The organism is Nocardia sp. NPDC005366, from assembly GCF_040606855.1.
In the GTDB taxonomy this organism is placed as follows: Bacteria; Actinomycetota; Actinomycetes; order Mycobacteriales; family Mycobacteriaceae; genus Nocardia.
Genome location: NZ_JBEXFQ010000024.1, coordinates 57,359 through 115,029 on the forward strand (window position 1 = coordinate 57,359; position 57,671 = coordinate 115,029).

The following is a 57,671-nucleotide window of genomic DNA, read 5'->3' on the forward strand; positions in this document are numbered from 1 at the left end:
TTCGGTCGCGTAGCCGGAGCGCCCGTACCACCACATCTGGTTGTCACGGGCCTGTTTGCGGTCGGACTCGGACAGTCCGTCCAGTTCGCCGGGGTGGGTCGGGGTCGCGGCCGAGGCCAGCGCGTTCACGTGGATGCCGAGAACGCGGTCCGGTGCGATACGTCCGAGTTCGGGCGAGATGATGCTGCCGAAATCTCCGCCTTGTGCGCCGTAGTGGTGGTAGCCGAGGCGGCCCATGAGGTCGTCCCAGGCCGACGCGATGCGGCGGATACCCCAACCGCCGGTGCGGGTGGGTCCGGAGAAGGCGAATCCCGGCAGTGACGGCGCGACGACATCGAAGGCGTCGGCAGGGTCGCCGCCATGGGCGCGGGGATCTGTGAGCGGCCCGATGATGTCGAGGAAGTCGTGGACGGTGCTCGGCCAGCCGTGGGTGATGATCAGTGGCGTCGCATCCGGTTCGGGCGAGCGGACATGCAGGAAATGGATGTTCTGGCCGTCGATCTCGGTGGTGAATTGCGGGATCTTGTTCAGGCGCGCTTCGTGTTCGCGCCAGTCGTAGCCGGTGCGCCAGTAGTCGACCAGCGACACGAGGTAGTCCTTGTTCACGCCGTAGGACCATCCGGCATCGGGCAGTTCGTCGGGCCAGCGGGTGCGCGCCAGGCGGTCGTGCAGATCGTCGAGGTCGGCCTGCGGAATGTCGATGCGGAACGGCTCGAGTGAGGTCATGGCCCGTACTGTGCACCCGGTGCAGGACAGGTTCGGTCCGCTACCGCGGGGATAGTGGTGTGCATGTTGGAGACATCGGCTCGGCTGCTGCGGTTGCTGTCGCTGTTGCAGATGCGGCGGAACTGGTCCGGCGAGGCGTTGGCCGAACGGCTCGAGGTGACGACCAGGACGGTGCGCCGTGATATCGGCAAGTTACGTGAGTTGGGGTATCCCGTGCAGGCCGGAATGGGGCGGCGGGCGGCTACCGGCTCGCTGCCGGTGCGACGGTGCCGCCGCTGCTGCTCGACGACGAGGAAGCGGTGGCGGTCACAGTCGGATTGCACACCGCCGCCACGGCCGGGATCACCGGCATCGAGGAAGCCTCGTTACGGGCGGTGACCAAGCTGGAGCATGTGCTGCCGGCGCGGCTGCGTGGCCGGGTGCGGGCCTTGGAACAGGCGATGACCACGATCCCGCCGAGACGGGACTCCACGGTGGATACGGCTGTGCTCACCGCGATTTCGACGGCGATCCACGCAGCCGAGACGCTGCGTTTCGATTACATCGATCATCACGGTGAGCCGTCGCGGCGGGCGGTGGAACCGCACCGGGTGGTGTGCTGGGGCCCGAACTGGTACCTCGTCGGCTGGGATGTCGAACGCGCGGATTGGCGCACCTTTCGGGTCGACCGAATATCGCCGCGCACCCCGAACGGGCCGCGATTCGCTCACCGTCGGCCACCCGACGGCGATGTCACCGCCTATCTGCGTCGCAGGATCGGATTCGAGTTGTGGCCCTACCACTGTCTGTTCCGGATTCAGGCTCCGGCGTCGGCTCTGCGGGGGCGTGCGCAAGGGATCGTGACACCGATTGACGAGCACACCTGCCTGCTCGAAATCGGTTGCGACTCACTAGATCTGGCTCTGCTCGTGGTGGGGATGCTCGATGTCGACTTCACGGTCGAGTCACCGCCGGAGTTCGCGGCGCGTCTGCGACTGCTGTCCACCCGTTTCGCCGCCGCCGCACGGGAGCCGGACGATCACCCCGGGGTCGACCACTGACCGGTGACACCCCGCGCCGACACGAAAGCCTTAGTGGTAGAGGCGGATTCGATACCCGTCCCGGGTAGCGCACGTGCGGTCGGGCGACCCTGCCGCGGATGGCTTGCGGCCACACTATTCAGTGTTACTATCTACTAGTAGTCAGTGCTACTAAGTAGTCCGAGGAGGTAGTCCATGGGCAAGCAATTGACCGAACTGCTCAAGGGCACGCTGGAAGGCATCGTCCTCGCGATCTTGTCCGTGCGGGCCGCGTACGGCTACGAGATCACGGCGTGGCTGCGGGAGCAGGGCTTCTCCGACATCGCCGAGGGCACCGTCTACGCCTTGCTCATCAGGATCGAGAAAAGGGGCCTCGTGGACGTGGAGAAGATCCCGTCGGAGAAGGGGCCTCCGCGCAAGGTGTATTCCCTCAACGCTCAGGGGCGGGAATATCTCGACGAGTTCTGGAGGACCTGGAGCTTCCTCTCCGAACGGCTCGAACAGCTCCATGAAGGAGACAAATAACCATGTCCATCTCGAATCTCACCTCGAAGGTGATCGGCGACATCGGCGATAAGCGGCGCTGGTGGCAGTACAAGGCACGCGCGAAACAGCTTCCCGCGAACTACCGCACGGCAATCGAAGCGTGCGAGCGGTACCTGATGTATTTCGGATCGGGGGGCGGCGTTTCGCTGTTCGAGGATCTCGTCGATCTGTTCGAGCAGAGCGCGGCGGACCGAACCCCGATCCGCGAGATCGTCGGGGAGGACCCGGTGGAGTTCATCGAGGCGTTCGCGCGGAACTACCAAGAGGAGTCGTGGATCAACCGCGAACGGGAACGGCTGATCAGCGCCATCGAGAACGCCGCCGGAGAAGGCGGGAAAGGCAGGGCCGTTCGTTGACGACACAGCAAACTCCGGCGATCCGTGTGCAGGGTCTGGAGAAGTCCTACAAGAAGCTGCGTGTGCTGCGCGGCGTGGATTTCGACGTGGCGCGCGGCAGCATTTTCGCCCTGCTCGGCTCGAACGGGTCGGGCAAGACCACGGTCGTGAAGATCCTGTCCACGCTGCTCAGGGCCGACGCGGGAACGGCAGAGGTCAACGGCTTCGATGTCGCCACGCAGGCGACACGAGTGCGGGAGTCCATCAGCCTCACCGGACAATTCGCGGCCGTCGACGAGATCCTCAGCGGGCGTGAGAATCTCGTGTTGATCGCCCGGCTGCGCCACCTCGACGACCCGGGCACGATCGCCGATGACCTGCTCGAGCGTTTCTCGCTGACCGACGCGGCCGCGCGGAAGGTGTCGACGTATTCGGGTGGCATGCGTCGCCGCCTCGACATCGCGATGAGTCTCATCGGGAATCCGCTGGTCGTGTTCCTCGACGAGCCGACGACCGGGCTCGACCCCCAGGCGCGCCTCGAGGTGTGGCGGGCCGTGAAGGGACTCGCTGAGCACGGCACCACGGTGCTGCTCACGACGCAGTATCTCGAAGAGGCCGAACACCTCGCCGACCGGATCGCGATCCTGCACGAGGGGCGGATCATCGTGAACGGCACCCTCGCCGAACTCGAGCAGCTACATCCGCCGGCCAAGGTCGAATACGTCGAGAAGCGGCCGACCCTCGAGGACATCTTCTTCGCCGTCGTCGATGACGCCGGTGAACGCACCGTCGGCGCGGACAATTAGGGGACACAGATGACCAAGCACTTCTTCGGCGACACCACCGTTCTGCTGGGACGATCCCTGCGCCACATCACGCGCAGCATGGACACCATCATCACGACCACGATCATGCCGATCGCCTTCCTGCTGCTGTTCGTGTATGTGTTCGGCGGCGCGATCGACTCGGGGTCGGATTCGTATGTGAAATACCTGCTGCCCGGCATTCTGCTCATCACGGTCGCTACGGGCATCTCCTACACCGCGTTCCGGCTTTTCCTTGATATGAAGAGCGGTATCTTCGAGCGATTCCAGTCCATGCCGATCGCACGGTCCTCGGTGCTGTGGGCGCACGTGCTGACCTCGCTGGTCGCCAACCTGATCTCGCTCGTGGTCGTCGTGCTCGTCGCCTTGGCCATGGGCTTTCGCTCCGGCGCGGGGGTATTTGCCTGGTTCGCGGTCGCCGGCATCCTGTTCCTGTTCACCCTGGCGCTGACGTGGCTCGCCGTCATCCCCGGCCTCACCGCGAACTCGGCGGACGGCGCGAGCGCGTTCTCCTACCCGCTGATCTTCCTGCCGTTCATCAGCTCGGCATTCGTACCCACCGACACCATGCCAGGCCCGGTGCGGGCCTTCGCCGAGCACCAGCCGGTGACCTCGATCGTCAACGCGATCCGCGACCTGTTCGCAGAGCAGCCGGTCGGCACCGGCATCTGGATCGCCCTCGCCTGGTGTGTCGGTCTCCTCGTCGTCGCCTACATCTTCGCGATGATCACCTACCGCCGCAGGATCTCCTAGCGCACGGCAAATCGGGATCCGCTCGGGGAGGCTCAGCCAGAACCTACCGATTGACCGGATTTCGTGGCGCGTTCCTCGGCGGCGGACCTGCGCCACATCTCGGCCTCGGCATGATCACCTCGCCGAGCGACAAGTTCGGCGAGGCCGGCCATCGCCTGCGGTTCCCGCAGTTGCGCGGCCGAACGCCACCAGTGCTCGGCCCCGGCGAGATCCCCGCGCCGGAACCGCACCACACCCAGGTCGTAGGCGGCGGTCGGGTGTCCGGCCGCGGCGGCCTGTTCCCACAACTCGCATGCCGGGTCTTCCTCCCCGCGACCGTACATCGCCACCGCGAGGTCGTAGAGGGCGTTGCGGTAGCCCCGATCGGGGTCGTTCGCCGGCTGCATTGCCTCCACGGCTGGGCCCGCGGTCTCGTATCGCGGCGCGTCACGGGGCGAGTTGGCCTCTGAGGCACCATATTCGGGCTCGGCGACGACCGGCCGCGGCGGTGGCGCGGGCAACTCGTCGGGCTCGGGTGGCCGTGCCACCTGCTCCACGACCGGGGGCGCGTGCGGTGCCGCGGCGGCGGTGCTGAGCCCGACGACCAGATTGGCGAAATTCGGCGGACCCTCACCGATACTGCACCACAGGGCGATTCGTCCGTCCGGGACATCCTCGACGAGGATGCCGTAATTACCCGACCACGATTTCTTGATTCCGAGTGCGTCGACCCACACCGGGGTCAGTGTGAACAGCGCGTCCGGCCCGGTCGGCGTGAGTTCGAAAGTGGCGCCGCCGTGCAGGACGGCGCTCCATACGTCCACGCTGTCGGCCTGCCTGCCCTCGAATGCGATGAATCCGTTCATCACCGCCAGTCCGATGCCGTGACCGCGCAGTCCGGCGGGCGGGGCCGCGGACAGTAATGTCACCGTGAGGGCTATCGGCGCGGGACCGAATTGCTCGGTGTACATCGGGTAGATCATGCTGCCGCTCCACCGGATCGGATCCGACGTGCGATAGAGGTCGGCGAGCGGTGGGTTGTGTGTCGAATTCTGGGCATGCCATTGCGAATACGACTTGTCCATCGGTCGCTTCCCACCTCTCCACGATCTCTCCGCGCTGCTCATCGCCGACTGATCACGCTGTGCGGCGGGTACAACCTACTCGTCGGGACGCGACTCGGCGCACCAATCCGACGCCTATTCCAGGGCGCGCGGAGGACTGTTATGAAAGTGAGTTGTTTCGCTTGTTCCTGACGCAATTTCGCGTTCGCACCGAGGTGAGGAAGAGGAGCCGAATTTATATGTAACCGACAGTTACATTAACTGCGATTCTGTGCGAAATGCGGAATGGGGGGCACCCGCGACGGGGCTGCCGACCTGTCCGACTGTACCCGATGCGTCCCGCATGCGACGCGCCCACCCGAAGGGAGCGGCCGCCGAACTAGGCAACTCCGGCGCGATATGGCACGATTTTCCAGGTGACCAGCACTCCCGCCACGGCACACCACCTGCGTGAACTCGCCCGGCTGCGCCGCGTCCGCGACAGGATGGACCGGGAGTACGCCAAACCCCTCGACGTCGAGGCGCTCGCGCGCGGAGTGAACATGTCGGCGGGACATCTCAGCCGCGAGTTCCGCCGCGCCTACGGCGAGTCGCCGTACTCCTATCTGATGACCCGCCGCATCGAGCGCGCCATGGCACTGCTGCGCCGCGGCGACCTCAGCGTCACCGAAGTCTGCTTCACGGTCGGCTGCTCGTCTCTGGGCACTTTCAGCACCCGCTTCACCGAATTGGTCGGCGTCCCGCCCAGCACCTACCGACGCGAGGCGGCGGCCGAGACAGCGGGAATGCCGTCGTGCGTATCGAAACAGGTGACCAGACCGGTCAGGAATCGAGAAGCACCGGTAACCGAGCAGCAATTAGCCTGACTGTCATGGACATCACCATTCACTCGAGCTTCCTGCCGCAGGACGACCCGGACGCAGCCCTGGCCTTCTACCGCGACACCCTCGGCTTCGAGGTCCGCAACGATGTCGGCTACAACGGACTGCGCTGGATCACCGTCGGTCCTGTCGGGCAGCCCGCGACGTCCATCGTCCTGCACCCGCCCGCCGCCGACCCCGGCGTCACCGAGGACGAGCGCCGCGTCATCACCGAGATGATGGCCAAGGGCAACTACGGCCACATCATCCTTGCCACCACCGACCTCGACGGCGTCTTCGACAAACTGCAGGCCAGCGGTGCCGAAGTCGTCCAGGAGCCGACCAACCAGCCCTACGGCGTGCGCGACTGCGCCTTCCGCGATCCCGCGGGCAACCTGATCCGCATCAACGAGTTGAGCTGAACCACAGACACGGCCCCCGGTGAACTGTGCACCGGTTCGCCGGGACCGACGGCCGAGCGCATCGATGCGCCAGCACCGAACGAGGACGCACAGACATATCTGCTCGAACCGGATCGAGCAGCGCGACGCTGTGCCCCGCCCAACAGATGGAGACACGATGAGCCCGGCCACGAGGACCGTCACGCGGTCACCCGAACCGCACCTCGCCGACAGCCACGATCTGATCCGCGTCCACGGCGCGCGCGTGAACAACCTGAAGGACATCAGCGTCGAACTCCCGAAACGTCGGCTGACGGTGTTCACCGGTGTGTCCGGTTCGGGCAAGAGTTCGCTGGTCTTCGCCACGATCGCCGCCGAATCGCAGCGGATGATCAACGAGACCTACAGCGCGTTCGTCCAGGGATTCATGCCGACGCTGGCGCGCCCCGACGTCGACGTGCTCGAAGGCCTGACAACAGCGATCATCGTGGACCAGGAGCGGATGGGCTCCGATCCGCGCTCCACCGTCGGCACCGCCACCGACGCCAACGCGATGCTGCGCATCCTGTTCAGCCGACTCGGCAAACCCCATATCGGTTCACCCAACGCCTACTCCTTCAACACCCCCTCCGTGCGCGCCAGCGGCGCGATCACCGTCGAACGCGGTAACAGCAAGACCGTCACGGCGTCCTTCAGCCGACTCGGTGGCATGTGCCCGCGCTGCGAGGGCCGGGGATCGGTCACCGATTTCGACCTGACGCAGCTCTACGACGACACCAAATCCCTCAACGGGGGCGCGCTCACGATCCCGGGCTACAGCGTCGACGGCTGGTTCGGTCGAATCTTCAGCGGCTGCGGCTTCTTCGACCCGGACAAACCGATCCGCGCATTCACCAAGAAGCAATTGCACGACCTGCTCTACAAAGAGCCGACCAAGATCAAGGTCGACGGCATCAACCTCACCTACGAGGGACTGATCCCGAAAATCCAGAAGTCGATGCTTGCCAAGGACGTCGACTCGCTGCAACCGCATATCCGCGCCTTCGTCGAACGGGCGATCACCTTCACCACCTGCCCCGAATGTGACGGCACCCGGCTCAGCGCGGAGGCCCGCTCCTCGCGCATCGGCACGGTCAATATCGCCGACGCCTGTGCCATGCAGATCAGCGACCTGGCCGAATGGGTGCGCGACCTCGACGAGCCGTCGGTGGCGCCGCTGCTCACCACCTTGCGCCACACCCTCGACTCCTTCGTGGAGATCGGGCTCGGCTACCTCTCACTGGACCGGCCCTCCGGCACACTGTCCGGCGGTGAAGCCCAGCGCACCAAGATGATCCGTCACCTCGGCTCCTCGCTCACCGACATCACCTACGTCTTCGACGAACCCACCGCCGGCCTGCACCCCCACGACATCCAGCAGATGAACGAACTGCTGCTCCGGTTGCGCGACAAGGGCAACACGGTGCTCGTCGTCGAACACAAACCGGAAACCATCGTCATCGCCGATCACATCGTCGACCTCGGCCCCGGTGCCGGAACAGGCGGCGGCACCGTCTGTTTCGAAGGCACCGTCGAAGGACTGCGGGCCAGCGACACCATCACCGGCCGCCACTTCGACGACCGCGCCACAGTGAAGGAGACGGTGCGCGAACACACGGGCACCCTCGAAATCCGCGGCGCGTCGGCGAACAACCTGCGCGATGTCGACGTCGACATCCCCCTCGGAGTGCTCGTCGTCGTCACCGGCGTCGCGGGCTCGGGCAAGAGTTCGCTCGTCCACGGATCCATCCCCGCAGGCGATGACGTGGTGTCCATCGATCAGGGCGCGATCCGCGGTTCACGACGCAGCAACCCGGCTACCTACACCGGCATGCTCGACCCGATCCGCAAGGCCTTCGCGAAGGCGAACGGCGTCAAACCCGCACTGTTCAGCGCCAATTCCGAAGGCGCGTGCCCCACCTGCAACGGCGCGGGCGTCATCTACACCGACCTGGCGATGATGGCGGGCGTCGCCAGTGTCTGCGAGGAATGCGAGGGCAAACGATTCCTCGCCTCGGTACTGGACTACCACTTCGGCGACCGCGACATCAGCCAGGTCCTCGCGATGTCGGTGGCCGAGGCCGAAGAATTCTTCGGCTCCGGCGAGACCAGGATCCCGGCCGCCCACAAGATCCTGGAACGCCTCGCCGACGTCGGACTCGGCTACCTCACCCTCGGCCAGCCGCTCACCACACTGTCCGGCGGCGAACGCCAGCGCCTCAAACTCGCCACCCATCTGGGCGAGAAAGGCGGCATCTACGTCCTCGACGAACCGACCACCGGTCTGCACCTCGCCGACGTCGAGCAACTGCTCGGACTACTCGACCGCATCGTCGATTCCGGTAAGTCGGTCATCGTCGTCGAACACCACCAGGCGGTCATGGCGCATGCCGACTGGATCATCGACCTCGGTCCCGGCGCGGGCCACGACGGCGGCCGGATCATCTTCGAAGGCACGCCCGCCGATCTCGTCGCCGACCACACCACGCTCACCGGTAAGTACCTCGCGGCCTACATCGGCAAGTGACGACAACGGTCCGGCAGCCCCTCATGCCGGGCCGTACCCGTCACGCCGATCGTCGGGATCGAACTCCGTCCCGCCTTCGGGAAAGGCGCCGCAGACCGATCGGTCGGCAAAATGGTTGGTGCACAGGGCAAACAGTCAGTGAGTATGATTTGCCGACGTGGAACCTGTTGTGCCAGAACACCTCGGCGTGAGGTGTCGGTCCGAGTCGATGATCATGTTACCCCGGTGGCGCATCAGCGCGGGATTCCAGCTCGCGGCAAGGGCCCTACCAGCCGCTGTCGCACGATCGACAGCAGAGCTATGCCCAGGTACAGGCGCGTGACTTTGCGTCAACATCGCGCCGTTGTGTGGATTGCGTTCACATCATTCAGCGGCGGGGTCGACAACGCTGCACTCAGGGCCCGCGCATACGCACGCACGAGATCACCCAGCACATCGTCGAATTCCTTTCCCATACCTGGAGTCATGCATTGACAACACCACCTGAAGCCCACACATCCCCTGTCGATTGGTACGAGGCGCCACCGACCATCACCGGTGCCGACCATGCTCCGGTTCCGCTGTACACACCGGATTTCGCCGCCAATCCACATGGGTTCTACGCTGAGATGCGCAAGGTATTCGGTCCGCTTGTCCCGGTGGAGCTGTCACCGGGTATTCCAGCCACGCTGGTGATCGGCTACTCCACCGCGGTGCGAATCTCCAACGATCCCGTACATTTTCCGGCTGACCCGCGCGCGTGGGAGAAAGACGTACCCTCCGACTGCCCGGTGCTGCCGATGCTGCAGTACCGTCCGAACGCTCTGCGTAGTGCGGGACAGGCCCATGCGCGTTTTCGGAAGGCCAGCGTGGACAGCATCGACGCTATCTACCTGTTCAACCTTCTCGCGGACATCGAGCAGATCGCCATCCCGGTGATCAACGCATTCTGCCTCGAGGGAGAGGCTGATCTGATCAGCCAGTACGCGTTCCCGGTCACGTTCGCGTATCTGAACGCCATGGTCGGTTGCCCGGCGGATATCGGACAGAAGGTCGCACGAGGTATGGCCATGATGTTCGAGGGCAACGACGCCGGGGAGGGCAGCGCGCTCTTCGCCAGTGCGCTGGCGGAACTGGTGAACCTCAAGCGGCTCCATCCCGGTGACGACGTGACCACCCGATTGGTGAACCACCCGGCCGAGCTGACCGACGAGGAGCTCGTCCACCAACTGGTGACCATCTACGGTGCCGGGATCGAGCCGCTGACGAACCTGATCGCCAATACTCTGCTGCTTATGCTCACCGACGACCGGTTTTCCGGGGTCGCAGCGCTGACGACGCGTGATGCGTTGAACGAGATGTTGTTCAAAGACCCGCCGCTGGCGAACTTCGGTATCACCTACCCACCGCAGCCGATTCACATCGACGGCACCTGGTTGCCCGCCAACCAGCCGGTGGTCACCAGCATGGCGGCCTGCAACAACGATCCGGCGATCGTTGGTGAATTCACCGCCAACAACTCGCATCTGGCGTGGGGCACCGGGCCGCACACCTGCCCGGCTCAGAACGTCGCATACCCGGTCGCGCAGCACGCCATCGATCAGCTGTTCGACACGCTGCCCGAAATCCGGCTCACCTGCCGTGCCGACCAACTGACGTGGCGACCGGGGCCTTTCCATCGATCCCTGGCATCGCTGCCCGTCGCTTTTCCACCATCGCCGAACTTGTTCTGACGGCGCCTTTCGTTCATGGTCCGAGCGCCGCCAGCCCTGGTGGCGAGTTCGTCGTCGACGATCCCGCCGCCAGGGTCAACCTACGGTCGCCGTAACCAGGCGATGCTCTCGCTATCGAGCCACCGAGCTCAGAGCGTTCGCGCACTGCGTCGTGTAGGTTTCCGTGTCGAACGCCGTGCGCAGGGATCCTGCCTCGAGCTCGAACGCCGCAACGAGCTCGAGCAGATGCGGAGCCAATCGGTCATGCAGCTCGCCGCGCATGTCCCGCAACGATCGTGGCGTCGCGAGGATTGGGCCATCGGGGGACATATCCGCGCCGTGAGCCTGGTACTGGCGGACGGCGAAGAGGGTGAGCAAATCCTCGACCACTTTTCGGGGGCCTGCGGGAAGCCGACCTGCGCGCTGAGCCAGGGCCTGAGCCGCCCGATGGGTGGTATGCGCCTCGGCTGCGGCCAGGGCCAGATCATAGACACTGTCCCACCGTGCCTGCCGGTCACCGGTGGCGTTGGCGTAGGTCTCCAACGTTCGGTGCTGCAGGTAGGTCGCGCGCGCACCCAGCCAACCCAGCCAGCTGTCGGGGGTGTCGATATCGCCGGGCTCGAGGTTGTCCCACGATCCTGGCGTCCATTCGTCGGGGAGGGAAAGACGCCGGTACGCGGCGAGCAGGGCGATGACGTAGCTGTCGCCCTCAGCGGTGGCCGCGGCGTCACGCAGAGAGCGGAACACCACGATCTTGTTGTGGGCGAACACCCCCTGGGCGCCGAGCCTGTCGCGCACCTCGTCGCACACCCGCAATGCGGTGGAGGTGGCGACGTACTTCGTCAACGACACGAGGTCGGTGAGCTGTGGAGCCTGCTCGTCGGCCTGCTGGTCGGTCGCTTCGATGAAGGCGTCCAACGCGAGTTCGACCGCCGTGGTGGCGACGTAGGTATCGGCCACTGCCTCCAACAGTGGCGCGCAGTGGGCCGGAACCTGCGCGAGCGGGATCCGAGTGCCGACCATGCTTGCGATATCGCGCTGGGTGGCGTGGCGTGCGGCAATGGTCAAGGCGGCCCGGGAAACAGCCGCGGCCATGGCAGAAATACATAGTCGTCCCACGCGCACTCGACTGATGGCGCGCCATACCTGGTTGTCGGCGGGCATCGGCGAGATCAGTTGGTTGTTCTCGTCGATGCGGGTCCCGGTATGCGACAACAGGCACTCGCGCGACAGGCGCACATGATCGAAGCGGGTCAAAGAATTATCCATTCCCAGGCCCGGCTTCTCGGGCAGCGGCCGGATGGTGATACCCGGCCGAACCTGCCCATCGGCATCGGCCAGCCACACCAGGAACGGGTAGGTGCCGCGGTCGGTTCCCTCCAAGATCAGCCGGGCGAAGACGACGCCGAACCGCGCGACGCCATCCACGGGCGGCGGAGCAGTGGTCGGCATGAACTTGATCGCCGTGTCCGTCGGCGTGTCGAGAATGAACCCGCCGCCATCGGCAGGGTCGAAGACGGCGGTCGTCTCCAGATTGTTCAGATCACTGCCGTGGCCGACCTCGGTGAGCACGTACGCGCCCACGGCGCGCCCCTCCAACAGCGCGGCCAGAGCAGCGGCAACCTCGCCGGTATTCGAGTGCTGCTCGAGCAAGGTTCCCAGGACGAGGTTCACCTGCACCGTGAGCAGGGCCCCGAGGTGCGGGTCCACGACGGTGGCCTGCTCATGCAACGTCAACAGATCACGCAGATCGGACACGGTCTCGGTGGCCGACAACTGCGGGAGCAACTTCAAGTACCGTTCGTATGCTCGCTTTCCCGGGTCCTGCGTGGCAGCCCACCAATCTTGGTCGAAGTCCGCGGCGGCGAACATCTTGTTGTACTGCTGGGCCACGGCACGTCGATCGCCGAACAGCATATCCGCGAGATCACTTGCATTCTCGTGCGAAACCATAACTCCGCCTTCTACTCATTGCCGAATCCTCTACGGCAGCAAGATCGACCCCCAAAGAAGCTTTGCCGCTGATAAGCCAGGCAAAGAATCGACCCTTCAGATGGTAGCAAGCACGAATGAAAACGCAACTGTGAGAACAGCTTTCAGCGTTCGGTGCGAAATTTGCGGGAACGCCGAAATGCCCGCACCCGAGTCGCGCGCCGAATCGCCGTCACCGAACGTCGAGCGTCGATGAGAGCTGGTCGTCGAAAGCGCAGAATCTGGTGCGGGGGAGGATATTCAGTCATCCAGAAACGCCGCAGCGCAGGAAGTAGCCCGCCCGGTGCGGGCAGCGATGGTCCGGTGTCGTCGGGTCATCACCCACCTTTCCAGCAAATCCCGATGAGGGTGCCCCCTCGAACGCCGCCGTCGAAGCGACCGGCCCGAAGGGGCGCACCGCATTACGAGATGTTGCGGTTATCGGTCGAAAGGGCCCGGCGCGCAGAGGCAACGGGCGAACCGAGAGCGTCGAGTAGATCTGCCGCGCGCTGCCGCTGCGGTGCTCACCGGAATCGGGTAGTGTCGCTTGCTGAGAGGACGCGGGATGCGCTCATGGCAGTGCCCCCCGATTCGGCATCACACATTTAGAACTCCCCTGCTCATGCATCCGCGGCCGAATTCGACGCCACACCCGACGAATCCGACCGATCTTTCCGAGCACGACCGCAGTATGTTTCGGTCTGCCAGGTTCAGATCATACTCATCGACAGCGAGCCGTGCTGTCCGAACCACGCGGCGGCGACGCCCCGGCCGTCCTCCCGCAACACTCGCGCAGACCATCGAACGCGCACGCGGAGGCGTTCGGCTACCGCCCCTTCGGCACGGCAAAGTTCTTCCCCCGCATACCGGTCGGATCGCATCGGTGGTCGACACGGACACGCGCGGGGCTACCACGCACTGCGGAGAGCCGCTGGCTCGTGAACGCGCTCGACCACTGTGCCGCGCTTCAGACACCAGCTGTCGATCAGCTCGGTAGCGAACGCGCCGGAGCGGCGTATTCGCGGAGAAGGTTGCGGCGCACGGCGTCCTGGCCGACACGGCGCATCGGCCCTTTCGAAACGACGCTGTAGCCGGTTGAAGGCGGTAGATATCCGCGACCCCGAATTCCCGCGCAGGACAACCAGTCGCGGTGCGCAATCAGCGTCCATACCCGCCATCGAGCGCACCGCCGCGAACCGCGGTCGACAGTTCGACCGGTTCGCTGACCGGGGCCACCGTGATGCGACATAGGAGTCGAGACTCGAACGGACTGTGGCGAGCGGGCCCGGGCACGGTGCGAGCAAGCGGAGCCCTCGAAGTGAAACGGTCCATGGTTACTGATCCGTAACGGCGTTCGTCGTGGATGGAATTGCTGCTTGCGCTCGTTTGCGGGGCATCCGAACGGCCCGGGTTACCGTTCGACGGCACCGTCCGGATAACCATCCGGTATCCGCTCGTTACCGACGCGACGTTTTACGACCCCGACCTTGATGTTTTCTTGCCTGGTATCTGTTCTGTTCGCAGCGAACACTGAGGGGGCGAGACACGTCGGGGAAGAAGTGATTCACGAAAGGTTCAAGCAGAAGGAAGCACCATGTCAACCAAAGTCAGTAGGACGGTAGCCGCCACCGCCATAGCGTTGTCCCTGGGCGCCATCGCACCTCCCGTCGCGTCAGCCGCCACGAATCCCTCCCTCACCTCCACCACGACCGCCGCCAAACCGTTCGGCATCGGCTGGGGGAGCTACGGCTCGGGAAGCTTCGCTCCGGGCGGGTTCGGCTCGGTCCAAATCTGTTTCCCCTTGGGCAGCGTCATCGCCTGCATCTGAGAACATCCACTCGACTGCGGTCGCGACGTCGGCGAGTCAGGGCTGGTCATCACCGGGTGTCCACCACCGGGGCATATGGCCCTGACTCGCTGACGAATACTGCGGTTCGGGGGTGAATGCCTCCGCTCTGCGAACGGCTCCCGCTCAACGGCGGAGTTCTGCGTTGAGCCGTGCGGCCTGTCGTGTGAGATGGTCGCGTTCGGAGAGGTTGGGCGCTGATCGGGCGGCTTCGGTGTAGAGCCGGGTTGCGGTCACTGGATCACCGTCACGTTCGTGCAGGTAGGCCGCGACGGCGGCGTAGCGCGGTAGGACGGGGTCGAGTTCGGTCAGGGCGACGAGACCGGCCCGTGGTCCGTCGGCTTCGCCGACCGCGACGGCTCGGTTGAGGCGGGCCACCGGGCTGTCGGTGAGGCGCACCAGTTCGTCGTACCACTCGACGATCTGCACCCAGTCGGTCTCCTCGGCCCTGCGGGCGTCGGCGTGAAGCGCGGCGATGGCGGCTTGGGCCTGGAACTCGCCCAAGCGGTCGCGGGCGAGGGCTGTTTGGAGCACGTCGACACCCTCGGCGATCAGACCGGTGTTCCACAGGCTGCGGTCCTGCTCGGCGAGAGGTACGAGCCTGCCGTCTGGGCCGGTCCGTGCGGGGCGCCGCGCGTGGTGGAGCAGCATGAGCGCGAGCAGGCCCGCCACCTCCTCCTGGTTGGTTTCGGCCGCCAGCTGGCGAGTGAGCCGGATCGCCTCGCCCGCGAGGTCGACGTCGCCGGAGTAACCCTCGTTGAAGACCAGGTAGAGCACGCGCAGCACCGTGGCGACGTCACCGGGCTGGTTGAACCGGACGCCCGAGACGGTCCGCTTGGCCCTACTGATCCGCTGGGCCATGGTCGCCTCCGGCACGAGATAGGCCTGCGCGATCTGACGTGTGGTCAGGCCGCCGACCGCGCGCAGCGTGAGCGCGACGGCCGAAGCCGCTGTCAGGGACGGGTGCGCGCACAGGAAGTACAGCTGAAGCGTGTCGTCCACCATCTCGCCCGGGCCGGGCACGGGCTCGGCGTCTACGCGTACCTCGCGGTGCCGACGGGAGGTATCGGCACGGGCGGCGTCGAGGAACTTACGCCAGGCCACGGTGACCAGCCAGCCCTTGGGATCCCGCGGCGGGTCGTCCGGCCACCCGCGCACCGCTTCGACCAGGGCGTCCTGCACGGCGTCCTCGGCCGCCGCGAAGTCAGCTCCGCGGCGGACGAGGACGCCGGTCACGGTGGGGGTGAGGGTCCGCAGCAAGGCCTCGTCCACCGTGCGTCACTCCGTGATTGTCGGGGGCGCGGCCAGGAACGGGCGCACCTCGAGCCACTCGTGGATCGGCTTCCCACCCGCCCCCGGAGCCGCGGACAATTCACCGGCCAACTCGAGCGCCCGCTCGTAGGTCTCGACGTCGATCACCATCCAGCCCGCGATCAGGTCCTTGGTCTCCGCGAACGGGCCGTCGGTGACCGGGGGCCGCCCCTCGCCGTCGTAGCGGACGAACGTGCCCTCCGGCGAGAGTGCCTGACTGTCGATGAACTCGCCGGTGCCCTCGAGCCGAGCGGCGAAATCATGCATGTACTGCACGTGGGCCGAGATCTCCTCCGGCGTCCACTGGTCCATCGGGACGTCGCTGACCGATGCCGGCGCGCCCCGGTAGTGCTTGAGCAGCAGGTACTTGGCCACCGTGTTCTCCTTCGTGCGGTACGGCCCATTGTGGCCGTGTTCACTTCGGGGACGAAGCCGCGTACGGGTTCTCGACATCACGCGAGAAGATCGCGTGCGGAACGCGAGTCCGATCGCTTCGGTTGGTCGCAGGTCGGCACCATCGGATTCGATGTGTTCGACGCCCGAAGCCCCGAAAATCCATCTGTTCGTCACTGTGACGTAATTATGGAGAGATTGGCCACCGTACAGGCGGGGGGAGCGGCGGCGCCATGTCGGCGGGTCCGCAGTACGACTCTTGCCACGCGAGACTCCTCTCCGCAGGGCCCGCGGCGTGGACGAGGAAGTTCACTTGTCACCGGACACCTACGGTTGGGGACCTGGACCGGCAGGTGGTGCCTGCACGTCGTTGTCGGCAATGATGAGGGGTCGCAGGGTCTGTGCGGCGATGTGCATGCCTTGGAGGGTTTTGTCGAGGGTGCCGCCCCAGACGGGGTCTTCGTGTTCGACAGCGACGTCGCCGCCGTATCCGGCTGCGTAGAGGGTGTCGATGATCTGGTTCCAGTCGATCTGGCCGCGGCCGGGGACGCGGTAGCGCCACCATCCGACATCGGTGGGCGAGGTGCGTCCGACTGTTTTGCCGAACACACCGTAACGGGTGCGTGTGCGTTGGTCGATCTGGATGTCCTTGGCCTGGACGTGGCCGACGATGCCGGCTTCGAGGGCGTGTGCGAGGGCGTCGACGGGGTCGATCCCGAGCCAGGGTAGGTGGGAGGGATCGTAGGCGAGGCCGAAGCCGAGGTCGGCCATCCAGTCCCACAGCTCGGGCGAGTAGGCGAGGTTGGCCGGATACCCATCGGGGTGCCAGCCCTCCATCGGGCAGTTCTCGGCCAGCAGTTTCACATCACGCTCGGCCGCGTACCGGACCAGCGGTGGCAGGTGTCGTTCGGCCAGTGCGAGGTTGTCGGCCACCGGCAGGGTGACGTCGCGGCCGATGAACGTGGTGACATGGCGAACCTCGAGGGTCACGGCCGCGTCGATGCAGGCGCGCAGGTGCCGGTGGATCCGGTCACGTTCGGCATCGTCGTGGTGCAAGTTATTGTCGCAGTAGGTCACCGCGGAGATGCTCAGGCCATGGTGGCCCATCAGCTCGGTGACCCGGGCGGCGTCGGCGACGCCGAAACCAGCGACGTCCAGGTGGGCAGCTTGGTGGATGTGCTCGCTGCCGACCGGCCAGGCCGCTATCTCCAGCGCCTGATACCCCGCCTCGGGGGCCCAGGATGCGATCTGTTCCAGCGACATCTGGCCGAGAGCAGCCGTCAGCACTCCGAGTTTCATTCCTTACCTTCCTGTCGATGTTGCGGGTCGGTCGTCGCAGTCATGGCTACGGCCCGGCGGGCGAGACCGGGGCTTGACTCGGTTCTTTACGGGCAGGGCCGACCGCTGGTCATCGGGGTTTCCTGGATGTGGCGGAGCCGCGCGGCGGTATCGCGTGTCATGGGATGACCCAGGCCGTGGCTTTCAGCCTGGGCGCGCAGGATGTATTGAAGTTCCTCGATTGTCCAGGCGAGGGCGCGGTCGTTGCGCAGCTCTGCCTGAATGCCGGCCAGGCAGAGGTACTTCGAGGTCTCCAGCGTATCGGGATGACGTTCTCCCAGGACAGACTTACGGACTTTCAGCAGGCTCTCCAGGAGGGGAATGGCTTGCGCGCCTTCACTGTTGAGCACGAGCATCTTCCCCAACGAGTGCCGCGCATCGAGGGTTTCGGAATCGTCAGGGCCCAGAACAGTGGACCGGCCCTCGATCACTCTTCCGTAGCCCTTTGCCGACTCCTCGACCAGTCCCTGTTGCCCCAGTACCCAGTTCCCCCTGCACTCGAGATGTCCAAGCGTCGAAATATCGATTTCCTGTGCTCGGACAAGGCTGGTGTTCAGTGTTTGGAATCCCTCTGCGGCTTGCGGCAACTGGTCACGGCCGACGAGCGTCCACAACAGCAGCATTTCCGTCCGCGGGTCAGCAGAGTTCTTGATCCGCTGTTCGTCTCCTCTCAGCCGACGCAGCAGTCGTTCGGCCATTCGGTAGTAGCCCAGTTCCGACCATGCCTCGGCCCAAGCACGTCGCACCCGGAATCCGCGCTGATCGTGGCGGCCCAGCACCTGCAGATGCGGGGAGCCGGCCCGCATCAGACGCACGGCCGTACGCTCGTTTCGATCCGCGATCAACGCCTCCGATACCGCAGCCACCGCCTCCAAGACCATCGCCGAGCCCGGCGCACCGAACCGCCCTGCTGGATATGCGCTCAGTAGTTCCCGCATACCCGTGACCAGCGACCAAGTCCTCTGACGGTCGTCGTGGCTCAGGATCCGCAGGTCACGGCCCGGAACTGCCAGCAACTCCAGGATATCCACCGTGCTGCTGGCAGCGTGGCCGGTGTGGCGGCGGCGAGCATGCGTCGCCCCGGCGTGACGGGGGACGATGGTGCCGGTTGCCGGCATGCTGTCAGTTGAGGTGTGATCCGAGACCTCCGGCGAGGCTTGATTCGTACCCGTAGCGGCGTGGTTCGCGGCGCGCCGAGTCTGCCCGTGGTGGAGGTCCCGCCGTGGGGTCGCTTCGCAGCCCGGCAGGAAGACCTCAGCTTTATCACACTCCTGTTGGGTGATCTTCGTGGGTGGGATCGGCGTCGGGCCTTTCCGGGGTTCGGCCCACTCGGCGCGGTTGCTCGGATCAGTGTTGAGGCGGTCGAACAGGTTCTGCAGCGCGAATTCGGTCTTGCCTGGAGTGATGAATTCAGCGACAGTCTCGGCGATCTCGTTGAATAGTCCAGCGATCTCCTCGACTGAGGACTGCTGGTCATCGTCGGGAGGCAGGTTGGTCTGGTCGTCGTGATTCACTCGACCTCCCCTCGTGTCCGTGCGGGGCCGGTTCTGTCCTTGATCGTGCAGTCGGGACCAAGCAGTTGCTTGAGCTGGTTCCGTGCGCTGTGCAAGCGCTGACGAACCGCGTTCTCAGTGAGGCCCAGGTGGGCGGCGATCTCAGCCGTGCTGTAGTCCTCCAGGATCAGTGCGACGGTCGCCTTCGCGGCAGGCGACAGATGTTGCAGCAGCTGGGTGACCCATTCCTCATCTTCCCAAGCTGACAATGCGACCTCTGCCGAGGTATCGGGCACCTGGAGAGAGTCCTCTTCTGCCAGCCCGCGCTCTCGGCGCTGAGCCTTGCGAATTTTCTGGCAGATCTTGAGGAAGTGGGTCTTGGTGGCCTTGCTCACCCAGGGCGCGGGAGTTCTGACGGTGTCCCACTTGCGCCCTAGTTCCAAGAACGCCTCTTGAATTGCTTCATCAGCAACCTGTGGGGTTGCTCCCAGGTAGATCAGCATCGTGAACAGTCCGGGGTGACTCGCGCGGAAGAGTTCCTCGAGTTCGATGCGGACCTTCTCAGGTAATTCAAGGCCCGATGGGTCTGGAGGTTGAGGGGCAGCGATTCCCCCTGCGGGTTCTGGGGGATCCACGTGGGCCAATGCACAGTCTCCATCTCCTCAGATGGTTGGCGAAGTGTTGTGACCTTCGTTCGTTATCTAGGTCTCGGCCAGCGGTCTGGCGTTAGGACCAGGCCGAGATTCGTAAAGATCTCGGTCCGGCTTCGAGGGGGCTCGCTAGCGGCGGCCCGCGATCGCTGCGACGACCGCGATGACGGCGGCTGCTGCGGTCGCGAGGAGGGACTCGGTGGCTTCGTAGGTGGTGATAATCAACGCCAGGTACGGGGTCAGGCCTTCCGGCCTGCCAGACCCTTCATCTCCTGCGTTGGTGTCTTGTTCCTGCTCGGCCGGTACTGGGTCGGCGACACCCGACCCGGGCGCCGGTCCGCCGCGGTTCTCGCCGAACGTGTCGCTCACGCTGCACATGATCATCGCCTTTCCAGAGGACTGTGACGTCCTTTAGGTCGCGATGAGCGGCGTGGAGTTAGCATCGGCCTTTCAGTAGCCCGCGCTGGTTTCTGACCGTCGATCTTGATCATCCTCTGGCCCCCCGCCCGATATCCCGGTGACCATCAGCAATGCTGAACGGCCAGCCGGAAGTGATCTACCGGCCTCAACGTCGGGCGAGCACCGACTGAGGACGAACTCAGCGTGCGCCTTCGAGCTCGCGATATTGGGCGCGGGCGATATCGAAGGCTTCCTGTTCGGTCTTCTCCCAGATCTCGGCGACGTAGCGACCGCGGACGAGGACGCAGAACCAGCGGCTGGTGGCGGTGCTCGTGGCCGACCAGCAGGTCGTGTCGGGCACGTCGGGGGAGGCCGCGGGGGTGAGTTTCGCCTCGCCGAGGGTGTAGTAGGTGACGGTGGCGGCACCGAGGGACCCGGCCAGGGTTTTCGCGCCGGCCTCGTCGCGGGTGCGGAAGAGGTTCGCGTCGCCGACGCCCATGACGTCCATGCCGACCTCGGTGAAGATGGTGCGCAGGCGGCGGTGGTCGTAGGCGAGCAGGGCCGCGCCCGCGGGACCGTAGGCGCCGGTGGCGGCACCCCCGCTGCCCGTCGCCAGTGCGAGGACACCGGACGGGTCACGTTGGAGGGCGGCGTATTTCGCCGGGTCGGTGGGGACGAACGTGTCCAGCAGGGGTCGTTGCAGTTCGGCGGCGGTGACGGTGAGGGCCTCGGTGGTGGCGGGGTCGTCGGCGTTCACCGCGGAGTAGATGACGTATTCGCGATACGGCGTGAATGCCATGCTGGCGTAGAAACTGCTCTGGTGGGCGCGGCTGAACCTGGTCTCGGGTGCCTGGGCCAGCGGGACCGCCTCGCGGTCGGCGGTTTCGAGCATGCCTTTGCTGGTGATCGCCGCCTGCGCGAGGTCGTCGGCCTCGGTGGTGGCGGTGGCGGCGTCGGTGAAGCGGATCACGCCGTGGGTCAACCCTTTTCGCGGATGTCCGCCGGGCGCGGAATGGTAGGTGAGGTACCCGGCGAGCATGCCGTTGTCGTCGGCGGCGGCGGTGATGTCGGGGTTGTGTCCCACGTTGACCAGTAGGAAGGGACGGGTCAGCGGACCGGAGCTACCCGGGGTGGTCAGGTCGGGGTCGATGTCGTTCGGGTGAGCCACGACGTCGGCCATGCGCACTCCCTCTGCGAGCGCGCCTTCGGCGGCGAGGTCGACGGCGACGGGTTTGCTCGTCGGGGCGGCCGAGGGTTGTGCCTGCGGTGTGCCCGCCACGGTGGAACAGGAACTCATCGTGATCGCGACGGCTGTCAGCGCCGCCCCCCACATCCAGCGATACATGTCCCGATCCTCGCAGACCGGTCGTCACCGGCACCATGCCACCCATTCGCCCGCACCAGGGCGGTCCGCTTCCATCGGGACGCCGCGGTTGCGCGGTCGGGCGATCTCCTTCGTGCTCACCACCGGTGCCCCCACCTCCTTTGCGTGCCGCATCCGCCTCGGATCAGGGCTGATCTTCTCTACGGAACGGGCCTGGGGGCAAGTCTGATGAGTTGGGTGACGTGCTGTGGTGTCAGCTCTTCGAGAGCGGTGACCCCGAGCAGGCGCATGGTGCGCTCCACCTGTTCGGACAGTATCTCGATGGCACGATCGACACCTGCCTCGCCGCCCGCCATCAGTCCGTAGAGGTAGGCGCGTCCGACGAGAGTGAAACGAGCGCCGAGCGCGATCGCCGCGACGATATCGGCGCCGGACATGATTCCGGTGTCGAGCATGATCTCGGTGTCGCGTCCCAGTTCTTTCGCGACCGAGGGCAGCAGGTGGAACGGAATCGGCGCCCGGTCGAGTTGCCGCCCACCGTGATTGGACAGCACGATGCCGTCCACGCCGATATCGGCCACCGCCCGTGCGTCGGCGAGGGTTTGCACGCCCTTGACGACCACCGTGCCCGGCCATTGGTCGCGGATCCAGGCGAGGTCGGCGAAGTTCACGGTCGGGTCGAACATGGTGTCGAGCAATTCGGCGACCGTGCCCGACCAGCGATCCAGCGATGCGAAGGCGAGGGGTTCGGTGGTGAGGAAATCGAACCACCACCGCGGGCGCGGTAGGGCGTCGAGCACGGTCGCGGGCGTGAGTGCGGGTGGGATGGACATGCCGTTTCGCTTGTCGCGCAGGCGCGCACCGGCGACCGGCACGTCCACGGTGACGAGCAGGGTGTCGAATCCGGCGCGTGCGGCCCGTTCGACCAAGGCCATGGACCGGTCCCGGTCTTTCCACATATACAGCTGGAACCAGTTGCGGCCGTGCGGGTTCGCCCGGGCGACATCCTCGATGGACGCGGTGCCCATGGTGGACAGGGAGAACGGGATCCCCGCCCGGCCCGCCGCGCGAGCGCCCGCGTACTCACCCCCGGTCTGCATCATGCGGGTGAAGCCGGTGGGCGCGATGCCGAACGGCAGCGATACCGGGGCACCGAGCACCTGCCATCCGGTACTCACCGTGGAGACGTCACGCAGGATCGCCGGATGGAATTCGATGTCGAGGAACGCTTGCCGAGCGCGGGTGATCGACAGTTCCGCTTCGGCTGAGCCATCGGTGTAGTCGAAGGCCGCTCTGGGTGTGCGTCGTTTCGCGATCGCGCGCAGGTCCTCGATGGTGAGCGCGGCATCCAGGCGGCGCTTCGTCCTGTTCAGCTGCGGCTTCTTGAATTGCAGCAGCGGGGCGAGGTCGCGAGGTTTGGGGAACTGCCGTTTCATCAGCCTGCTTTCCTGGTCGCGGTGGCCTGTCGCGGGGCGTGGTGCCGGAGCGCGAACGCGGCGGCGACCACGGCCCGCAGCGCGTCCAGATCACCGGTGAGCAGTCCGTGCGTTCGGGCCTGGATCAGTATGTTCCCGATCGAGGTGGCTTCCACGGGCCCGGCCACCACCGGCAGGCCCGCGCGGTCGGCGGTGAGCTGGCACAGCAGCCGGTTCTGCGCGCCTCCGCCGACCATGTGCAGGGTCCGCACCGAGGTCCCCGACAGCTCCGCGGCGGTGTGCACACCGTGCGCGAAGGCGGCGGCGAGACTTTCGACGATGGCGCGCACCATATCCACCCGGCTCACCGGGGCAGGTAGGTCGCGCTCGGCGTACCAGCCCGCGATCCGGGCGGGAATGTCGCCGGGGGGCAGGAACCGGGGGTCGTCGACATCGAAGACCGCCGCCGGAGCGGGGCTGGCCGCGGCCTGGTCGAGCAGTCGCGTCAGGTCGATGCGGGCGCCGTCTCGCTCCCACTGCCGCACCGATTCGCTCAGCAGCCACAGTCCCATCACGTTGTGCAGGAATCGGATTCGACCGTCGGCGCCGGCCTCATTGGTGAAATTCGCCGTCCGGCTCGCGGCGGTGATCACCGGGGCGTCCAGTTCGACACCGACCAACCCCCAGGTGCCGCAGGAGATGTAGGCCGCGGATTCGGCCGCCATCGGCACCGCCACCACCGCCGAGGCCGTGTCGTGTGACGCGACAGCGGTGACCTGTATCGCACGGTCGAGGCCGAGTCGTGTCCGCACCGAGGGCAGGACGGAGCCCAGCGGCGAACCGGGTTCCACCAGCTCGGGAAACAGTCGCGTGCCCGGGCCGAGCCGGGCTCGCAGCGTCGGTTCCCATTCGCCGTCGATCCCGAGCAGTCCGGTGGTCGAGGCGTTGGTTCGTTCGGTCGCCATGGCGCCGGTGAGCCAATAGCCGATCAGGTCGGGGATCAGCAGCGCGCTGTCGGCGAGGCCGAGATATCCCGCGAGTCGATCGGCCGCCAGCTGATAGATCGTGGTGAACGGAAGGAACTGTAAACCGTTGCGCTCGTACAGTTCCGACGGCGCGATGGCCGCGTGTACCGCTTCGACCCCCGCTGCGGAGCGGGTGTCGCGATAGTGGTGCGGCAGCCCGAGCAGTCGCCCCGCGCGCAGCAGTCCGTAGTCGACGGCCCACGAATCCACGCCGAGACCGATCAGTTCCGGCGCCCGCCGCGCGGCCTCGGCCAGGCCGACACAGACCTGTGCGTACAAGCCCGCGATATCCCAGTGCAGCGCCGCGCGTTCACCGTTCCAGATCTCGACCGGCTCGTTGTCGAAGCGTGCCACCTGCCGCAGGTCGAGGTGGTCCGGTCCGACCGTGGCGAGCATGACTCGGCCGCTGGTGGCGCCGAGATCGACGGCCGCGACCTGTCCGGTGCGTGACATCCTCATCGGAGGAAGGCCGCGGCCACGCCCGCGTCGACGGGCACGTGCAGGCCGGTGGTGTGGGAGAAATCGGTGCCGCACAGGACGAAGGCGGCGTTGGCGATGTGCTCGGGCAGCACTTCACGTTTGAGCAGGGTCCGCTGCGCGTAGAACCGGCCCAGGTCGGTCTCCTCGACGCCGTACACGGCGGCGCGCTGGGCACCCCAGCCGCCCGCGAAGATCCCCGATCCGCGCACCACACCGTCGGGATTGATCCCGTTGACCTTGATGCCGTGCTCCCCGAGTTCGGCTGCGAGCAGCCGAACCTGGTGTGCCTGATCGGCTTTGGTGGCCGAGTAGGCGATATTGTTCGGCCCGGCGAACACCGAGTTCTTCGACGAGATGTAGATGATGTCGCCCCCGAGACGCTGATCGATGAGTGCCTTCGCCGCGGCCTTGGACACGAGGAACGAGCCGCGTGCCATCACCTTGTGCTGGAGGTCCCAGTCGGCGGCGGTGGTCTCCAGCAGGGACTTCGACAGGGACAGACCGGCATTGTTGACCACGATGTCGATGCCGCCGAAGGCGAGCACACAGGCGTCGACGGCGGCCCGCACCTGCGCCTCATCGGTGACGTCGGCGCTGATCCCGATCGCGACGTCGGCGGATCCGATCTCGGCGGCCACCGTGGTGGCCTTGTCGCCGTCGAGGTCCGCGACGACCACGCACGCGCCTTCGGCGGCGAGGCGTTCCGCGATCGCCCTGCCGATACCCGACGCCGCACCGGTGACCAGCGCGATTCGCGTGGCGAGCGGTTTGGGCGCGGGCATCCGGGCCAGTTTCGCCTCCTCGAGCTCCCAGTATTCGATGCCGAACTTCTCCGCTTCGTCGATCGGGGCGTACCGTGAGATCGCCTCCGCACCGCGCATGACATTGATCGCGTTCAGGTAGAACTCACCGGCCACGCGCGCGGTCTGCTTGTCCTTGCCGTAACTGAACATCCCCACGCCCGGGATCAGGACGATCGCCGGGTCGGCACCACGCATCGCGGGTGAATCGGCGGTGGCGTGACGTTCGTAGTAGGCGCGATAGCCCGCGCGGTAGGACTCGTGCAGCTCGGTGAGCCGGGCCCGGCATTGCTCGACACTCGCGTCCGCGGGCAGGTCCAGCACCAGCGGCGTGACCTTGGTGCGCAGAAAATGGTCGGGGCAGCTGGTGCCCAGCGCGGCCAAGCGTCGATGTTCGCTGCGAGAAAGGAATTCCAGCACCGGGTCGGTGTCGGTGAAGTGGCCGACTTGCGTCTTGTCGGTGGACACCAGCCCACGCAGGAACGGTGCGAGAGCCACAGCCTTGGCGCGACGGTCCCCGACGGGCAGGGGCGCATATCGTGGCATCGGGAATCCGAACGGCTCTGGGCGGCCGTGGTTCTCGATGAATCGTGCTACGCCATCGATGATCGCGAGTGAATTCGCTTCGGCTTCGTCGGAGGTCTCGCCCCAGGCGGTAATGCCGTGGCCGCCGAGGATCGTGCCGATCGCCTGCGGATTCTGTTTCTTGATCTGAGCGATATCGAGTCCGAGCTGAAAGCCAGGACGCCGCCACGGAACCCAGATCACGCGGTCGCCGAAGATCTTCGCTGTGAGTTCCGCCCCGTCGGCGGCGGTCGCCAGCGCGATGCCGGAATCGGGATGCAGATGGTCGACGTGGGCGGCGTCGACCAAGCCGTGCATCGCGGTATCGATCGAGGGCGCGGCACCGCCCCGGCCGTGCAGGGTGTAGTCGAGTGCGGCGACCATCTCGTCTTCCCGATCGACACCCGGGTAGACCTCGGCGAGGGCTCGAAGCCGGTCCAGCCGCAGCACCGCCAGCCCCTGCTCGGTCAGTGTGCCGATGTCACCACCGGAGCCTTTGACCCACATCAGGTCGACGGGGCCGCCGGTGACCGGGTCGGTGTCGGTCCCTTTGGCGGAGGTGTTGCCGCCCGCGTAATTGGTGTTCTTCGGATCCGATCCGAGCCGGTTCGACCGGGCGATCAGCTCCGCGATCGTGGGGTGGGACATGGTGGAGTTCCTCGATTCAGCTCACGGTAGGTTCGGCAGTGGGCAACGTAAATATCAAGCACCCCAACCTGATTGGGGTCCGCCGACGCGTTCGGCATCGACCTGCTGCTGGTAGCCCGACCGGGCGAAGGCCGCCATGGGGTCCTCCGGCAGATCACGGTCGGTGCGCCATCGGGCCAGGCGGGGGCGGACATCGGTATAGAAGGCATCCATGAACACCGCGTTGGCGGCCAGCACATCGCCGGATTCCTGTGCCTCGGTGAGCGCTTCGGTATCGACCAGGCCCGCGCGCGCGGTCATCTCCTGCACGTTCAGTACCGATCGGATCTGTCCGGGGATCTTCGCCTCGACGTTGTGGCACTGGTCCAGCATCAGCGCCACGCCGGAACCAGCGTCGAGCCCGCCGCCCCGGATCACCTCGAACATGATCCGGAACAGCTGGAACGGGTCGGCCGCCCCGACGATGAGATCGTCGTCGGCGTAGAAGCGGGAATTGAAGTCGAACGAACCGAGTTTCCGCAGCCGCAGCAACTGCGCGACGATGAACTCGATATTGGTGCCCGGCGCGTGATGGCCGGTGTCCAGACACACCACCGCCCGCTCGCCCAGCGCGGCGACGTGGGCATAGGCGCTGCCCCAGTCCGGAACGTCGGTCATGTACAGGGCGGGTTCGAAGAACTTGTATTCCAGCACGAGCCGCTGATTCGCGCCGATGTGCTCGTAAATGGCGGCCAGCGATTCGGTGAGCCGGTCCTGGCGTCGACGGATATCGCCCTGGCCCGGATAGTTCGTGCCGTCGGCAAGCCAGATCTTCAGATCCCGTGACCCGGTCTCGTTCATCACCTCGACGCACTCGAGATGGTGGTCGACAGCTTTCTGCCGCACCTTCTTCTCGACATGGGTGAGGCTGCCGAACCTGTAATCCTCGTCCTGGAAGGTATTGGAGTTGATGGTGCCCAGCCGCACGCCGAGGTCATCGGCATAGGCGCCGAGCGCTGGGTAGTCGTCGACCGCGTCCCACGGAATATGCAGTGCCACAGTGGGTGCCAGTCCCGTCAATCGATGGACGGTGGCCGCGTCGGCGATCTTCTCCTCGACGGTGCGGGGAGTGCCCGGGGTCGAGAACACCTTGAAACGGGTGCCGGAGTTGCCGAATGCCCAGGACGGCAGTTCGATCGACAGATTGTCCAGTGCGTCGGCGGGGCTCATCAGCGGACTCCCACTTCGTCGTCGGGCACGCTCGTGTCGGGTGCGGTCGCGGCCACGCTGCCGTAGCGTTCGATCTCGATCTCTCGCAATGTCTTTCCTTGCGTGCGCGGTGCGAACACGGCGCCGATGACCAGCGCGACCGTCAGCAGGGCGACCAGCAGCAGTCCCACCGTGGTCAGGCCCGTGGCGGCGAGCAGTGTCGGGAAGAAGTAGCTGAGCAGGCCCGTGGCCGAGCGCACCACGAGGAACATGAACCCCTGGGCGCTGGCCCGGTACGGTGTGGCGAACAACTCGCTGGTCCAGAGGCTGTAGAACGCTTGGGCGCCGATGCCGGCGGAGACGCCCCACAGCACCGCGAAGATCAGCAGGGTCGACATGCCCGCGTCGGTGAAGAACACCAGTACACACCACGCGAGTACCCCGAGGGCCGCGCCGACGACGTAGAGCAGGCGTTGGGAGCTGCGGTCGGCGTAAGCCATGAAACCGAAATAGGTGGCAGCGACCGTGCAACTCCACACGAGTACCTGAAGCAGGTTCTGCTGCACCGCGCTGTGCACGCCCGCGCTGTCGTACACCCTGGGCATGAAGATGCCCGCCTGCCCGGCGACGGTGTTCCAGAAACCGTAGATCCCCATCAGCACCAGCAGTGCCGTGATGTTGATTCGCCGGGAGAACAGTCCGCGCAGTCCGGAACCGCCGAGGGCCGATCCGGCGGGTGCGGTCGCCTCGTCCCTCCAGATCTGGGATTCGGCGAGCCCTTGCCGGATCCACCACACCACCGCCGCGACGACGAACAGGTGCAAGAAGATCAGCCGCGAACCGAACAACGCCAACGGCGCCAGCGCGGTGGCCAACGCGAATCCGATCAGCGGGCCGATCGACCACGCCAACTGCGCCGTGCCGACATGTCGCGCGCGCTCGGTGGTCGGCGCCTGCTCGGCGATGTAGGTCCACGACGCCGGGACACCCGCACCGACCGCGAGACCGGTGATCACGAAGGCGGCCAACAGCATCGGGAAACTGACCGCGAACGCGGCCAGTAGGACACCGACCATATAGACGATCAAGTCGTAGGTGTAGATCGCCTTGCGGCCGTAGCGGTCACACAGTGGACCGCCGATCCCGGCGCCGACGGCGGCACCGAAGGCGTTGGCGCTCAGCGCAGCGAGCAATCCGACGGCGAAATCGCTGATGCCGAAGGCGTCCTGCCAGAACGTCAGGCTGGTCGCGATGGCGATGATCGAACCGGCTTCGATGTAATTGGACATGGCGACCGAGATCGTCGCCTTCCACCCAGTGGTGGATCGTGCGCCTACCTTCATTATTTCCTCATCGATCAGTGATGTGGCGTTCGCGTGGCGGAAGTGGGGGATTGTCAGTCGAGGTGGAAGTACTCGGTCAGTCGCCGCATCGAGGTATCGGGGTGCGCGCCGGGCGGGGCCTCGAAGAATTCGGCCATCGATTGCTGCCAGCGGGTATTCACCTCGGTCGATGCCATCGCCTTGTGCGCGCGCTCGAAGTCGTCGGTCTCGAGGTATCCGACCACCAGGCCGTTCTCGGGGCGCAGGAACAGCGAGTAGTTCGACCATCCGGCGGCGCGCAGCGCCTCGAGCATGTCGGGCCACACCGTCGCGTGCGCGTCGAGGTAGTCGGCTACCCGATCCCGACGCAGCGTCAGCAGGAAACAGACACGCTCGCGGGTGTCACACATGCAGGCCTCCACTGATCGAAACGTCTCAATCAGTGACCGTTGTCGCTGATTGCGACCACTCTAGGACGCCTCATCGCTTTAAATCAACAGAGAGTCGTTTACTTTTCGACTGAGTGTTGATTTTTTAGAACTCGGTGTCTTACTGTGTGGCGCGTCACTGTTTCTCGCAGCTGTGAGCCACATCGCGGCACCGCTCGTCGCCCCGCCGCGGTAGCCGGTGGCCCATATCGACAACAACATTGAGGGAACCTGCCATGTATCTACGACGAAGCGCGCTCGCCGCAGCTTTGCTGGTCACTTCCGTCGCGCTCGCCGCCGCACCAGCTGCGGCTGAACCGCGCCCGAGCGCCGTGTCCGCGGCACCGAGCGCGGCACCGAGCGCGGCTGCGCCGGTGGCCTACCGCGGCGAGGTCGTCGACGGTCGAGTACTGACCACGCTGAACGGCGGAACTTTCGCTCGGGCCGCCGACCGCGACGTCGTCGAGATCCGTGACAGCGCCGGTCAGGTGATCGACACCGTGCCATTGCAGGTCCGCCTCGACGGCCACCCGGTCGCGCTCGTTCACGAGATCTCCCTCGACGGCAGGCAATTGCGGCTGACCCCGCACACCGACGGGATCGATCGCCCGGCGCTCACCCCCGTCGCTTCGCCGGTGGAGAACCAACTGGCGATGAACGACCTGGTCAATGCCGTCAGCATCGGCACCTCGATCGGATCGCTGGTCGGCACGGCGATCGGCGCGACCCTCGGCATCGGCATCGGATTCGTCCTCGCCGGAGCCTCCTGCGTGGTGATCAGCCTGGGCTGCGTGGTCACCGTGCTACCGACCGTCGGGCTCGCCGGTGCCATCGGCGGCCTGGCCGGTGCCGTGCTCGCCGGCGGCCCCACCGCCGCCGCCGCGCTCTACGAATACGTCACCACGCTCAATGCCGCGCCCGGGCAATCGAAATTCGCCGCCCACGCCCCCGGCGTCGCCGAACCCGCCCCGGCTCTGCGCTGAACGGAAATGATCCCATGAGAACCCGAATCACCCTGCTCGCAGTGGCACTGGCCACCGGGCTCGCGCTACCCACCACCGTTCCAGCGACGGCGGCACCGGAGCCCACGCCGACCTACCGCGCGGGGGTAGTCGGCGGTATGGTCGTGGCCGCCGTCGACGCCGCCACTGTCGTCTCGGCGCCCGGCGACGACGCGCTGTCCATCATCGACACCACCGGCGCGCAGTTGCTGCGACTCCCGCTGCACTACACCCTCGATGACCAGCGATTCCCGATCCGCTACCGGATCTCCGACGACGCTCACTCGGTCGCCCTCGCCCCCGGCCGCGACACCCACCCGATCGCCTCTCCCATGGAGCACCAGCTCGCCCTCAACGATCTGGCTACCGATCTCACCGTCGGAACCCTGGTCGGAACCGTCGCGGGCACCGTGCTCGGTGCGTTGGTCGGCGCCGCCATCGGTCTGGGTTCCTGCCTGGTGGTCGGTCCCGGATGCCTGGCGACCACACCGGCCGCCATCGCCGCCTTCGCCGCGGGAGGAGGCGTGCTCGGCACCGTCGTCGTCGGTGGCGCCGGGATGGCCGACGGGCTGTGGAAATACCTCACCACCCTCAACTCCGCCCCCGGCCAGAGTCCCTATGCCGGGCGCGACGGAATCCTCGACCCCGCGGGCACGGGCGTGCCGGACGCCAACCTGCGCCTACCCAGCGGCTCGGCCGGTGGGCTCAAAGCGGGGTCTTCGGGCGGCTGAGTTCGTCTCCGGTTGCTGTGGTGTGGCGTTCGAGTGCGCAGCAACCCTCCGTCTTTCCCGCGGACGGCCTCGTCACTGCCCGGTCTCGCCACAGTGCGGCGCATTCGTGGTCGGTCCTCGAACAAGTCGAGAGGAAACCTCGTGAAGGAATCGAACAACCGTGCTCACACATCGCGGCCGCGGAGACGACCGGTCGACCCGATCCCACAAGTCCGGGCCACGCCCCCGAACGGTGCTGCGGGATCCGGCACCTTCCCACCGGCGGGCGTGCCAGCGACTCCGCGACGTGCCGGTGCGCAAGGGGAGGAGCCGATAATGATGAGAGTCCGCGATGTTCTCGACATGTTCGAGAAATGCCCGCGCTGCGGCTCCTTCGCCGAGGCCGTGGAGACCGTCCGAACATTCGGAAACGGTCGCGTCGAACGGACGATCCTGCTGACGTGCGGTTCGCCGTGCGGGTGGCACACGATCGTCCGCTGAACCGCCGCGGCGGGCACGGCGGCACGCAAAACCGCCGCCCGCAGGCCCGAATCGGCGTTCATCGCCTCCGTCAAGCTGCTGCACCACGGTGGTTTCCCGCTGACTGGCAATGCCGCGTCGCCTCGTCCGAGTTTCTCGTCGCGGGGAGTTCGTCAGCGCGGTGCATCCGCCATCGGAATCGATCCTATGGCGTCGAAATCATCGAGAGCGGTGGAGAATTCAGCGAAATGGTGGCACTCGAGGCTCGAGGTACAACCGTTCGCACGGCAGACGCGGCAGCGAGCCGTCCTCGAGGGTGTCGCGGAGCAACTCGATCGTGAACCAGGGCCTGTGGGTCCAATCGCAGATCAGATTGCGTACCGCTGCCATGGTGGCGGCGTAGTCGAATGCCTCGCCGCCCAGCCAGATCCGCAGGTGTACATCGTCCACGCATTGCGTCGATCGTGTCGCGGTAATGGCCGATCACCTCCTGAGACATCGCACCGTCGATGTTGTCCGGTTTCCGCCGTGCTCCTGAAACGGCACCGCTGACCACTTGTCCACGCCTGCGCCGACTGCGGTTCGCGGCGGTGCATCCACGTATCGGGCGCTCGCGGGGCCGGATCGGAGCAATGTGGATCGCCCCAGTTTAAGTCGTTGGGTCAGTAAAAATCAACATAACGTCGACTCTTATCGTCTCAGAGTTTACTGTCGAACTCGTGCCCAAAAATGGTTTCGCCGACAACTCTGCAGATTGTCGCGACGTCGATAAATGGCGCACCGGTTCGAGTGATGCAATGGCTCGACCAGCGCTGACCGCGGGTCGTCGACCGCTGCCGCCGCACCGGCCGTGAACATGAGTCAGGCCCTGCCCAGGATGTCTCGGGCATGGCCTGACTCGCGCGGCAGGCAGGTCGTTCGCCTGTACGAGCGGTTTGCCGATGAGCCCCGGCGGAGGATGGAACGCGGGGCGGTGTTCAGGTGAAGGCGGCGATGTCGGCTCGGCTGGCGGCGGCGAGTTGGAGTGTTTGGCCGACCAGGGCCATGGAGAGGTCGCGCATACGGGTGAAGTCGATTTTGTCGATGGTGGGCATTCCGGCGTTGAGTAGGTAGTAGGGGCCGGTGATGTAGTTGGAGTCGGCGAGGTTGCCGATGCTGTAGAGGTAGGTGCCTTCGCCGGGGAAGTACAGCGGGGGGCGGGGGATTGACCGTAGTGGGGCCAGGTGGGGTTCGGTGTTGACGGGGCTGTCGGGTTTGCCGAATTTGTTGGGCAGGAACGCGCGTGCGACTCCGGCGGGTGCGGCGTTCGCGCGGCGCAGCATGGAGGCGGCGGCGTCGACTCCGGCTCTGCCGCCGGAGGAGAAGAAGATGCCGGGTTCGTGGCGGCCGGTGGGGCGGACGTCGCCGTCGGGGGTGGGTAGGTATTCCATGGCGCCGAGGTGTTCGACGGTGATGGCCGCGGTCAGTCTGGGGACGAGGTCGTCGATGTGGTCGGCGAGGAAGCTCAGCGTGCCGATGCCGTCGAGGAAGTGGCCGCTGGCGAGCAGGATCGCGATGGTGCGGGGCCGTGCTTGGATGGGTAGTCGGGTGAGGTATTGGGCGGCGGCGAGGATGCCGTATTGGCCGTTCTCCTCGAGGCCGTTGGTGCCGTCGGTGTGGGTGTGGAGCAGGGTCAACTCGTCCGACATTCCGGGGATGAAGCCGACGACGTTGTGGCTGACGACCTCGTCGATGTCGGCTTGCAGCACGATCGTGGCCGTGCCGCGTTGGGCGGCAGCGGTTTTGAGTCGGGTGCCGGTGTCGCGGTCGACGTAGAGGCTGGGGATCTCCCGGAATTTGCCGTCGTAGGGGAAGTATTGGCCGGTGGCCCAGTGCTCGTTCAAATCGAGGATCCCGATCGAACCCGCGGCGCCGAGGGCTTTGAGTCGGTCGATGCGGTCGGCGGCGCCGTTGAACCAGGGCCGGGTGTAGAAACCGGTATCGGACAACTCCGCGCGTGGATCGAGCAGGGTGCCTGGATATTGCAGTGCTTTGAACGCCAGTAGCGGCAGGGAGGTCAGTGGTACGTCGTAGACGACGATCGCCCCGGCCAGCGGCGGGATGGACGACGGGTCGGAGAAGGCGTGTTCGTCGAGATATACCAGGGGCCCGGTGATTCCGGCGGCATCGGTGTTGCCGCTGTAGGGGACATACGACGGTGCCGGGAGTACTGTGCCGTCCACGCGCAGGCTCCAGTCGGTGGCCAACCAGCGTCGCATCGGAAAGGGCTCGAGGCGCACATCGGAAACACCCGCGGCCTGCAATTCACCGGCCAGTTTCCGGATATAGGTTTCGTGCTGCGGTGAGCCGGTGGCGCGCAGGCCGATGTCGTCGAGTTCCTGTCCCCAGGTGCGGAATTGGGCTTCGTCGATGAACTGCTCGCCGTCCACCGTGGCGGCCGCGGACGAGTTCAACGCGGCGTCGGGCCATCCGCTCCCGGGGCGGCCGAACGCGGGCGCGCCGGCGACCACTGTGCCCGCGGCGGCCAGGGCCATGCCCTTGAGTACGTCGCGGCGGGACAATCCCCGGGGGTGCGGGTTGTGGGGCACTGGTGCTCTCCATTCGGCGATACAGGTCAGGGGTTGATCAGGGGATGTCCGGCGCGCGGGGAACGCGGCCGGAAGTGTGAGGGCAGGACGAATCTGTCTCGTGCGCGCCCGATTCAGGGGCGGGTGCTGTGCCAGCGGGCGGCTTGGGCGGTGACCAGGTCGGTGAGATCGCCGAGGGTCAACGTGATGTCGGCGGCGTGCAGACCGAGATCGCCGGAGCCGGGAATCGCCAGTGGATGGGCGGCGTCACCGAGCAGCGCGGACAGATCGCCGTGCACTTGCAGCCAGGAGGACGTACCCCCGTCGACGTCGGTGGCGACCCGACAGGAGGCCGACAGCGCATTCGGGTAGCGGACGAACCCACCGGGCAGGTCGGGGCCATCGTTGTTGCCGGTCAGCTCCCGGGTCGCCACGATCGGGGAGATCGGCACGGCGGAGTTGTCCGCGCTGGGACGCAGCAGAGTGGCGGGGTTGACGCAGGCGGTCCGGTGCTCGCTACCGGGGTTCCAGACCATGCTGCCCGGCCCGGGGGTGGGTGAGTCCGCGGCGTAGGTGGAGTAGGCGATGACACAGCCGATCGGTATCGGCGCGCCGATCTCGCGTGAACACAACGGCAGATGCTGGAAAGTCGATTCCGGGTCGGTGCCGCCGCCGGCGAGCCGGTCGGCGGGGGTGCGGACCTTGCCGCCGATCGGCAGGGCACTGACCAGTTGCGCGGTGGTCTCGGGGTTGCCGTCGAAGCGGGCACGCGCCAGGTTCTGGATCGCGACAGCCCCCTGGGAATGCCCGAGCAACACGATGCCGCGCCGTTTGCCGGTCACCGGGTCGAGGTTGTCGTGGGACCAGTAGTCGTCGAAGGCGGCCACCACATCGTCGAAACCGGGGCCTTCGTAGGAATCGGTGCGGGTCACGACATTGACCGCGAGTTGGAGGAAGGTGTCCTGCCGGTAGAGCGGGGCGAACATCCGGCAGCGGCCCAGCAGCGGGCCCGCCTGTTCCAGGATCATGCTCACGTGCTCGGGCCGCGTCTGCGGGACGGTGCCCTCGATCGGGTTGGGTAGCAGGTCGGTGGTGCCATAGACATAGAAGCAGTCGACGTCGGCCGCCTTCGTGGTGGCAGGTGCGGTACCGGGACCGAGGGCCGTGACTTGTAACGACGCCATCCGCCCGTCGGGGAACCTTCCCTGCGGTCGGTCACCGAGTTCCCCGGCGCGGCCCTGACCGCAGGGGTTGTCCGTGAGCCCGGGGCGGCACAGCCAGGCGATCTGCGGCTCGGTCTCGGGTTCGGCATGCACGGGGGCAACACCGGCTGCGAGCAGGCCGACGAATACCCCGGCGGCCAGCACATGCCTCCGCAACACCCGTCGGGATCCCGAGATCTTCCACATCGTCGAACGCCTCTCCGCTGTCATTCCGCTCAGTCGTGCCCACTGTAGGACGTCCTGTCTTCAAATAACAACATGCTGTCGATTTTTTGTCGACAGTATGTTGATTATGGAAGGTATCTGTCCTACTGTGGCGTGTCGTTACTGCTCGAAGACGCAGGCCGGGTGGCAGCACCGATCGCCACTCCCGGACGTCGGCGGTTTTGAAGCGCGCACATGTGCCGGTACGACGACGAGGGGAAATGGCATGGATACAGGACGAACAGGAGTCGCTGACGCTCTGGCGGACACCGCGGTCGCCCCAACCGTCGGCCACAAGTCGACCGCGACAGTGCCGGTGCGCCCGACGCGGACCTGCGCTGAGTACGGCCCGAGGCCGTCCTCGGGCGGTTGACCTGCCGTTGGTTGTCGCGAGCGTCGGGCCGGGCGATCCTGCCCGCGCTCGCATCGAGAGGAGTGGTGGTTACTGTCCGGTCAAGCCCAGCATCCGCTGCGACACCACCGTCAGCGTGTCCACCAACCGCTGCTCGGCGGCCTCGTCGGCGGGCTCCAGGGAATGCTGGTAGGCGCTCTGCAACATCATCGCGATCATCGCCTCTGCCAGATCCCGCGCCGCCGGGGGCGCTGCCGCGGCGATACCGGCACGCTGGGCCCGATCGATCGATCGGGCGACATCGTCGACGAGCTCGTGACGGATCTGCGCCCAGAACTCGCGCAGATCCGGATCCGACTCCACCTGCAGGCGGATCGCGCGCAGCACTGGCCCCGACTCCTGCCACCGGCGCAGATAACCCGTGATCACCGCACGCAGATCGCCTACGCGCCCCTCGGCATCGGTCTCGAAACCGCCGATAGAGGAACGAATTTCAGCCGCCGCACGCTGCGCCAGAGCGCGCAGCACCGCTTCCTTGGAATCGAAGTAGAAATAGAACGACGACCGCGAAATACCCGCCCCCCGCGTCAGATCGTTCACAGTGATCTCGGCCAGCGATTTCTCCGTCAGCAGCCTCCAGGCCACATCCAGAATCGCCGCCTCTTTCAGATCGCCCTTGCTCGGCCCCCGGCGACGGCCCGACGACTTCTCCACCGCACGCGTCACTCGGCTACCTCCGTCGCGCCATCCTCGTCCGAAATTATCGACACATGGTTCAGAATAGGTGTTCGCCCAGCGCCAAGGGATAGGCAGCACCGCGTGGCGGGCGTGCCCGCGTTCCATCCGCGGCCGCCGAAAACCCTCAAATTGTCATCACGTGACGAAATTGGGCGGGAAAATGGGGGAGAAGGGGATTGGGGAGGCACGGCCTGACGCAATGGTCTACCCCTTTGGCTCACCTCCCGTGCGACGCAACACGACTCGGGAGAGGTCAGAAAAACTCGAGAGTGTCGGACGATGTCGAATCCACGCCAGATCGGATAACTTACGTCACAGTGACGCTAGCAGCGTTGCATAAATATGCGCATACGAATGAATCAACCAGCTACCTATCAGGTTTCCTGGAATCGACCCGCCTCCGGAGACTCTCAACTGCTGCCGGACGGCTCGCACCTTTTATCGGGACGGGCATCAGTCTAATTTCTTCCATCTGGCATAAATCCACCCGATTTGAACGCCGATAATCTACATTATGTCAAGTCAATCGCTGCCCGCCGCCGAAACTCGTCTCCCGGACCCAGCGGTCCCTTCGCAGCATCACTCGACGCCATCGGCATGACTCTGACCCGAACTACCTTGAAGGCCACCTACCGGCCGGGCGATCCTGACACCGTCGCACCCGTTCGATGCCGTGTCCCTGGTTACGTGAGCACCCCGACGCGCGTGCCTGGACCGCCCGTCAGCCCCCTATCCCGGCACGCGGCACGGATGGCGCCGCGTCGCTGCCACGACAGCAGCGCGACGCGGGCCATAGTGGTCGGATGGGTAACCAGGCCACGATCGCTGCCGCGTTCGAACCTCTGCTGCGAGCCACCTTGGGCCCCCACCCTGCGGTGGGGTTCGAATTCTGGGATGGCAGCACGATTCAACCCGATGGTGTAAGCCCCGGCACGATGCGCGTGCGATCCGCGGATGCGTTGCGCCACTTGGTCTGGGCGCCCGGCGAACTCGGCGTGGCGCGTGCCTTCGTCTCCGGCGCAGTGGATCTCGACGGCGACATATTCATGATGCTTCGCGCGCTCCAGTCGACCGCGCCGAACGACGCACGCCTCGGTCTCGGTGCGGCCTGGCAGGCCATCGTCGCGGCGCGCCAACTCGGAGTGCTCGGTCGCCGCCCGCAGCGACCACCGGAGGAGGCGCGACCGCGGCGCGGACCATTGCACACCAAACGTCGCGATGCGGCCGCGATCAGTCATCACTACGACGTCAGCAACGATTTCTACCGACTGGTGCTCGGACCGAGCATGACCTACTCCTGTGCGCGGTTCGTCCCGGACGACGACGGCTCATTGGAGGACGCCCAGCGCGCCAAGCACGATCTGATCTGCCGCAAACTGGGCTTGGCCGAACAGTCGGGCATGCGCCTGCTCGACGTGGGATGCGGCTGGGGTTCCATGGCGATGCACGCGGCGGCGACCTACGGGGCGCAAGTCGTCGGCGTCACCATAAGCGGCGCTCAGGTCGAGCTCGCCCGCCGGCGAGTCGCCGAGGCCGGGCTGTCGGGCAGTGTCGAGATCAGGCTTGCCGATTATCGGGACCTGCGCGGCGAAGAGTTCGACGCCATCTCCTCGGTCGGCATGTTCGAACACGTCGGCTCCGAGCGCGCCGCCGAGTACTTCGAGACCCTGCGCGCACTGCTGCGCCCGCGCGGACGGCTGCTCAACCACGCCATCTCCTCGCCGGGCGGCTCCATCATGCAGAATCGTTCCTTCATCGGGCGCTATGTCTTTCCCGACGGCGAACTCGTCGACGTGGGCGAAGTCGTGCTGGCCATGGAACGCGCCGGATTCGAGGTTCGTGATGTCGAGGCCATGCGCGAGCATTACGCACGCACTCTTCGCCTTTGGGTCGAAAATCTGGAAAAGGCTTGGGAACAGGCGGTTTCATTCGTCAGCGAAGGGCGAGCACGGATTTGGCGGCTCTATATGGCCGCCTCCGCGCTGGGCTTCGAGGACGGCGGACTCGGGATTCACCAGGTACTCGGTGTGGTCCCGGAAGCGACAGGGAACGCCGATATGCCTGCGACACGGCGTATCTGGGGATAGACCGAGGTCGGTCGGCGCTATCCGTGATCTGCGAGGCTTCGCCGATCTGCGAGGGCGTCGCCGATGCCTCTGTGACGACGAGCCGTCACCGCCGAGCGCCTACGGAACAGTCTCCGATGTGGCCGACTCGCTCATCTCGCGTTCGAGTTCGGCGCGTATCTCGGCGATGTAGTCCTCGGGATCGGAGCGGATGCGCGTGATCACCCGCTCCAGCGGTTGGGCTTGCGGCTCGTGTTCCATGCTCCACAGGGCCATCTCGAACAGCACCGGTAGCGCGTCGACCGCCCGGGGGGTCGGGACGTAGTGGACCTGGTTGCGTTCACCACTGCCCACTCGCGCTACCAGGTTCGCGGCTTCGAGGCGCTTGAGCCGGTCCAGTAGAACGCTGGTCGAGATCCGCTCGGCCGAATCGAGGAATTCCACCGGGCGTCGTTTGCCGACCAGCAGCATGTCGCGCAGCACCAGCAGCGTCCACGGATCCCCGAACACCTCGAGGAACATGTTCATCGGGCACGTCGATTTTCCCACCGCGCGTTTCATGTCCCCAGCATACCGACAACATTTGCATTACCAAAATGTTGCGGTATGGTCGGTCGGCCGGCTGTTCGAACGAGCGGTTCGAACGGACGAAAGTGGCACATTCCGGCAGCAATCGAACCGAGGAATCCTCATGCAACAGAACGTGATCGACACCGTCTCCGCGATGACCGCCGCCCTCGAACGCGGTGATATCGACACCGTCATGTCCTTCTACGTCGACGACGCGGTCGTGGCGTTCGAACCGGGCGCACCCGTGCGAGGCGAGGAGCACCTGCGGGCCGGGTTCGCGGCCTTCGCCGCGGTGAAACCGGATTTCCGCTACGACAACGGACACGAGGTCATGATCACCGGCGACATCGCCGTGCACATCGCCCCGTGGACGATGAGCGGCACCGCACCCGACGGCACACCGATCGCCCAGAGCGGACTGTCGGTGGCCACCCTGCGCCACCAAGCCGATGACAGCTGGAAGATCGTGCTCGACAACCCCTTCGGCGCTCGCCTCATCCCCTGACCAGTGCGCTGGCTACGGAGGGAAGTCCGGGTCCGCGTGCCGTCGGAGCGCTGACTCCAGTTACTTGCTATTGACAACTTCACTTGTTTTTTGCAAGTATCAAGGCTCCGGATGAGACCACCAAGGGAGCAATCTGATATGCCTACGAAGATCTCCGTGAGCTACCCGACCGCCGACCTCGAGCGCAGCAAGGCGTTCTACACCGCGATCGGCGCGACCATCAATCCGCTCTTCACCGACGAAAACGTCGCCTGCCTGGTGTGGGACGAGAACTTCCAATTCATGCTGTTGACACGCGAATTCTTCGCCACCTTCACCGACAAGCACATTGCCGACCCGGCGAAAACCGCACAGGTCCAGACTGCGCTTTCCCTCGATTCCAGGGAGGATGTCGACACGGTCGTCCAGGCGGGTCTGACGGCCGGTGGTTCCGAACCTCAGCCGGCCCAGGACTACGGGTTCATGTACAGCCGTGACCTGGAGGACCCGGACGGCAACAACCTGGCCTTCCTGTACGTGGCACCGCAGGGGGCCGAACAAGATCCGCAGGCGAATCCGGCCGAGCAGGCTCAGGTCTGAGTGGCTGCCCGCAGCTACGGGCAGTACTGCGGTATCACCACTGCCGTCGAGCTGGTCACGGAACGCTGGGCACTGCTCATAATCCGTGACCTGCTCGTCGGTCCGCGGCGTTACACCGACTTGAAGCAGGGCCTGCCCAAGATTCCGACGAACATCCTCGCCGCGCGCCTGAAGGAGTTACAGGAGGGCGGGGTGATCCGTCGCGTCGCACTGCCACGATGCGGACTCGTCTATGAACTCACCGGATACGGGCGTGATCTCGAGCCGATCGTGCTGGCGCTCGGCCGATGGGGATTCCGGTCGATGGGCGAACCCAAGGATGACGACATCGTCACCGCCGACTCGCTGACGATGGCACTGCGCACCGCGTTCAGACCGGAATTCGCTTCGATGTCACTGGATTTCCAAATCCAGGTGGGTGCCGTCGAGTTGCGTGCCCAGGTCGGCGACGGCGAGTTGAAGGTGTTCCAGATCGCTCCCCCGACACCGCCGGTGGGCGGCTCGCTGCCCAGCGGCGAGCCTGAACTGCGGTTCGTCACCGGCCCGGGTATCCGCCACCTGATCGCGGGCACACTGACCCCTGCCCAGTCCGTGGAGCAAGACGTTGTCACCATCCTGAAGGGCAATTCGAGACTGCTCGAGCGATTCGCGCAACTCTTCCGAATCGACACATGACCGCACTCCGGTCGCCCACGGCGGGGCGGCCCGGTTTTCATCCTCGGACTTTCGTCACCGGTGGGCGCGGGGCACTGGAGGTGCCTGACACGGTTTCCCACCGTACGATTACCCGCTCCTCCGAAATGGCACCAGCCGGAAGAAATAGCGTCTCGCAACTCCGCATCGGACAGCGCAAGATTTCGTGTCGGCGCGCGCAAATCTGCACTCGCCCAACGAGAAACATTGTGCTGCCGAGGGAGAACGGGATCCATGAGAATTCGTCTCGCAATTGTCGCCGCTTGCGGGGCTGTGATGCTGACCGGATGCGGTGGAGACGGTGATGATCCGAAGGAGCCGGTGAGCACATCGAGTTCGGTGCAGACACCCGCGACGACCACACCGGCACCGTCGAGCCCGGCGGCGGAACCCGCGGCGCCGACGCCGTCCGGTGGCGCGCAGCCCGAACCCACACCGGCCCCCGCCGCCGAGGTACCCGCCCCGCAGCCGCCCGCCGCCGAACCCGCGCCGCAGCCCGCACCCCGTCAGCAGACGCAGCAGGCACCCGCGCCTGCCCCCGCACAGCAAGCTCCGCCGACTCTCACCGACCCCGGCTTCGAGCCTCGGGCCGGTTACTGAGCAATGGGAATCATGTTCACAGGCAAGCTGTCTCGCCGATTCGCCGCGTTCGCGCTGGCCGCCGTCGCGTTCGTACCCGCCATGCCGACCGCCTCGGCCGAATCCGCACCGGGTAGCAGACTCGTCGTCATGGGCGATTCGTTCGCCGCCAACGGTTTCCGCTGGCAGGCCGACGCGAAGGAGTGCCTGCGCGGCCCCGCGTCCTGGCCGACGCAACTCAGCCAGCTCATGGGTATCGCGGGTACCCCGGACTTCCGAGACGATTCCTGCTCCGGTGCGGCGATCAAGACCAAATCGGGCTACTCCCTCGCCCAGGAAGCGATCAACGCCGACAAGGCGGGCGGGTTCGGAGCACGCACTCGGGTGATCGCCATGCAATTCGGGCTCAACGATTCCTGGGGCACCGAACACTCCACCACGCTGTGGGGTTCGTTGCAGCCGTGCGTGTTCAACCTGGAGCAGGGGTGCGGCCTGGACGCGGCCGCCGAAGGCAGGATCACCGACTACCGCGGGGTGTCCGGCGAGGAATACGCGGCGCGGATCCGCGAAGTGGTGACCTATGTGCGCTACTACGCTCCGAACGCCAAGGTCGTGCTGGTCGGCTATCCCGAATTCTTCCCCGCTGGGCAGGATTTCGCGTGCTTCGACATCCTCGGGGCGGGCGACTTCATCCAGCCCAGGGCCGAGGGGCTGATCGAATACCTGGACCGGATGGACGCGGCCCAGCGGGAGGCGGCCCGACTCCTCGGAATCGAATACTTCGACGCCAGAGCGATCACCGCCGGACACGGACTGTGCTCGAACGATCCGTGGCTCAACGGCGCCTTCGACCCGCGGACCGATCTGATCGGCATCCCGTTCCACCCGTCGGCACACGGTGACACGGTGATGGCGAACGCTCTGTACGAGCGGTACGGGAAGTGACGGCGGGGGCGGGTGTCCGCACCGGAGCCGCATCACCGGGCGCGGGCACCCGTCCCGCGCTCCCCTCGCTGACCGGATCGCGCTGGTGGGCGGCGCTGCTGGTGTTCATCCTGCACGCGCTGATATTCCTGCCGGTGTATCCGTTCCAGAAGTCGAAGCTGTTCCGCCACATCCACCAAGTGGTGCCGATGCATCTGGGCGCGGTCGGGGTGACGTTCTTCTTCGTGCTGTCCGGCTTCATCATCTACTGGTCGTTCCGGCCGGGAGATACCGCGGCGCGGTTCTACCGGCGTCGCCTGCTGAAGATCTACCCGACGCACCTCGTCGCGGCCGTGGCGTTCGTGCTGGTGGCGAACGTGCCACTGCACCGGTTGGTGGTGTGGCTGCCGAACGCGCTGCTGGTACACACCTGGGTGCCGAAGTGGACGATGGTCGGCGGCATGAACGTGCCGTCCTGGTCGTTGGGCGCGGAAATGTTCTTCTACCTGTCCTTCCCGGTGGCGCTCCCGCTGGTGCGCCGGATCCGCGGCGACCGGGTGCTGTGGGTGATGATCGGACTCGTGGTGTTCGTCCTCGCCCTGCACACCGCCTACTACCTGTGCTTCCCCGGCCCCAAGGGCATCGAGAACGTCTTCGCGCCGCGCCTGGTGCCCGGTGAGGTGTCACCATCCTGCGAACTGCACTCCTGCCCGATCTGGTTCGCGCAGGACGACATTCCGGTCGCCCTCTCCTACTGGCTCAGCTACACCTTCCCGCTCTCCCGGCTCCCCGAATTCTTCGTCGGCGTGCTCGCGGCCCGCCTGGTACTGGAAGGCCGCTGGACCTCGACCCGCCTCCAATGGCCGCTCACCACCCTCGCCGCCGCCTACGCGATGACCTGGGTGGTCCCGGTCAACTTCAAGATGTCGGCCCTGGTACTGGCCCCCATGACGGCACTCGTCGCCACCCTCGCTGCCCGCGACATCGCCGGAATCCGCGGCCTCGGCCTCAACACGGCACCGAGCGTGGTGTACCTGGGAAACATCTCCTTCGCCTTCTACCTCGTCCAGTTCCCGGTGATGGTCCTGATCACCCGATTGTTCATCGGCGGCAGACAATTCGGGATACTGGGCTGGGTCTTCTTCGCGGCACTCAGCCTGATCCTGTCCCTATTGGCGGCAGCGGCCGTGTACCGGTGGGTCGACGAGCCGATCATGCGACGCTTCGCCGGGAAGCGAAAGGCGGTGGCGGTGACGTGACCTACGACATTCCCTACGCAGGGTTTACCCGCAGCTGATCGCGTTCCGCGGAGCCTGCGACTTCGCCCTCCGGTAACAGAGTGTTCTCCATGGTGATGCAGGCGCTCGCCCGCGCCTGATCCCGGTTGGAGCCACCGACGGCGGCATCGGCGCGTCGAATCTCGCACTGGGAACCGATGAATGGCGAACCCGCACGAGGTTCGTCCGGCCGCGACGAATGCGGCGCATAGGAGGAACACACTCCCTCCACTCTCAACTTATAGCGCACCCCGGGGCTTGCGGCAAGACCCGGGTGATGCCCCAGAATTGCCCACCGAAGCCAGAACCTGCGGAAATGGGAGTGCCGAATTGCGTGTGTTGTCGTCGACGGATGGGTCGGGCGGGAACGGGGATCCGTTGGTGTCCGACCGCCACGATCAGCGTCGAAGTATCGACCGTGGCCCAGCGCGAAACGAACCTCACATGGGAGCTGATGACGTGAATCCCTTGACTACCAGTGTGTTCGACCTTCCCGACCACCTCGCCCGCAAGGCCGACCCGAAGCTCGTAGCCGCCGACGAACAGCATTTCGCGGCCATCGCGGAAAGCCTCGAGCAGTCGATCGCCGACCTGAACAAGCGCCTCGACGCCACCCGCAAAGCACCCGCCCGCGCAGGCCAGGAGGCCGTGGAGCGGGACTCGGAGGTCCACCGGCTGACCGCGCGCCTGCGCTCCCTGCGGCGCTTCGGCGTGGACCTGTGCCTCGGACATATGGTCAGTGCGGACAACCCGGAGCCGGTGTACATCGGACGGCTCGGCCTCTTGGACAGCGCGGGGAATCAGCTGCTGATCGACTGGCGCTCCCCCGCGGCAGAGCCGTTCTTCGGAGCGACCCATGCCAACCCGATGGGTCTCGTAAGACGCCGCAGGTATCGCTGGAGCCGCAACCGGATCAGCGATTACTGGGACGAGGTGTTCACCCCGGACGGGTTCGAGAGCAACGCCGCGCTCGATGATCAATCCGCCTTCATCGCCAGCCTTGGCAGCAACCGGTCGGCCCGGATGCGGGACGTACTCGGCACCATCCAGGCCGACCAGGACGCCATCATCCGTGCGGGATCTCGCGGCGCTCTCGTCGTCGACGGCGGCCCGGGTACCGGTAAGACCGTCGTCGCTCTGCATCGCGCCGCCTACCTGCTCTACTCCGACCCCGCACTTCGTCACCGCGTGCTGTTCGTCGGCCCGCACGAGCCCTACCTCGCCTATGTCGCCGACGTCCTGCCCAGCCTGGGCGAGGAGAACGTGCAACTGTGCACCCTGCGCGACCTCGTCATCGAAGGTGCGGCGGCGACAATCGAAGCCGACCCGGACGTGGCTCGCCTGAAGTCGTCCGCGGATATGGTGCGGGCGATCGAAACGGCCGTGCGGTTCTACGAGCAGCCGCCCACCAAGGGCATGACGGTCGCGACCGACTGGTCCGACATCTGGCTGAGCCCCGAGGACTGGGCCGAGGCGTTCGAAGCGCCAGAACCCGGCACTGCGCACAACGAAGCGCGCGAGCAGATCTGGGAGCTGCTGCTCACGATCCTGATGGACAAGTACGACGGTGACGCTCCGGGCGCCCAACTCCGGAAGTCGTTGCTGCAGAACGACGAATTGCGCACGACTCTCGACAACGCGTGGACGATGATAGAGGCGGCCGACCTGGTCGCGGACCTGTGGTCGGTACCCGCCTATCTGCGCAAATGCGCTCCCTGGCTCAGCCCCGACGACGTTCGGAAGCTGCAACGCGCGGACGCCGACCGGTGGACCGTGTCCGACCTGCCACTTCTGGACGCGGCACGCCAGCGGCTCGGCGACCCGACAGCGTCACGACGCGCGCGTCAGTACATCGCAGCGGTGAACGCCGAGCGCGAACGCATGTCCAGCGTCATCGACGACCTGATCGCCTCCGATACCTATGCCGACGGCGAAGGCTTGATGACCCAGCTGCGTCAGCAGGACCTACGGGAGATACTGGTCGACGAGACCGCACTGCCCGGCACGGAACCCGATCAGCTGGCAGGCCCCTTCGCGCACATCATCGTGGACGAAGCCCAGGAACTGACCGATGCGGAGTGGCAGATGTTGCTGCTGCGCTGCCCGTCTCGCAGTTTCACCATCGTCGGGGACCGCGCCCAAGCCCGGCACGGGTTCACGGAGTCATGGCAGGAACGTCTCGAGCGGGTGGGGCTCGACCGGATCAACCTCGCCTCGCTCAGCATCAACTACCGGACGCCGCGAGAGGTGATGACGGAAGCCGAGCCGGTCATCCGGGCCGTGCTCCCGGACGCCAACGTGCCGACATCCATCCGCAGCGGTGGCGTCCCGGTCGTACACGGGTCTGCTTCGGATCTGGGTTCGATCCTCGATACCTGGCTTGCCGAGCATGACGACGGGATCGCCTGCGTCATAGGCGATCCGACGTTCCGGGCGACGTCGCGCGTCCGGTCGCTGACCCCAGCGCTGTCGAAGGGGCTCGAGTTCGACCTGGTCGTTCTCGTCGACCCGGAAGCGTTCGGCACGGGCATCGAAGGAGCGGTCGACCGCTATGTGGCGATGACCCGAGCGACCCAGCAACTCGTCATCCTCACAAGCTCGGTCGGCGACCACAGGTGCTGTTCGGCACGGGCGTCTACGAGACCATGCTGTTGCTGTCGAATCGGCTCGATCCGCGGTTGAAGGAGTTGGCGGAGCTGAAAACCGCCGGTCTGGAGAAGTCGGTACTGGAATTCGCGGAGGCCATGACCGTGACTCCGGCAGTCGATATCGATGCGCTTCGCACACAATTGCTGACGCATCTGTCGAAGGCGCAGTTGACCGAATTGGCCGCGGCTATCGCCTGGGAGAATCAGCGTGCGCGCCTCAACCAAGGACTCGGTGTCCGGCCGACGGGTATAGCGGAGGGAATGGTCTGCGCACTACCGGAGCGATGAGTTCGGCTTCCCCGTATCCATTTAGAGCATCAGGCCGAGATCGAGGCCGTGTGTGGTCTCGATGTCGACACCCCTCTCGCCGCATCACGTCGGTAGTGGAAAAAAGATCGGGCTGATGAGGTACTTACGGCGCTCACCCTCCGGTGCGTTCGAGGCGACCGACTCGAGGACCTTTCCGAGCTGAGCTATGAGGTGGGCACGTTCGTCGTCGGTGAGCCACACAGGTAATTGAATGTAGGAGACGTTGTCGCGGTAGGGCTCGGCATCGGTGGTGTGCAGATAGTGCTGAAAGCTCGACGCCAGCACACTCATGGCGGCAGCGAACAAGGATTGATGGTCGTCGGTGGTCAACGCGGCCATCTCTGCGGGCGGCATCGCCGCGCCACCGGGGGCGAATCGGTAGGTCCGTTCGACTGCTCCGCGGCGCCGCTCTTCGCGATGCACGACCAGTATGCCGGCATCGAGCAGCACGGCGAGCTGGCGATACAACGTCGGCCGCGAGACATCGGGTAGCGAATCCAGTAACGAAGCGGCCGTGAACTCGCGGCCGTCCATGGCGGTGTTGATGATGCGGATTCGCACAGGGTTGCGAAGAACCTCTACCAGCTCCATATTCCAAAGTGGCACCTGTCGCAGGAGCGCGGTGTTACGCGAATCCGGTCGCGGCCGTCTCATGGTCGGACGACGACCAGATCGCCGCACTGGTCTACCCGGTCGCCATGATCAACGCCGCCACCCGGCTGAACGTGATCGTGCGCCAGCAGGGCGGCTCATACGAGGTAGGCATGTTCGACGCCGCGGTCAACTGACAGGCAGGCGAATCCCGGCCCGGCACAGCATCATTCGAGCCGGGCCGGAATTCGTCTCAGCTGAACTGGATAGTGGTGGTCGCCAATCCGAAGATCTTGCGACCACCGGACTTCGCCACGATATTGACGACCGCGCTCCGAGCGGCCGGATCCAGCGACTTCACCCGGCCGGAGTATTCGATCTCCCCACCCGACTTGGCGTCGACCACCGTGTAGTTCGACAGCCGGACACCGTATCGCGTGACCGCGCCCGGATCCCCCGACCAGGCGGATACGAATCCCGCTCCCAGTCCCATGGTCAGCATGCCGTGGGCAATGACATCGGGCAGGCCAGCGAGCCGGGCAACCCGGTCGTCCCAATGAATGGGATTGCCGTCGCCGGAGACGCCCGAATAGTTGACGAGGTCGCCACGGGAAACGCGCGCGTTCCGAATCGGGAGTTCCGCACCGACGGTCAACTCCTCGAATGACATGACCGTGGCCGGAATTCGCGCGGCGCCCTCCATCGAGAGCCGAAGCTCCCCCTCGGGACGACGTGGTGTCGGCTTCGCGCGCGCCTGCGCGATCTCCTCCGGCGTTCTGCCGCCTCCGAAGATATTGACCCCGTGCACCATGATGTTCTCCACGGCGCGGGTGATCTCCGGGTCCACCCCCTCACCGGCGATACCGACGACGGTCGTATGCATGACGTGCACGACCTCACCTGCCTGATCGGTGAAGGTATTGGTGACGGTGATCAGATCCTTGCCCGCGATCCGGCGAACCGAAGACAGTTCCACATCCGTGATCAGCACGTCACCGGCGACTATCGGCTTGTACTGCTCGAAAACCTGCTCGGTCTGCACGAACATGTCGTATCCGACCACAACGGTCTCGAACAGCAGCCGGTTGGCCGCCATCGCGGGAATCGAGACGAACGTCAGCGGAGCCAACAGACCCGCGTATCCGAGTTTCGTCGCCGCGTCCTCATCCCAATGCGCGGGGTGATAGTCCTGGACGGCTCGCGCGTATTCGCGGATCTTCTCCCGACCGACTTCGTACGTGCCTTCCGCCTGGTAATAGTGCCCCACTTGCGACGCGACATCGGGTGCATCGACTACCGAACTCACGTGAACCTACCCTTTGTTCGAGGAACGGACTCACGGCACGATATCGGAAAGCCGGGCACGAGCGTGCCCGGACAGTCGGATCCGAAGTCGACCCGGCGCGTCGGACCGTTACGGCCCGATCAGCTGCCGAGCTGAACCGGGAACGCCGCGAGATCGTTCTGGGTCAGGACCGGAAGATTCTGGATCTGCTCCCCCGGCACCGCCAACCGCAGATCCGGGAAACGCGCGAACAGGGCGGGCAGGGCGATACCGCCCTCCAACCGCGCGAGTGCCGCACCCGGACAGATATGCGGGCCGTAGCCGAAGGTCATATGGCGATTCGCGGTCGGGCGCGTGACATCGAAGACGTCGGCATCGGGGCCGTGCATCGCGCTGTCACGACCGATCGCACGGTAGGAGATGACGACGCCCTCGCCCTTCTCGATCGTCATACCGTCGATCGTGATGTCCTCGGTGGCGAAACGCATCAGCAGATGCGTCACAGGGCTGTCCCAGCGCAGCGTTTCCTCCACCACCAGATCCCAGCCGATCTCACCGGAACGGACCCGGTCGAGCTGGTCCGGATTGCTGAGCAACGCGCGTACGGCGCACAGGATCAGGTTGATCGTCGTTTCGTGTCCCGCGGCGACGAGAGCCTTCAGGTTGCCGACCACTTCCTCCTCGGTCAGCGGTTCCCCGCCGTCGGTGGCCTGGATGAGGGCGCTGGTCAGGTCGTCGGTCGGGTCGGCGGTCTTCTTGCGCACCATGGCGGTGAAATACGCGTCGAGTTCATCGATGACGCGCAACCGCTCGTCCTGCGGTGTCAACAGCGAGAAGAACGCCTTGTACCAGTCGAGCAGCATGGCGTGATCGCCGCGCTCGACGCCCATCAGCTCGCTGACCACCCGCATCGGCAGCGGATAGGCGAAGACCGACTTCAAGTCGACCGTCGCACCGTCGCGTCCCGCCTCGGCGAGATCATCGAGCAATTCGGCGGTGAACCGCTCGATGACCGGGCGCAGCGCGTCCAGACGGCGTTTGGTCAATGCCTGGGTGGTCTTGATCCGCAGCCGGCGATGCTCCGGCCCGTCGACGGTGAACATGGAGCGGCCCGCGTCGATCATGCCGATCAGCGGCCACTGCCTCGTCACCACGCCGGTCTGCCACAGCGACCATGCGTTGATGTCCTTCACCAGCCGCGTATCGACCAGCAATTGCCGGGCCAGCGCATGACGGGTCACCGTCCAGGCGGGCACCCCGAGTAACTCGATGCGGGTGATCGGATCCGCGCCAACGAGGTAGGCGGTTTCCCCGGCGAGATCGGCGACCATGGGGTCGATGACGAGGGGCTTGGCGTGTGGGCAGACCTGACTCATGGGGTACCTCCAACTGCACGAACCGGGGTGAAACGGACTGGAAGCGACGTCATTCCGCGCAGGAAGGCCGACGGGCGGCGCACCAGCGTTTCGGCGGGCACCGCGAGATCGATATCGGGCAACCGGTCGAGCAGCACTTCCAGACTGGTTCGCGCGATGGTCTCGGCGATCTGCTGCGCGGGAAATGGGCAGCGGTATTCGCCGTGGGAGAACGCGAAATGCGCGCAGTTACCGCTGTAGGCGGGTTCCACCGAATCGGCCACATGCTGGCGGACGTGCGGATCGGCATTCGCGGCCGCGAGACCGAGCAGCAACATGTCGCCGCGACGGATCACCTTGTCGCCCAGCCGGGTATCGCGGGCAGCCCACCGACCGGACAGGATCTGTGTCGGCGTGTCCTCCCACAGGACCTCGTTCATCGCCTGACCCACACTGTGCCGACCGCCGCCGAGCGCCGCGGCGAAACGATCGTCGGTCAACATCAGGCGCACCGAATTGCCGATCCAGTCCGAGGTAGGCAGATGCCCCGCGGCGGTGATCGCCATCAGGTCCAGCACGTATTCCTCATCGGTGAATCCACCCTCGTGCGCCAGCATCCGCGAGACCAGGTTGTCCCCCGGCCGCGCTTTGGTCGAGGCGAGCAGATGCTGCATCTGGCCGAAGAACTGTCCGTGGGCGGCCTGGGCGTCCGCACCGCCGTCGGCCAGAGCCTTCATCGTCCACGCGAGCTGGCCCCCGTCCTGGTCGGGGAATCCGAGGATCCAGGCCAGCGCGAGAATCGGCAACGGTTCGGCATAGTCGGCGACGAGTTCGGCCTCGCCCTTCCCGCAGAAATGATCGATCAGACGATCGGCCAGATCCTCACAGACACGGCGCAATTCGTAGGGGTCGACGGTGTCCATCGCGGACTCGACCATCTCGATATGGCGGCGATGTTCGGCGCCCGCGGTGTAGTACACCGACGGCATCGGCTGCCCGATCATCGGCCGCAGCGGCCAATCCCCGGGAATCTCGGGCCACTGGTTCCACAGTCCCACGTCGCGGGGAAACAGTTCGGGATCGCTGGTGACCTGATGCATCTCGCGATAGCCGATCACCAGCCACGCCGGGACGCCGCCCGGCAGCTCGACGGACACCACCGGCCCGTGGTCGCGACGCATATCGTTGTACAGCCGATGCGGATCGGAATGAAAACGCGGTCCACTCAGAGGAACCGGCGTCTGCTCGGTGCGCCCGGATCGTGCGCCACCCGATTCGTACGCGATGACGTCGGGGTTGGTCATGACGCTGTCTCCGATGTTCGGCTCACGAGGAGGCGACGGTCGCGCCCCATGGCGCGGCACGCGAACAGACGCTCCACCAACGCGATGAGAACGGCTTTACAGGATTCGCGGGATCTGGCGTCGCAGTTGATGAGCGGCACATCGGGATCGAGATCGAGTGCGTCGCGAATCCGGCGGGGATCGATAGATCCGCCGAAATTGTTGCAGGCCACGATGAATGGAACCCCTTGGTGCTCCAGTCGATCAATGGCGTACCAGGAGTCGGCGATCCGCAGCGGATCGACGAGGACGATGGCGCCGAGTGCCCCGGTGAACAGCCTGTCCCACAGGAACCAGAACCGTTCCTGCCCCGGCGCACCGAAGAGATACAGGACGTGTTCGGCGTCGATACTGATACGCCCGAAGTCGAATGCCACAGTGGTGGTCGTCTTGCCGGTGACGCCGGTGAGGTCGTCGACGCGCAGACCCTCCTGGGTCATCGTCGCCTCGGTATCGAGTGGGCGGATCTCGCTCACCGAGCGCACCATGGTCGTCTTACCGACGCCGAAACCGCCGACGATGACTATCTTCAGGCCCTGGCGAGTGTCCGAGTGCAGCGGCGCGTCGGCGCGGGTCGGCCGAGGGTCAAATATTGCGGAGTCCAACGAGCACCTTCTCGAGGGTGGTGGTGTCCGGCATCGAATTCCACGGCGCACCGGGGGTTGTCGCCTTGCCGATCTGAGGGTGACGGACGGTGATCTTGCCTGCGTGCAGGAGGTCCGAAAGCAGAATTGTGGTGATGCCGACGGGAATTCGCAGCTCCGCGGCGATCTCGACCACCGCGGTCGGGGCGCGGCACATGGACAGGATCGCGGCCTGCTCGCTGCTCATCCCCGATGTCGGCTCGGATTCGCTGACCACCAGGGTGACGAAGTCGAAACTTTCGTAGTCCGGTTTACTCCGGCCGCCGGTCAGTGTGTAGAGCCGGTCGGGATCCTCGTCGCGCCCTGATCTGCTCACGACACACTCTCCTCCCCGAAGCGCGGAGAGGTTGCCAGATGGTCGCCCAATTGCTCCACCAGTTCCCGCATATTGTGGCCGACGAGGCCTGCGTCGGCGTCCTCCCCCGCGATGACCGCGATATGCGCGCCCATACCCGCGTCGACGATGAACAGGATGCCGCCGTAGAACTCCGTCATCGACTGCCGCACGCCCGAGCGTCCGTCGCCGAATTCGATCGACGCGCCGTGCGAGAGACTCTGGATTCCGGCCGCTATCGCGGCCAGTTGATCGGCGCTGTCCTCGGTGAGCCGCTCACTGTGACACATCTTCAGCCCGTCGCTCGACAGCAGCAGCGCATGTCGAGTGCCGGGCGTGCGGGACAGGAGTTGTTCGAGCAACCAGCTCAGCTGCGAGGGCACGGAAGTTGTCATCAGTCGTTCTCCAGAGCGGCAGAAGGGGTTGGGACGGCGGGCTCGCGGCCGGTGATCGCCCGCTGGAACGCGCCGAGGGCGGCGGGTTTCGACCGCGTCGGCGGTGAGGTGGTCTCGGTGGGTTTCGCCTCGCTCAAACCTTCGGGATGGACAGCGGCGAAGGTGCTGCCGCGCCGCCGTTTCGGCAATTCGGCACCGGTGGACGAAGATGCCGCCGGGGCGACGCCGACCGGCGTGGCGACCGCGAGGGCCCGCGGCGCGGGCGGACCCACCGGGGGCTCGACAACGGACGTGTCGACCCGGGTGGTGAGATCGCGCGGCACCACGACGACCACGGCGGTGCCCCCGATGGCGGAGGGCCGATAGGACACGGTGAGTCCGTGCTTACGCGCGAGATAACCGACGACCGCGAGCCCCAGCCTGGTTCCCGACAAGGTCGACAGATCTGTCGCTGAACCGCTCTTGCCGCCGGGCGCGACGGTCGAGACGGCGGCTTCGGCGCGTCGCAACGTCGACTCGCTCATCACCAGACCGCTGTCTTCGATGGTGATGACCACCCCGGCCGGAACCTCAGCCGCGTAGAGGTGCACTTCGGTGGTCGGCGGGGAGAAGTTGCAGGCGTTATCGATCAGTTCCGCGAGGGCGTGCATCACGCCCTCGGCCGCGTGACCCGCGATCGCGATATTCGCGACCGCGCGCAGCCTGACCCGTTGATAACCGGCGACGCGGCCCATCGCACCGCGCAGAATCGATTGCATGGCGATAGGTTTCGCCCATCGACGGCCCGACCGCGAGCCGCTGAGTACCGCGATGCTATCGGCGAGCCGCCCCGCCTGGGCGGTGTGATGGTCCAACTGCAAGAGATCGGCCAGTACCGACGGATCGGAATGCTTGTGCTCCATCTCGCGCAATTCCGCGAGCATGCTCGTCGTCATCGCCTGCATACGTCCCGCGGCGCCCGCGAATGCGGCCATCGCGGCCACGCGACGGCTCTCGCTACTCCTGGCCGCCGAATGATATTCGGCTACAGCCTCATTCGCCGCGACTACCTGCGCGCGTAGTTCCGCGGTCGCCGAGATGATCGTGGCATTCGACGCGTCGTGGGTGGCGACCACCTCGGCATAGGCGGTATGCAGCTCCTCGCGCGCGCTCGCGGTGTCGGCGCGCGCGTCCAAGGCGGCGCGGCGGAAGTACACCGCCGCCGAGATCGCGACCGATAGCGCCACGGCAGTGGTCCCGCCCCCGATAGCCAAGGGAATTCGCATCTCGTCGGGCGTGTAGTACACCGCGACGCTGACTCCGGAGGAGGTGACAAGCAGGGATCCCCACCAGGTCACGTGCGGCAGGCGCCGACCGCGAATCGGGGGGGCCGCAACGCCGTCATCCGATCTGTTCGATGACTGTGACAAAGTCCGTACTACCACCCTCGCGCGCTCGCCTACCGGGGAAATCCTGTCGTCCCCTGACACCCCCGCTCCTTGTTCGGCACACTCAAATACTTGGACCGACAAGCAGTTTCGAATATCGGGTCACGAGCATAGCGGTAGCCGGATATACCCGCGACCGGTGGACCACAGCAGTGCCGCGGCACGGACACCAACGGTGTGGCGGCTCGCGTGTAGGCGGACACGCCAGATCCTCATCAGCCGATCGAAAGTGATCTTGATAACAGATCCGTATTATCCAGTCCCCCAACAGGATCAGATCTCAGGGGCATTACAGTTCGGACGTCTGTTCGACTAGCGTTGAGCAGTGCTCGGACATTCACATGCGACCAGCGGCGCGTTGGCCTGGTCGGGGGCAGCAGTGGTGCTGCCCATCACCGCGTTGACCTACCCGGCCGTCCAGGCAGGCGCCGGACATATCGGCACCGTCGAACTGTTACTCGGCACCTTCCTGACAGCAGGAGCCGCACTACTCCCGGACGCGGACCACCCCAACAGTTCCATCGCCCATGTGCTCGGCCCGATTTCGTACATCCTGTGCACAATCATCTCGAAGGTATCCGGCGGTCATCGACACGCGACCCACTCGCTGGCATTCGTCGCACTGGCGACATACGGAACCTGGGCGGGTGTGCACTGGCTCGGCAGACCATTCACGCTCGCACTCGTTTTCTTCCTGCTGGCCTTGGCCGTTCGCGCCCTGCACCTGTGCCCCGGCGGCGACAGCGTGAAGGCATGGGGCACCGTCGTCGTCCTGGCCACCGCCGGAACTTTCGCCATGGATCACTGGCTTTCCGACAAACCCTCGTGGCTCCCGTTCTCCGTCGGACTCGGGGCTCTCGCCCACATCCTCGGTGACTGCCTGACAGACAAGGGATGCAGGCTGTTCTGGCCGTTCGACATACGGGTCCGGTTCCCCGTCATCGAACGCACCGGCAACATAGTCGAGACCTGGGTCATCTCACCGCTATTCGTCGCGGGGACACTCGCCACGCTGTGGTACGCGATCACGCAACAGCCCTGACGCACTCCGCTATCGCGCCACGCAACCGACGACGACCGCCGCCAACGCCATATCCGCCTGAACGGCGGTGAACCGGAACAGGTTCGTGGCGTCTTAGCGTTTTGTTCCGTTTGGGCGTTCGGCTCGAGGTTGAGTAATCATGGTTACATGCGCATAGTCCGATATCCAGATTTATGAGCTACCACCGCCGGGAACTGCCTACAAGGTAAAGGTATCCGGATCGCTCTACAGAGCGAGAGCGTCCATCGACTTGCCGACACACTCGAGTTCCCGAACCGTCGTACTGAGGCAGTGCCGCGCTCCCCCGAGTCTCACAACACGGAACCCCCGCGATGGTCCACTCCCCATCTTCGAGAACTGAGCAGCGGGCGATCCCCGCCTTGCGCATCATCGCGTCCACTCCTTCCCTGGAGCCGGGGTCGAAGTGGAATGAGGCACCGCGGAATCCGGATCCCTCCGAGGAGACGCCGGCGTCCTGTGCCGCTGCCTCCCATTCGTAGAGAGCCAGTCGCGGGGATCCGCCGTCGAGGCTGAACGAAACGAACTTGTGGGTATCCTTGTCGATCGTGCAGCCCATGCCCTCGGCGTAGAACTTCTTGGCTCGGGACAGGTCTTCGACGCCAAGCATGATGGCGCTCACTTGCATTGACACGGTGTCTCTCCTGATGATTTTCGGTACCCGCCAGAGGCCTCGCCCGGGCGGCTACTCCGCGTAGGGCTGGTCGGTTCCCTGGGCGCTGTAGCCGAGACTCCAGATGAAGCCGTCCGGGTCGGCGAACGAGCCGCCGTACCCGCCCCACGGCAGGGCACCGGCGGGCTTGAGGATCATGGCGCCAGCCTTCTCGGCCTCGGCGATGATCTCGTCGACGCGCGCCTCACTACGGACAACGTAGGTCAGGACCAACCCGCTGAACCCGTTGAACCCACTGCCTTCGGTACTCGTGCCCACTTGCTCGGCCAGGCCATCGCGGCCGTAGAAATAGAACAAATGTTGATGGGCTGGAGCGTGCGTTTCGCCGCCCCCGGCACACGAAGGAGTTTTAGATGCGCAAGGTCCGGTCGACGGAATAACGGGCGCCCCGCTAGCAGTACGATTGTCCTGTATTGAATTCAGTGAGCCGCGGGAGGATCACCCCATGCTTCACCATGTCCAGATCGCCGCGCCGACCGGCTCGGAAGATCGACTGCGCGCGTTCTATGCCGGCGTGCTCGGTTGGTCCGAGCTCCCCAAGCCGCCGCAGCTCGCGGCGCGGGGTGGATGCTGGTTCCGGGTGCCGGGGCGCGGCGGTCCGGACGCGGAGTTGCACGTGGGTATCGAGGCGGACTTCCGGCCCGCCCGCAAGGCACACCCGGCTTTTGTGGTGAATGTCGATGCCACGGCCGCGGTGGTCGAGGCGGCCGGGTATCCGGTGCGTTGGGCCGACCCAGCGGAGATCCCCGGCCGTCGCCGGTTTCATACCGATGATCCGGTCGGCAATCGCCTCGAGTTCCTCGAAGGGTGATCCGGTCGTGTCGACCGAGGTCGACACCCACCGTGGCCGAAATATATTGCCATACAGTCAGTCTCGTGCAGGTCGTTCAGAATTTCCCTGATCTCGACGTATTTGCGATCTTTTGTGGTGATGGTGTTCGGAATTGAGCGATCTTCAATGTGATGGAAATACATAGTTAGATGCGCATATCTACGTATCGGAATGATCTTTACCCATGATCTTGCCCCACAGTGCACTATCCGCGAGCTAGTCTGAGCCATGACCGCCGGACGGACTATGAAGCCGCAGCGCTGGAATCCCCCGAAAGCCTCGGCGCGTGCGCGCGCTACCAGCAGCACCCCTCCCCTGCCCCCGGTGCGCAGAATCGAACTTCCCGGCGACGGGCCCGAAGATGTGGTCCTATCCCCCACGGGCGCCCTGATCGCGGGTATCGACGACGGGTCGATTCTGAGCATCGATCCTGCCGACGGGTCGGTGACCATGCTGGGGAATACCGGTGGGCGGCCACTCGGCCTGCATGCCGACGCGGACGGCACGATCCTGATCTGCGACTTCGAACGCGGTCTTCTGCAGCTGCACCCCGACGGCAGGCTCGAGGTTCTGGTCGACGAGGTGGACGGGGAGCGGTTGGCCTTCGCGAGCAATGTCGTGCGCGATGCCGATGGCACGATCTACTTCTCCTCATCGACGAATCGCTACTCGCTCGCGGAATATGTGGGCGATCTGCTCGAGCATTCCGGCACCGGCAGGCTGCTTCGCCGTGATCCGTCGGGCAAGGTCGAAACGCTTGTGGCGGAACTGCATTTCGCCAACGGGGTGGTGCTGTCCCCGGATCGCACCTGTGTACTGGTCGCCGAGACCGGCGGCTACCGGGTGACACGGTATTGGCTCACCGGTCCGAAAGCGGGCACCCACGACATCCTCATCGAGAATCTGCCGGGATTCCCGGACAATATGGCGCTGGGCAGCGACGGTCTG

Annotated in this window: 53 protein-coding genes and 2 pseudogenes (2 of these 55 running past the window's edge); 25 read left to right on the forward strand and 30 right to left on the reverse strand. The window is 65.7% G+C overall.

Annotated features, from left to right (window positions below; all coding sequences use genetic code 11):
• On the reverse strand, nt 1-726 hold the 5' portion of the coding sequence (locus ABZS43_RS25020) for an epoxide hydrolase family protein (RefSeq protein ID WP_355038383.1). It extends 420 nt beyond the left edge of the window; 726 of the gene's 1,146 nt are visible here — the first part of the coding sequence; the start codon lies at nt 724-726; the stop codon falls past the left edge of the window.
• Between the two features lie 63 nt (nt 727-789).
• On the opposite strand from ABZS43_RS25020, the pseudogene ABZS43_RS25025 reads away from it, so the two are divergent.
• The 5 genes and pseudogenes from ABZS43_RS25025 to ABZS43_RS25045 all read left to right on the forward strand — a co-directional run bounded on the left by ABZS43_RS25025 (nt 790) and on the right by ABZS43_RS25045 (nt 4,203).
• Nucleotides 790-1,766: pseudogene (locus tag ABZS43_RS25025) on the forward strand (WYL domain-containing protein).
• A 174-nt stretch (nt 1,767-1,940) separates the two neighbouring features.
• On the forward strand, nt 1,941-2,270 hold the full coding sequence (locus tag ABZS43_RS25030) for a PadR family transcriptional regulator (RefSeq protein ID WP_355038384.1): 330 nt from the start codon (nt 1,941-1,943) through the stop codon (nt 2,268-2,270).
• Nucleotides 2,271-2,272: 2 nt separating this feature from the next.
• Nucleotides 2,273-2,647 (forward strand): DUF1048 domain-containing protein, encoded by a 375-nt coding sequence (locus ABZS43_RS25035; protein WP_355038385.1) that lies wholly within the window; start codon nt 2,273-2,275, stop codon nt 2,645-2,647.
• Nucleotides 2,644-3,432: an ATP-binding cassette domain-containing protein gene (locus tag ABZS43_RS25040; protein ID WP_355038386.1), complete on the forward strand. Its 789-nt coding sequence runs from the start codon at nt 2,644-2,646 to the stop codon at nt 3,430-3,432. The genes ABZS43_RS25035 and ABZS43_RS25040 overlap by 4 nt, the downstream gene beginning before the upstream one ends.
• Before the next feature lie 9 nt (nt 3,433-3,441).
• On the forward strand, nt 3,442-4,203 hold the full coding sequence (locus ABZS43_RS25045; RefSeq protein ID WP_355038387.1) for an ABC transporter permease: 762 nt from the start codon (nt 3,442-3,444) through the stop codon (nt 4,201-4,203).
• A gap of 32 nt (nt 4,204-4,235) precedes the next feature.
• Here ABZS43_RS25045 and ABZS43_RS25050 read toward each other — a convergent pair whose 3' ends face one another.
• Nucleotides 4,236-5,267, reverse strand: a complete 1,032-nt coding sequence (locus ABZS43_RS25050) for a hypothetical protein (RefSeq protein WP_355038388.1) — start codon at nt 5,265-5,267, stop codon at nt 4,236-4,238.
• Nucleotides 5,268-5,662: 395 nt separating this feature from the next.
• Here ABZS43_RS25050 and ABZS43_RS25055 point away from each other — a divergent pair, with 395 nt between their 5' ends.
• The 4 genes from ABZS43_RS25055 (at nt 5,663) to ABZS43_RS25070 (ending at nt 10,785) form a co-directional block, all read left to right on the forward strand.
• Nucleotides 5,663-6,112, forward strand: a complete 450-nt coding sequence (locus ABZS43_RS25055; protein ID WP_355038389.1) for a helix-turn-helix transcriptional regulator — start codon at nt 5,663-5,665, stop codon at nt 6,110-6,112.
• A gap of 5 nt (nt 6,113-6,117) precedes the next feature.
• Nucleotides 6,118-6,528 carry a VOC family protein gene (locus tag ABZS43_RS25060; protein ID WP_355038390.1) on the forward strand — a complete coding sequence of 137 codons (411 nt, stop codon included), beginning with the start codon at nt 6,118-6,120 and terminating at the stop codon, nt 6,526-6,528.
• Between the two features lie 157 nt (nt 6,529-6,685).
• On the forward strand, nt 6,686-9,073 hold the full coding sequence (locus ABZS43_RS25065) for an excinuclease ABC subunit UvrA (protein ID WP_355038391.1): 2,388 nt from the start codon (nt 6,686-6,688) through the stop codon (nt 9,071-9,073).
• A 347-nt stretch (nt 9,074-9,420) separates the two neighbouring features.
• A complete protein-coding gene (locus ABZS43_RS25070; RefSeq protein WP_355038392.1) occupies nt 9,421-10,785 on the forward strand; it encodes a cytochrome P450 in 1,365 nt (454 codons plus the stop codon).
• A gap of 111 nt (nt 10,786-10,896) precedes the next feature.
• Here the strand turns inward: ABZS43_RS25070 and ABZS43_RS25075 are convergent, their stop codons facing one another.
• Complete coding sequence (locus ABZS43_RS25075) at nt 10,897-12,717, reverse strand: acyl-CoA dehydrogenase family protein (protein ID WP_355038393.1); 1,821 nt, start codon at nt 12,715-12,717, stop codon at nt 10,897-10,899.
• A gap of 1,612 nt (nt 12,718-14,329) precedes the next feature.
• Between ABZS43_RS25075 and ABZS43_RS25080 the strand changes: the two genes are divergently transcribed.
• Nucleotides 14,330-14,563 (forward strand): hypothetical protein, encoded by a 234-nt coding sequence (locus ABZS43_RS25080; protein WP_355038394.1) that lies wholly within the window; start codon nt 14,330-14,332, stop codon nt 14,561-14,563.
• A gap of 144 nt (nt 14,564-14,707) precedes the next feature.
• On the opposite strand, the gene ABZS43_RS25085 is transcribed toward ABZS43_RS25080, so the two are convergent.
• The 13 genes from ABZS43_RS25085 to ABZS43_RS25145 form a co-directional block, all read right to left on the reverse strand.
• Nucleotides 14,708-15,853 (reverse strand): DUF6596 domain-containing protein, encoded by a 1,146-nt coding sequence (locus ABZS43_RS25085; protein WP_355038395.1) that lies wholly within the window; start codon nt 15,851-15,853, stop codon nt 14,708-14,710.
• A 6-nt stretch (nt 15,854-15,859) separates the two neighbouring features.
• On the reverse strand, nt 15,860-16,267 hold the full coding sequence (locus ABZS43_RS25090) for a YciI family protein (RefSeq protein ID WP_355038396.1): 408 nt from the start codon (nt 16,265-16,267) through the stop codon (nt 15,860-15,862).
• Nucleotides 16,268-16,612: 345 nt separating this feature from the next.
• On the reverse strand, nt 16,613-17,584 hold the full coding sequence (locus ABZS43_RS25095) for a sugar phosphate isomerase/epimerase (RefSeq protein ID WP_355038397.1): 972 nt from the start codon (nt 17,582-17,584) through the stop codon (nt 16,613-16,615).
• 86 nt (nt 17,585-17,670) lie between these two features.
• Entirely contained in the window at nt 17,671-19,137 is a 1,467-nt protein-coding gene (locus ABZS43_RS25100) for a tetratricopeptide repeat protein (protein WP_355038398.1), read from the reverse strand.
• Nucleotides 19,134-19,619 (reverse strand): sigma-70 family RNA polymerase sigma factor, encoded by a 486-nt coding sequence (locus tag ABZS43_RS25105; RefSeq protein ID WP_355038399.1) that lies wholly within the window; start codon nt 19,617-19,619, stop codon nt 19,134-19,136. The genes ABZS43_RS25100 and ABZS43_RS25105 overlap by 4 nt, the downstream gene beginning before the upstream one ends.
• A 276-nt stretch (nt 19,620-19,895) precedes the next feature.
• Nucleotides 19,896-20,135, reverse strand: coding sequence for a hypothetical protein (locus tag ABZS43_RS25110; protein ID WP_355038400.1), 240 nt, complete (start codon nt 20,133-20,135; stop codon nt 19,896-19,898).
• 229 nt (nt 20,136-20,364) lie between these two features.
• A complete protein-coding gene (locus ABZS43_RS25115; protein ID WP_355038401.1) occupies nt 20,365-21,510 on the reverse strand; it encodes a hypothetical protein in 1,146 nt (381 codons plus the stop codon).
• A 179-nt stretch (nt 21,511-21,689) separates the two neighbouring features.
• Nucleotides 21,690-22,925 carry an alpha-hydroxy acid oxidase gene (locus tag ABZS43_RS25120; RefSeq protein ID WP_355038402.1) on the reverse strand — a complete coding sequence of 412 codons (1,236 nt, stop codon included), beginning with the start codon at nt 22,923-22,925 and terminating at the stop codon, nt 21,690-21,692.
• Nucleotides 22,925-24,388, reverse strand: coding sequence for a rhamnulokinase family protein (locus ABZS43_RS25125; RefSeq protein ID WP_355038403.1), 1,464 nt, complete (start codon nt 24,386-24,388; stop codon nt 22,925-22,927). The genes ABZS43_RS25120 and ABZS43_RS25125 overlap by 1 nt, the downstream gene beginning before the upstream one ends.
• The gene (locus ABZS43_RS25130) at nt 24,385-26,421 is read right to left on the reverse strand and encodes a bifunctional aldolase/short-chain dehydrogenase (RefSeq protein ID WP_355038404.1); all 2,037 of its coding nucleotides are present in this window, start codon (nt 26,419-26,421) and stop codon (nt 24,385-24,387) included. Before ABZS43_RS25130 ends, ABZS43_RS25125 begins: the two co-directional genes overlap by 4 nt.
• 54 nt (nt 26,422-26,475) lie before the next feature.
• Nucleotides 26,476-27,630, reverse strand: a complete 1,155-nt coding sequence (gene rhaI, locus ABZS43_RS25135; RefSeq protein ID WP_355038405.1) for an L-rhamnose isomerase — start codon at nt 27,628-27,630, stop codon at nt 26,476-26,478.
• A complete protein-coding gene (locus ABZS43_RS25140; protein ID WP_355038406.1) occupies nt 27,630-28,952 on the reverse strand; it encodes an MFS transporter in 1,323 nt (440 codons plus the stop codon). Before ABZS43_RS25140 ends, rhaI begins: the two co-directional genes overlap by 1 nt.
• Nucleotides 28,953-29,005: 53 nt before the next feature.
• The gene (locus ABZS43_RS25145) at nt 29,006-29,341 is read right to left on the reverse strand and encodes an L-rhamnose mutarotase (RefSeq protein WP_355038407.1); all 336 of its coding nucleotides are present in this window, start codon (nt 29,339-29,341) and stop codon (nt 29,006-29,008) included.
• A gap of 254 nt (nt 29,342-29,595) precedes the next feature.
• On the opposite strand from ABZS43_RS25145, the gene ABZS43_RS25150 reads away from it, so the two are divergent.
• Entirely contained in the window at nt 29,596-30,342 is a 747-nt protein-coding gene (locus ABZS43_RS25150) for a hypothetical protein (protein ID WP_355038408.1), read from the forward strand.
• Between the two features lie 14 nt (nt 30,343-30,356).
• On the forward strand, nt 30,357-31,091 hold the full coding sequence (locus tag ABZS43_RS25155; RefSeq protein WP_355038409.1) for a hypothetical protein: 735 nt from the start codon (nt 30,357-30,359) through the stop codon (nt 31,089-31,091).
• A gap of 699 nt (nt 31,092-31,790) precedes the next feature.
• On the opposite strand, the gene ABZS43_RS25160 is transcribed toward ABZS43_RS25155, so the two are convergent.
• From ABZS43_RS25160 to ABZS43_RS25175, 4 genes are all read right to left on the reverse strand, one after another.
• Nucleotides 31,791-32,000, reverse strand: a complete 210-nt coding sequence (locus ABZS43_RS25160; protein ID WP_355038410.1) for a hypothetical protein — start codon at nt 31,998-32,000, stop codon at nt 31,791-31,793.
• Nucleotides 32,001-32,527: 527 nt separating this feature from the next.
• The gene (locus ABZS43_RS25165) at nt 32,528-34,138 is read right to left on the reverse strand and encodes a hypothetical protein (protein ID WP_355038411.1); all 1,611 of its coding nucleotides are present in this window, start codon (nt 34,136-34,138) and stop codon (nt 32,528-32,530) included.
• Between the two features lie 113 nt (nt 34,139-34,251).
• Nucleotides 34,252-35,526, reverse strand: a complete 1,275-nt coding sequence (locus ABZS43_RS25170; RefSeq protein WP_355038412.1) for a DUF3089 domain-containing protein — start codon at nt 35,524-35,526, stop codon at nt 34,252-34,254.
• A 460-nt stretch (nt 35,527-35,986) separates the two neighbouring features.
• On the reverse strand, nt 35,987-36,622 hold the full coding sequence (locus ABZS43_RS25175; RefSeq protein ID WP_355038413.1) for a TetR/AcrR family transcriptional regulator: 636 nt from the start codon (nt 36,620-36,622) through the stop codon (nt 35,987-35,989).
• An 815-nt stretch (nt 36,623-37,437) separates the two neighbouring features.
• Between ABZS43_RS25175 and ABZS43_RS25180 the strand changes: the two genes are divergently transcribed.
• Nucleotides 37,438-38,721 carry a cyclopropane-fatty-acyl-phospholipid synthase family protein gene (locus ABZS43_RS25180; RefSeq protein ID WP_355038414.1) on the forward strand — a complete coding sequence of 428 codons (1,284 nt, stop codon included), beginning with the start codon at nt 37,438-37,440 and terminating at the stop codon, nt 38,719-38,721.
• A gap of 99 nt (nt 38,722-38,820) precedes the next feature.
• Here the strand turns inward: ABZS43_RS25180 and ABZS43_RS25185 are convergent, their stop codons facing one another.
• Complete coding sequence (locus tag ABZS43_RS25185; RefSeq protein ID WP_355038415.1) at nt 38,821-39,249, reverse strand: helix-turn-helix domain-containing protein; 429 nt, start codon at nt 39,247-39,249, stop codon at nt 38,821-38,823.
• Between the two features lie 142 nt (nt 39,250-39,391).
• Between ABZS43_RS25185 and ABZS43_RS25190 the strand changes: the two genes are divergently transcribed.
• The 8 genes and pseudogenes from ABZS43_RS25190 to ABZS43_RS25225 all read left to right on the forward strand — a co-directional run.
• Entirely contained in the window at nt 39,392-39,775 is a 384-nt protein-coding gene (locus ABZS43_RS25190) for a nuclear transport factor 2 family protein (RefSeq protein WP_355038416.1), read from the forward strand.
• Between the two features lie 156 nt (nt 39,776-39,931).
• Entirely contained in the window at nt 39,932-40,354 is a 423-nt protein-coding gene (locus ABZS43_RS25195; protein WP_355038417.1) for a glyoxalase, read from the forward strand.
• On the forward strand, nt 40,355-41,029 hold the full coding sequence (locus ABZS43_RS25200; protein WP_355038418.1) for a helix-turn-helix domain-containing protein: 675 nt from the start codon (nt 40,355-40,357) through the stop codon (nt 41,027-41,029).
• 252 nt (nt 41,030-41,281) lie between these two features.
• Nucleotides 41,282-41,647, forward strand: a complete 366-nt coding sequence (locus ABZS43_RS25205; protein WP_355038419.1) for a hypothetical protein — start codon at nt 41,282-41,284, stop codon at nt 41,645-41,647.
• A gap of 12 nt (nt 41,648-41,659) precedes the next feature.
• Nucleotides 41,660-42,571, forward strand: a complete 912-nt coding sequence (locus ABZS43_RS25210) for an SGNH/GDSL hydrolase family protein (protein WP_355038420.1) — start codon at nt 41,660-41,662, stop codon at nt 42,569-42,571.
• A complete protein-coding gene (locus tag ABZS43_RS25215; protein ID WP_355038421.1) occupies nt 42,568-43,809 on the forward strand; it encodes an acyltransferase in 1,242 nt (413 codons plus the stop codon). Before ABZS43_RS25210 ends, ABZS43_RS25215 begins: the two co-directional genes overlap by 4 nt.
• A 477-nt stretch (nt 43,810-44,286) precedes the next feature.
• Entirely contained in the window at nt 44,287-46,509 is a 2,223-nt protein-coding gene (gene helR, locus ABZS43_RS25220; protein WP_355038437.1) for an RNA polymerase recycling motor ATPase HelR, read from the forward strand.
• Nucleotides 46,425-46,763: pseudogene (locus tag ABZS43_RS25225) on the forward strand (carboxymuconolactone decarboxylase family protein); the annotation flags it as partial. The gene helR and the pseudogene ABZS43_RS25225, both read left to right, overlap by 85 nt.
• Nucleotides 46,764-46,847: 84 nt before the next feature.
• On the opposite strand, the gene ABZS43_RS25230 reads toward ABZS43_RS25225, so the two are convergent.
• Entirely contained in the window at nt 46,848-47,345 is a 498-nt protein-coding gene (locus ABZS43_RS25230) for an ArsR family transcriptional regulator (RefSeq protein ID WP_355038422.1), read from the reverse strand.
• Nucleotides 47,346-47,383: 38 nt separating this feature from the next.
• Between ABZS43_RS25230 and ABZS43_RS25235 the strand changes: the two genes are divergently transcribed.
• The gene (locus ABZS43_RS25235) at nt 47,384-47,572 is read left to right on the forward strand and encodes a hypothetical protein (RefSeq protein ID WP_355038423.1); all 189 of its coding nucleotides are present in this window, start codon (nt 47,384-47,386) and stop codon (nt 47,570-47,572) included.
• A 56-nt stretch (nt 47,573-47,628) separates the two neighbouring features.
• On the opposite strand, the gene ABZS43_RS25240 is transcribed toward ABZS43_RS25235, so the two are convergent.
• The 7 genes from ABZS43_RS25240 to ABZS43_RS25270 all read right to left on the reverse strand — a co-directional run bounded on the left by ABZS43_RS25240 (nt 47,629) and on the right by ABZS43_RS25270 (nt 54,068).
• Nucleotides 47,629-48,681: a fused (3R)-hydroxyacyl-ACP dehydratase subunits HadA/HadB gene (locus ABZS43_RS25240; RefSeq protein ID WP_355038424.1), complete on the reverse strand. Its 1,053-nt coding sequence runs from the start codon at nt 48,679-48,681 to the stop codon at nt 47,629-47,631.
• 119 nt (nt 48,682-48,800) lie between these two features.
• Nucleotides 48,801-50,036 (reverse strand): cytochrome P450, encoded by a 1,236-nt coding sequence (locus tag ABZS43_RS25245; RefSeq protein ID WP_355038425.1) that lies wholly within the window; start codon nt 50,034-50,036, stop codon nt 48,801-48,803.
• Nucleotides 50,033-51,319, reverse strand: a complete 1,287-nt coding sequence (locus ABZS43_RS25250) for a cytochrome P450 (RefSeq protein WP_355038426.1) — start codon at nt 51,317-51,319, stop codon at nt 50,033-50,035. Before ABZS43_RS25250 ends, ABZS43_RS25245 begins: the two co-directional genes overlap by 4 nt.
• Entirely contained in the window at nt 51,316-51,891 is a 576-nt protein-coding gene (locus ABZS43_RS25255; protein WP_355038438.1) for an ATP/GTP-binding protein, read from the reverse strand. Before ABZS43_RS25255 ends, ABZS43_RS25250 begins: the two co-directional genes overlap by 4 nt.
• A gap of 52 nt (nt 51,892-51,943) precedes the next feature.
• Nucleotides 51,944-52,318, reverse strand: coding sequence for a DUF742 domain-containing protein (locus ABZS43_RS25260; protein WP_355038427.1), 375 nt, complete (start codon nt 52,316-52,318; stop codon nt 51,944-51,946).
• Nucleotides 52,315-52,731 (reverse strand): roadblock/LC7 domain-containing protein, encoded by a 417-nt coding sequence (locus ABZS43_RS25265; RefSeq protein ID WP_355038428.1) that lies wholly within the window; start codon nt 52,729-52,731, stop codon nt 52,315-52,317. The genes ABZS43_RS25260 and ABZS43_RS25265 overlap by 4 nt, the downstream gene beginning before the upstream one ends.
• The gene (locus ABZS43_RS25270; protein WP_355038429.1) at nt 52,731-54,068 is read right to left on the reverse strand and encodes an ATP-binding protein; all 1,338 of its coding nucleotides are present in this window, start codon (nt 54,066-54,068) and stop codon (nt 52,731-52,733) included. Before ABZS43_RS25270 ends, ABZS43_RS25265 begins: the two co-directional genes overlap by 1 nt.
• 415 nt (nt 54,069-54,483) lie before the next feature.
• Here ABZS43_RS25270 and ABZS43_RS25275 point away from each other — a divergent pair, with 415 nt between their 5' ends.
• Nucleotides 54,484-55,200, forward strand: a complete 717-nt coding sequence (locus ABZS43_RS25275; protein ID WP_355038430.1) for a metal-dependent hydrolase — start codon at nt 54,484-54,486, stop codon at nt 55,198-55,200.
• Between the two features lie 703 nt (nt 55,201-55,903).
• Here ABZS43_RS25275 and ABZS43_RS25280 read toward each other — a convergent pair.
• Nucleotides 55,904-56,188, reverse strand: coding sequence for a hypothetical protein (locus ABZS43_RS25280; RefSeq protein WP_355038431.1), 285 nt, complete (start codon nt 56,186-56,188; stop codon nt 55,904-55,906).
• Nucleotides 56,189-56,336: 148 nt separating this feature from the next.
• Between ABZS43_RS25280 and ABZS43_RS25285 the strand changes: the two genes are divergently transcribed.
• Both ABZS43_RS25285 and ABZS43_RS25290 read left to right on the forward strand, forming a co-directional pair.
• A complete protein-coding gene (locus ABZS43_RS25285) occupies nt 56,337-56,702 on the forward strand; it encodes a VOC family protein (protein WP_355038432.1) in 366 nt (121 codons plus the stop codon).
• A 249-nt stretch (nt 56,703-56,951) separates the two neighbouring features.
• Nucleotides 56,952-57,671: the 5' portion of an SMP-30/gluconolactonase/LRE family protein gene (locus tag ABZS43_RS25290; RefSeq protein ID WP_355038433.1), read on the forward strand. Its footprint extends 285 nt past the window's final position; 720 of the gene's 1,005 nt are visible here — the first part of the coding sequence; its start codon is at nt 56,952-56,954; the stop codon falls past the right edge of the window.

Excerpts from the sequence above, each read along its gene's own strand:
- ABZS43_RS25030 (WP_355038384.1), top strand. The coding sequence starts at position 1,941 with ATGGGCAAGCAATTGACCGAACTGCTCAAGGGCACGCTGGAAGGCATC.
- ABZS43_RS25035 (WP_355038385.1), top strand. The coding sequence starts at position 2,273 with ATGTCCATCTCGAATCTCACCTCGAAGGTGATCGGCGACATCGGCGAT.
- ABZS43_RS25045 (WP_355038387.1), top strand. The coding sequence starts at position 3,442 with ATGACCAAGCACTTCTTCGGCGACACCACCGTTCTGCTGGGACGATCC.
- ABZS43_RS25050 (WP_355038388.1), bottom strand. The coding sequence starts at position 5,267 with ATGGACAAGTCGTATTCGCAATGGCATGCCCAGAATTCGACACACAAC.
- ABZS43_RS25060 (WP_355038390.1), top strand. The coding sequence starts at position 6,118 with ATGGACATCACCATTCACTCGAGCTTCCTGCCGCAGGACGACCCGGAC.
- ABZS43_RS25065 (WP_355038391.1), top strand. The coding sequence starts at position 6,686 with ATGAGCCCGGCCACGAGGACCGTCACGCGGTCACCCGAACCGCACCTC.
- ABZS43_RS25075 (WP_355038393.1), bottom strand. The coding sequence starts at position 12,717 with ATGGTTTCGCACGAGAATGCAAGTGATCTCGCGGATATGCTGTTCGGC.
- ABZS43_RS25080 (WP_355038394.1), top strand. The coding sequence starts at position 14,330 with ATGTCAACCAAAGTCAGTAGGACGGTAGCCGCCACCGCCATAGCGTTG.
- ABZS43_RS25095 (WP_355038397.1), bottom strand. The coding sequence starts at position 17,584 with ATGAAACTCGGAGTGCTGACGGCTGCTCTCGGCCAGATGTCGCTGGAA.
- ABZS43_RS25105 (WP_355038399.1), bottom strand. The coding sequence starts at position 19,619 with ATGCTGATCTACCTGGGAGCAACCCCACAGGTTGCTGATGAAGCAATT.
- ABZS43_RS25115 (WP_355038401.1), bottom strand. The coding sequence starts at position 21,510 with ATGTATCGCTGGATGTGGGGGGCGGCGCTGACAGCCGTCGCGATCACG.
- ABZS43_RS25120 (WP_355038402.1), bottom strand. The coding sequence starts at position 22,925 with ATGAAACGGCAGTTCCCCAAACCTCGCGACCTCGCCCCGCTGCTGCAA.
- ABZS43_RS25125 (WP_355038403.1), bottom strand. The coding sequence starts at position 24,388 with ATGAGGATGTCACGCACCGGACAGGTCGCGGCCGTCGATCTCGGCGCC.
- ABZS43_RS25130 (WP_355038404.1), bottom strand. The coding sequence starts at position 26,421 with ATGTCCCACCCCACGATCGCGGAGCTGATCGCCCGGTCGAACCGGCTC.
- rhaI (WP_355038405.1), bottom strand. The coding sequence starts at position 27,630 with ATGAGCCCCGCCGACGCACTGGACAATCTGTCGATCGAACTGCCGTCC.
- ABZS43_RS25140 (WP_355038406.1), bottom strand. The coding sequence starts at position 28,952 with ATGAAGGTAGGCGCACGATCCACCACTGGGTGGAAGGCGACGATCTCG.
- ABZS43_RS25145 (WP_355038407.1), bottom strand. The coding sequence starts at position 29,341 with ATGTGTGACACCCGCGAGCGTGTCTGTTTCCTGCTGACGCTGCGTCGG.
- ABZS43_RS25150 (WP_355038408.1), top strand. The coding sequence starts at position 29,596 with ATGTATCTACGACGAAGCGCGCTCGCCGCAGCTTTGCTGGTCACTTCC.
- ABZS43_RS25155 (WP_355038409.1), top strand. The coding sequence starts at position 30,357 with ATGAGAACCCGAATCACCCTGCTCGCAGTGGCACTGGCCACCGGGCTC.
- ABZS43_RS25170 (WP_355038412.1), bottom strand. The coding sequence starts at position 35,526 with ATGTGGAAGATCTCGGGATCCCGACGGGTGTTGCGGAGGCATGTGCTG.
- ABZS43_RS25180 (WP_355038414.1), top strand. The coding sequence starts at position 37,438 with ATGGGTAACCAGGCCACGATCGCTGCCGCGTTCGAACCTCTGCTGCGA.
- ABZS43_RS25190 (WP_355038416.1), top strand. The coding sequence starts at position 39,392 with ATGCAACAGAACGTGATCGACACCGTCTCCGCGATGACCGCCGCCCTC.
- ABZS43_RS25205 (WP_355038419.1), top strand. The coding sequence starts at position 41,282 with ATGAGAATTCGTCTCGCAATTGTCGCCGCTTGCGGGGCTGTGATGCTG.
- ABZS43_RS25210 (WP_355038420.1), top strand. The coding sequence starts at position 41,660 with ATGTTCACAGGCAAGCTGTCTCGCCGATTCGCCGCGTTCGCGCTGGCC.
- ABZS43_RS25245 (WP_355038425.1), bottom strand. The coding sequence starts at position 50,036 with ATGAGTCAGGTCTGCCCACACGCCAAGCCCCTCGTCATCGACCCCATG.
- ABZS43_RS25250 (WP_355038426.1), bottom strand. The coding sequence starts at position 51,319 with ATGACCAACCCCGACGTCATCGCGTACGAATCGGGTGGCGCACGATCC.
- ABZS43_RS25265 (WP_355038428.1), bottom strand. The coding sequence starts at position 52,731 with ATGACAACTTCCGTGCCCTCGCAGCTGAGCTGGTTGCTCGAACAACTC.
- ABZS43_RS25285 (WP_355038432.1), top strand. The coding sequence starts at position 56,337 with ATGCTTCACCATGTCCAGATCGCCGCGCCGACCGGCTCGGAAGATCGA.